Annotated in this window: 48 protein-coding genes and 1 riboswitch (2 of these 49 running past the window's edge); of the genes, 19 read left to right on the forward strand and 29 right to left on the reverse strand. The window is 71.7% G+C overall.

The genetic code is table 11. The annotated features are described in order from the left end of the window. The 6 genes from LQ940_RS12460 to LQ940_RS12485 form a co-directional block, all read right to left on the reverse strand. Positions 1 to 358 carry the 5' portion of an MFS transporter gene (locus tag LQ940_RS12460; protein ID WP_231242608.1) on the reverse strand. It extends 914 nt beyond the left edge of the window, so the window shows 358 of its 1,272 coding nt (coding positions 1-358); its start codon is at positions 356 to 358; the stop codon falls past the left edge of the window. Between the two features lie 4 nt (positions 359 to 362). Then, the gene (locus LQ940_RS12465) at positions 363 to 557 is read right to left on the reverse strand and encodes a DUF3046 domain-containing protein (RefSeq protein ID WP_231242607.1); all 195 of its coding nucleotides are present in this window, start codon (positions 555 to 557) and stop codon (positions 363 to 365) included. Further along, on the reverse strand, positions 554 to 1,090 hold the full coding sequence (locus LQ940_RS12470; protein ID WP_231242606.1) for a DinB family protein: 537 nt from the start codon (positions 1,088 to 1,090) through the stop codon (positions 554 to 556). Before LQ940_RS12470 ends, LQ940_RS12465 begins: the two co-directional genes overlap by 4 nt. Before the next feature lie 82 nt (positions 1,091 to 1,172). Next, positions 1,173 to 1,994, reverse strand: a complete 822-nt coding sequence (locus LQ940_RS12475) for an ABC transporter permease (RefSeq protein WP_231242605.1) — start codon at positions 1,992 to 1,994, stop codon at positions 1,173 to 1,175. Next, positions 1,991 to 2,785, reverse strand: a complete 795-nt coding sequence (locus tag LQ940_RS12480; RefSeq protein WP_231242604.1) for an ABC transporter permease — start codon at positions 2,783 to 2,785, stop codon at positions 1,991 to 1,993. The genes LQ940_RS12475 and LQ940_RS12480 overlap by 4 nt, the downstream gene beginning before the upstream one ends. After that, positions 2,785 to 3,723 (reverse strand): ABC transporter ATP-binding protein, encoded by a 939-nt coding sequence (locus LQ940_RS12485; RefSeq protein WP_231242603.1) that lies wholly within the window; start codon positions 3,721 to 3,723, stop codon positions 2,785 to 2,787. The genes LQ940_RS12480 and LQ940_RS12485 overlap by 1 nt, the downstream gene beginning before the upstream one ends. Positions 3,724 to 3,895: 172 nt before the next feature. Here LQ940_RS12485 and LQ940_RS12490 point away from each other — a divergent pair, with 172 nt between their 5' ends. From LQ940_RS12490 to LQ940_RS12510, 5 genes are all read left to right on the forward strand, one after another. Next, complete coding sequence (locus tag LQ940_RS12490) at positions 3,896 to 5,185, forward strand: nicotinate phosphoribosyltransferase (protein ID WP_269214609.1); 1,290 nt, start codon at positions 3,896 to 3,898, stop codon at positions 5,183 to 5,185. After that, on the forward strand, positions 5,182 to 5,796 hold the full coding sequence (locus LQ940_RS12495) for an isochorismatase family protein (protein ID WP_231242601.1): 615 nt from the start codon (positions 5,182 to 5,184) through the stop codon (positions 5,794 to 5,796). Before LQ940_RS12490 ends, LQ940_RS12495 begins: the two co-directional genes overlap by 4 nt. After that, positions 5,793 to 6,479: an NUDIX hydrolase gene (locus LQ940_RS12500; RefSeq protein ID WP_231242600.1), complete on the forward strand. Its 687-nt coding sequence runs from the start codon at positions 5,793 to 5,795 to the stop codon at positions 6,477 to 6,479. Before LQ940_RS12495 ends, LQ940_RS12500 begins: the two co-directional genes overlap by 4 nt. A 120-nt stretch (positions 6,480 to 6,599) precedes the next feature. Then, positions 6,600 to 11,126, forward strand: coding sequence for an ATP-dependent helicase (locus LQ940_RS12505; RefSeq protein ID WP_231242599.1), 4,527 nt, complete (start codon positions 6,600 to 6,602; stop codon positions 11,124 to 11,126). Further along, positions 11,119 to 11,916 carry a DNA-formamidopyrimidine glycosylase family protein gene (locus LQ940_RS12510; RefSeq protein ID WP_231242598.1) on the forward strand — a complete coding sequence of 266 codons (798 nt, stop codon included), beginning with the start codon at positions 11,119 to 11,121 and terminating at the stop codon, positions 11,914 to 11,916. Before LQ940_RS12505 ends, LQ940_RS12510 begins: the two co-directional genes overlap by 8 nt. A gap of 3 nt (positions 11,917 to 11,919) precedes the next feature. Here the strand turns inward: LQ940_RS12510 and LQ940_RS12515 are convergent, their stop codons facing one another. The 7 genes from LQ940_RS12515 to LQ940_RS12545 form a co-directional block, all read right to left on the reverse strand. Next, positions 11,920 to 12,228, reverse strand: coding sequence for a helix-turn-helix domain-containing protein (locus LQ940_RS12515; protein ID WP_269217209.1), 309 nt, complete (start codon positions 12,226 to 12,228; stop codon positions 11,920 to 11,922). A 44-nt stretch (positions 12,229 to 12,272) separates the two neighbouring features. After that, positions 12,273 to 12,785 carry a CinA family protein gene (locus tag LQ940_RS12520; protein WP_231242597.1) on the reverse strand — a complete coding sequence of 171 codons (513 nt, stop codon included), beginning with the start codon at positions 12,783 to 12,785 and terminating at the stop codon, positions 12,273 to 12,275. Positions 12,786 to 12,868: 83 nt separating this feature from the next. Next, positions 12,869 to 17,602: an ExeM/NucH family extracellular endonuclease gene (locus tag LQ940_RS12525; RefSeq protein ID WP_231365024.1), complete on the reverse strand. Its 4,734-nt coding sequence runs from the start codon at positions 17,600 to 17,602 to the stop codon at positions 12,869 to 12,871. A 184-nt stretch (positions 17,603 to 17,786) separates the two neighbouring features. Further along, complete coding sequence (gene pgsA, locus LQ940_RS12530) at positions 17,787 to 18,410, reverse strand: CDP-diacylglycerol--glycerol-3-phosphate 3-phosphatidyltransferase (RefSeq protein WP_308217426.1); 624 nt, start codon at positions 18,408 to 18,410, stop codon at positions 17,787 to 17,789. Further along, positions 18,407 to 19,882: a 30S ribosomal protein S12 methylthiotransferase RimO gene (rimO, locus tag LQ940_RS12535; protein WP_231242595.1), complete on the reverse strand. Its 1,476-nt coding sequence runs from the start codon at positions 19,880 to 19,882 to the stop codon at positions 18,407 to 18,409. The genes pgsA and rimO overlap by 4 nt, the downstream gene beginning before the upstream one ends. A 67-nt stretch (positions 19,883 to 19,949) precedes the next feature. Continuing rightward, entirely contained in the window at positions 19,950 to 21,587 is a 1,638-nt protein-coding gene (locus LQ940_RS12540) for a helix-turn-helix domain-containing protein (protein WP_231242593.1), read from the reverse strand. After that, complete coding sequence (locus LQ940_RS12545; protein ID WP_231242591.1) at positions 21,584 to 24,205, reverse strand: DNA translocase FtsK; 2,622 nt, start codon at positions 24,203 to 24,205, stop codon at positions 21,584 to 21,586. The genes LQ940_RS12540 and LQ940_RS12545 overlap by 4 nt, the downstream gene beginning before the upstream one ends. 262 nt (positions 24,206 to 24,467) lie before the next feature. Between LQ940_RS12545 and LQ940_RS21750 the strand changes: the two genes are divergently transcribed. Continuing rightward, a complete protein-coding gene (locus tag LQ940_RS21750) occupies positions 24,468 to 27,566 on the forward strand; it encodes a M4 family metallopeptidase (RefSeq protein ID WP_269217210.1) in 3,099 nt (1,032 codons plus the stop codon). 85 nt (positions 27,567 to 27,651) lie between these two features. Here the strand turns inward: LQ940_RS21750 and LQ940_RS12565 are convergent, their stop codons facing one another. From LQ940_RS12565 to gcvT, 9 genes are all read right to left on the reverse strand, one after another. Continuing rightward, positions 27,652 to 29,337, reverse strand: coding sequence for a ribonuclease J (locus LQ940_RS12565; protein WP_231365025.1), 1,686 nt, complete (start codon positions 29,335 to 29,337; stop codon positions 27,652 to 27,654). 12 nt (positions 29,338 to 29,349) lie between these two features. Further along, positions 29,350 to 30,258 (reverse strand): 4-hydroxy-tetrahydrodipicolinate synthase, encoded by a 909-nt coding sequence (gene dapA / locus LQ940_RS12570; protein ID WP_231242589.1) that lies wholly within the window; start codon positions 30,256 to 30,258, stop codon positions 29,350 to 29,352. Between the two features lie 17 nt (positions 30,259 to 30,275). Further along, entirely contained in the window at positions 30,276 to 31,193 is a 918-nt protein-coding gene (locus LQ940_RS12575) for an LLM class F420-dependent oxidoreductase (protein ID WP_231242588.1), read from the reverse strand. Positions 31,194 to 31,231: 38 nt separating this feature from the next. Further along, on the reverse strand, positions 31,232 to 31,714 hold the full coding sequence (locus LQ940_RS12580; RefSeq protein WP_231242586.1) for a dihydrofolate reductase: 483 nt from the start codon (positions 31,712 to 31,714) through the stop codon (positions 31,232 to 31,234). Then, complete coding sequence (locus LQ940_RS12585) at positions 31,711 to 32,517, reverse strand: thymidylate synthase (RefSeq protein ID WP_231242585.1); 807 nt, start codon at positions 32,515 to 32,517, stop codon at positions 31,711 to 31,713. Before LQ940_RS12585 ends, LQ940_RS12580 begins: the two co-directional genes overlap by 4 nt. A gap of 16 nt (positions 32,518 to 32,533) precedes the next feature. Beyond that, on the reverse strand, positions 32,534 to 33,358 hold the full coding sequence (locus tag LQ940_RS12590) for a PhzF family phenazine biosynthesis protein (RefSeq protein WP_231242584.1): 825 nt from the start codon (positions 33,356 to 33,358) through the stop codon (positions 32,534 to 32,536). Positions 33,359 to 33,396: 38 nt separating this feature from the next. Continuing rightward, positions 33,397 to 34,905 carry a hypothetical protein gene (locus tag LQ940_RS12595; protein WP_231242582.1) on the reverse strand — a complete coding sequence of 503 codons (1,509 nt, stop codon included), beginning with the start codon at positions 34,903 to 34,905 and terminating at the stop codon, positions 33,397 to 33,399. Between the two features lie 69 nt (positions 34,906 to 34,974). Further along, positions 34,975 to 35,232: a hypothetical protein gene (locus LQ940_RS12600; protein WP_231242580.1), complete on the reverse strand. Its 258-nt coding sequence runs from the start codon at positions 35,230 to 35,232 to the stop codon at positions 34,975 to 34,977. Beyond that, positions 35,229 to 36,335 carry a glycine cleavage system aminomethyltransferase GcvT gene (gene gcvT / locus LQ940_RS12605; protein ID WP_231242578.1) on the reverse strand — a complete coding sequence of 369 codons (1,107 nt, stop codon included), beginning with the start codon at positions 36,333 to 36,335 and terminating at the stop codon, positions 35,229 to 35,231. Before gcvT ends, LQ940_RS12600 begins: the two co-directional genes overlap by 4 nt. A 43-nt stretch (positions 36,336 to 36,378) precedes the next feature. Between gcvT and LQ940_RS12610 the strand changes: the two genes are divergently transcribed. Then, on the forward strand, positions 36,379 to 37,887 hold the full coding sequence (locus tag LQ940_RS12610) for a leucyl aminopeptidase (RefSeq protein ID WP_231242576.1): 1,509 nt from the start codon (positions 36,379 to 36,381) through the stop codon (positions 37,885 to 37,887). 279 nt (positions 37,888 to 38,166) lie between these two features. Here the strand turns inward: LQ940_RS12610 and LQ940_RS12615 are convergent, their stop codons facing one another. Beyond that, on the reverse strand, positions 38,167 to 38,544 hold the full coding sequence (locus LQ940_RS12615) for a hypothetical protein (RefSeq protein WP_269211664.1): 378 nt from the start codon (positions 38,542 to 38,544) through the stop codon (positions 38,167 to 38,169). 141 nt (positions 38,545 to 38,685) lie between these two features. Here LQ940_RS12615 and lpdA point away from each other — a divergent pair, with 141 nt between their 5' ends. Both lpdA and sucB read left to right on the forward strand, forming a co-directional pair. Then, entirely contained in the window at positions 38,686 to 40,065 is a 1,380-nt protein-coding gene (lpdA, locus tag LQ940_RS12620; RefSeq protein WP_231242575.1) for a dihydrolipoyl dehydrogenase, read from the forward strand. A 30-nt stretch (positions 40,066 to 40,095) separates the two neighbouring features. Next, positions 40,096 to 41,946: a 2-oxoglutarate dehydrogenase, E2 component, dihydrolipoamide succinyltransferase gene (gene sucB / locus LQ940_RS12625; RefSeq protein ID WP_231242574.1), complete on the forward strand. Its 1,851-nt coding sequence runs from the start codon at positions 40,096 to 40,098 to the stop codon at positions 41,944 to 41,946. A 66-nt stretch (positions 41,947 to 42,012) separates the two neighbouring features. Here the strand turns inward: sucB and LQ940_RS12630 are convergent, their stop codons facing one another. Together LQ940_RS12630 and LQ940_RS12635 are read right to left on the reverse strand one after the other, a co-directional pair. After that, a complete protein-coding gene (locus LQ940_RS12630) occupies positions 42,013 to 42,990 on the reverse strand; it encodes a ribonucleotide-diphosphate reductase subunit beta (RefSeq protein WP_231242573.1) in 978 nt (325 codons plus the stop codon). Between the two features lie 23 nt (positions 42,991 to 43,013). Continuing rightward, positions 43,014 to 45,356 carry a ribonucleoside-diphosphate reductase subunit alpha gene (locus LQ940_RS12635; protein ID WP_231242572.1) on the reverse strand — a complete coding sequence of 781 codons (2,343 nt, stop codon included), beginning with the start codon at positions 45,354 to 45,356 and terminating at the stop codon, positions 43,014 to 43,016. 125 nt (positions 45,357 to 45,481) lie between these two features. Next, a riboswitch (cobalamin riboswitch) is annotated at positions 45,482 to 45,686 on the reverse strand. Positions 45,687 to 45,762: 76 nt separating this feature from the next. On the opposite strand from LQ940_RS12635, the gene LQ940_RS12640 reads away from it, so the two are divergent. After that, complete coding sequence (locus tag LQ940_RS12640) at positions 45,763 to 46,671, forward strand: TIGR01777 family oxidoreductase (RefSeq protein WP_231242571.1); 909 nt, start codon at positions 45,763 to 45,765, stop codon at positions 46,669 to 46,671. Here the strand turns inward: LQ940_RS12640 and LQ940_RS12645 are convergent. Further along, positions 46,660 to 47,157: a hypothetical protein gene (locus LQ940_RS12645; protein ID WP_231242570.1), complete on the reverse strand. Its 498-nt coding sequence runs from the start codon at positions 47,155 to 47,157 to the stop codon at positions 46,660 to 46,662. The genes LQ940_RS12640 and LQ940_RS12645 overlap by 12 nt on opposite strands. Before the next feature lie 72 nt (positions 47,158 to 47,229). On the opposite strand from LQ940_RS12645, the gene lipB reads away from it, so the two are divergent. After that, positions 47,230 to 47,955 (forward strand): lipoyl(octanoyl) transferase LipB, encoded by a 726-nt coding sequence (lipB, locus tag LQ940_RS12650; RefSeq protein ID WP_231242569.1) that lies wholly within the window; start codon positions 47,230 to 47,232, stop codon positions 47,953 to 47,955. Between the two features lie 13 nt (positions 47,956 to 47,968). Here the strand turns inward: lipB and LQ940_RS12655 are convergent, their stop codons facing one another. After that, entirely contained in the window at positions 47,969 to 48,403 is a 435-nt protein-coding gene (locus LQ940_RS12655) for a hypothetical protein (RefSeq protein WP_231242568.1), read from the reverse strand. A 330-nt stretch (positions 48,404 to 48,733) separates the two neighbouring features. Between LQ940_RS12655 and LQ940_RS12660 the strand changes: the two genes are divergently transcribed. The 4 genes from LQ940_RS12660 to LQ940_RS12675 are packed head-to-tail and all read left to right on the forward strand — an operon-like array spanning position 48,734 to position 52,435. Then, entirely contained in the window at positions 48,734 to 49,696 is a 963-nt protein-coding gene (locus tag LQ940_RS12660) for an ABC transporter ATP-binding protein (RefSeq protein ID WP_231242567.1), read from the forward strand. Continuing rightward, on the forward strand, positions 49,693 to 50,649 hold the full coding sequence (locus LQ940_RS12665) for a hypothetical protein (protein WP_231242566.1): 957 nt from the start codon (positions 49,693 to 49,695) through the stop codon (positions 50,647 to 50,649). The genes LQ940_RS12660 and LQ940_RS12665 overlap by 4 nt, the downstream gene beginning before the upstream one ends. A 54-nt stretch (positions 50,650 to 50,703) precedes the next feature. After that, the gene (gene lipA / locus LQ940_RS12670; protein WP_231242565.1) at positions 50,704 to 51,672 is read left to right on the forward strand and encodes a lipoyl synthase; all 969 of its coding nucleotides are present in this window, start codon (positions 50,704 to 50,706) and stop codon (positions 51,670 to 51,672) included. A gap of 46 nt (positions 51,673 to 51,718) precedes the next feature. After that, positions 51,719 to 52,435: a DUF4191 domain-containing protein gene (locus LQ940_RS12675; protein ID WP_231242564.1), complete on the forward strand. Its 717-nt coding sequence runs from the start codon at positions 51,719 to 51,721 to the stop codon at positions 52,433 to 52,435. A 16-nt stretch (positions 52,436 to 52,451) separates the two neighbouring features. Here LQ940_RS12675 and LQ940_RS12680 read toward each other — a convergent pair whose 3' ends face one another. Both LQ940_RS12680 and LQ940_RS12685 read right to left on the reverse strand, forming a co-directional pair. Beyond that, positions 52,452 to 53,333 (reverse strand): LolA family protein, encoded by an 882-nt coding sequence (locus LQ940_RS12680; RefSeq protein ID WP_231242563.1) that lies wholly within the window; start codon positions 53,331 to 53,333, stop codon positions 52,452 to 52,454. A gap of 4 nt (positions 53,334 to 53,337) precedes the next feature. Further along, entirely contained in the window at positions 53,338 to 53,763 is a 426-nt protein-coding gene (locus tag LQ940_RS12685; protein ID WP_231242562.1) for an RDD family protein, read from the reverse strand. Positions 53,764 to 53,972: 209 nt separating this feature from the next. Between LQ940_RS12685 and glnA the strand changes: the two genes are divergently transcribed. From glnA to LQ940_RS12705, 4 genes are all read left to right on the forward strand, one after another. After that, entirely contained in the window at positions 53,973 to 55,397 is a 1,425-nt protein-coding gene (glnA, locus tag LQ940_RS12690; RefSeq protein ID WP_231242561.1) for a type I glutamate--ammonia ligase, read from the forward strand. Between the two features lie 501 nt (positions 55,398 to 55,898). Next, positions 55,899 to 56,129 (forward strand): hypothetical protein, encoded by a 231-nt coding sequence (locus LQ940_RS12695; protein WP_139071059.1) that lies wholly within the window; start codon positions 55,899 to 55,901, stop codon positions 56,127 to 56,129. Between the two features lie 2 nt (positions 56,130 to 56,131). Then, positions 56,132 to 57,163 (forward strand): serine hydrolase domain-containing protein, encoded by a 1,032-nt coding sequence (locus LQ940_RS12700; protein WP_231242560.1) that lies wholly within the window; start codon positions 56,132 to 56,134, stop codon positions 57,161 to 57,163. Between the two features lie 459 nt (positions 57,164 to 57,622). Continuing rightward, a protein-coding gene (locus tag LQ940_RS12705) for a transposase (RefSeq protein ID WP_231242559.1) crosses the window boundary here: on the forward strand, positions 57,623 to 57,671 show its beginning. Its footprint extends 239 nt past the window's final position; only the first 49 of its 288 coding nucleotides appear in the window; it begins with the start codon at positions 57,623 to 57,625; its stop codon lies off the right edge, out of view.

Here is a 57,671-nt window from a genome sequence, read left to right on the forward strand (position 1 = left end):
CGCCGATCAGGATCGCGCCGATCAGCAGCAGGAGCATCGACTCGATGACGCCGGCGACCACCGCCAGCAGCGCGCCGAGGGCGCCGAGCAGGAGCCCCGTGGCCAGGCCGACCCGGCGCCCGCGCGCGGACATCACCCGAGCCAGCAGGTACGACGCCCCGGCCGCGCCCAGCACCTGGAAGGTGCCGGCGAGCCCCGCCATGCTCTCCGACCCCGACAGGTCGCGCGCGAGCAGCGAGGCCGTGGCGATCCCGATCGTGATGCCGAGCGCGCCGACCGCCTGCGACAGCACCAGGGACCGGATCGTGGCCGCCTGCACGGCGGCCACGTCGACCGCCGCGCCCCTCAGCGTCGACACGGCCTCAGCGCTCGCGGTCGGGCAGCTCGAGGACGCGCCACACGACCGCCCACACCTGCTTGGGCTCGACGCCGGCGTTCAGCGCCTCGGTGACCGTGCGGCCACCGAGGTCGCTCATGACGAACGTGTCGGCCCAGACCTGGTAGTAGCCCGTCCCGAGAGCGGCCTGGAGCCGGGCCCAGAGCTCGGTGTGCCTCATCGCCTCCTCCGCACGTCCCAGAGGTGGTGGACCGCGTCGTGCAGGTGGTAGCGCGCGATCGTCTCCACGGTGAACTCGCTGCCGTTGCTGCGCACGCCGCGCCTGTCCCAGGCGTCGTCGGGCACGGCGTCGTAGGTGTCGGCGACCCGGGCGGCGGCGGCGAGCAGCTCGGGGCCGACGGCGGCGGGCTCCTGCAGGTCGTAGCGCTCCGCGAGCGCGGTCTGGTCCTGGTCCCAGTTGGGAAAGGTAGGCGCGTCGTCCGTCAGCATCGACCGCACACGGGCGTCGAACACGCGGTGGACGTCACGGACGTGGCAGGCGTACTCGGTCGTCGACCAGACACCGGTCGACCGCCGCCGCGCCGCATCGGGCTCGGCGAGCGCAGCCAGGAAGGCCTCGGCATTGGCGCGCACGGCGGCACCCAGCGCGGCGCGCTCGACGTCGGCGGCCACGAACCCGCACTCGCCGCAGGGCCGCTCGAGCACCCAGGTCCAGTCCTTGGTGTCGGGCTCGACGGCGGAGGGGTTCGACATGACGCCATCCTCTCAACCGGCGCCGACACCGGTCGCCCCGGATCCTGCCAAAGGTGGCGTGGTTTGCGGACAGGTCGGTGGCTCAGGTCAGCAGCAGCCGGTCCAGCCGCCGGCGTACGACGAGCAGGCCGACCAGCCCCATCACGACGAGGTAGACCACCGAGACCGCCGACGCCCACGACAGCGCTCCGGTCGTCAGCTCGCGACACAGCACGACCCCGCGGTAGAGCGGCGTCGCCTCGACCAGCCAGCGCACCCAGCCGTCGAAGGCGGTGACGGGGAAGAAGGTGGCCGAGAAGAGGAAGAGCGGCAGCTGCACGAGGGTGACCTTCTCGAAGTCCTGCCACGAGGTCAGGTACGTCGTGAGGGCCATGCACACCGCGCTGAACGCGAACCCGATCAGCAGCGCCGCCGGCAGCGCCAGCACCGCCCACCACGACCCGACCAGTCCCATCGCCGCCATGACCAGCAGGAACATCGCGGAGTAGCTGCCGCCGCGCAGCTGGCCCCACGCGATCTCGCCGCGCGCGATGTCGCCGGTGGTGAGCGGCGTCGCGAGCATCTGGTCGTAGAGGCGCACGTAGCGCAGCTTGAAGAACACGTTGAAGCTCGAGTCGAGCAGCGCGCCGTTGAACGCCGACGCCGCGAGCATCCCGGGCGCCACGAACTCGGCGTAGGGGATCACCTCGCCGTTGAACTCGAAGGTGTCGATCAGCTGTCCGACGCCGATGCCGATCGAGAGCAGGTAGAAGACCGGCTCGAGGAAGCCGGTGAGGAACAGCTTCCACGCCTGGCGGTAGACGACGTAGTTGCGAAGCACCAGCAGCCGCAGTGCGGCGGCCGATGAGAGCGGGCGGCCAGGATGGGCGTCGGGGTAGGCGTCGCGGTAGGGAGTGGCACTCACGTGATGAGCCTCCGGGTCAGGCCACGCACCGCCCAGGACCAGCCCACGGCGAGCAGGACCAGCAGGACGGCGACGTTGACGGCGGCCGTGGACCAGTCGACCGTGTCCAGGCAGAACATCCGGGAGAGGTTCACGCCCTGCCACAGCGGCGTGATCCTGGCCAGCACGGAGCCCACGTCGCCCAGGTTGGAGACGGGGAAGAACGCGCCGCTGAACAGGAACATCGGGAAGACGCCCAGCCGGAACAGCACCCCGAACCCCTCGTCGGACTCCAGACGCGCACTGAAGCCGAACACCAGGGACGCGAACACCATCCCCACCAGGAGCTGGGAGGCGAACGCCAGGAACGGGCCCCACCACGACTCGAAGACGCCGAACGGCACCAGCACGAGCATGAAGACCCCGCACGAGGTGGCCAGCCGGGCGAGCACGAACATCAGGTGCCCGGCGACCAGGTGGACCGGCGCCAGCGGCGTGGCGATCTGGCCGAAGTACGACTTGTGCCACTTGATCGCCCCCATCACCGGGTACGTCGTCTCGCTGACGGCGGTCTGCATGGCGTGGGCTGCGACCAGCCCCGGCACCAGGAACGCGAGGTAGGACGTCGCGCCCTCGAGCTCGGCCGGGTCGCCGTCGATGAAGCCGCCGAGCAGGACCCCCATCGCCAGCACGTAGAAGAGGGGGGAGACGAACGAGGAGATGATCGAGCCGCGCCAGGTGCGCCGGTAGACCGTCCACCAGTAGTCGACCTGACGGCGCAGGCCCTCGGTCATGGTCAGCTGGCTCGCCATCAGTCGACCAGGGTCCGGCCGGTGAGGCGCAGGAACACGTCCTCCAGCGTCGAGCGTCGCACCAGCACCGCCACCGGGGTCAGGCCGCGCTCGTGGGTCTTGGCGATGACCTCCTCGCCGTCGTCGCTGTAGACCAGCAGCCGGTCGGGCAGCACCTCGATGCGCGAGCCCAGGTCGGCGATCTTGTCGGCGAGGGCCTCGTGCGTCTCCCCCTGCTCGGCCACGCCGAACCGCAGCTCGGCGACCTCGCGCGTGGCGTGCTCGCGGATGAGCGAGAGCGGCGACCCCTCGGCCACGATCACCCCCTTGTCCATGACCACGAGCCGGTCGCAGAGCTGCTCGGCCTCGTCCATGTAGTGCGTCGTGAGCACCAGCGTCACCCCGGACCTCTTGAGCCGGAAGAGCCGGTCCCACAGCACGTGACGGGCCTGCGGGTCCAGGCCGGTGGTGGGCTCGTCCAGCAGCAGCAGCTCGGGCCGGTTGATCAGGCTGCGAGCGATGGTCAGCCGGCGCTTCATGCCGCCGGACAGGTCCTCCACCTTGGCCTTCGCCTTCTCGGTGAGCTGGACGAACTCCAGGAGCTCGTCGGCGCGCGCGCTGACCTCGCCCTTGGGGATCCCGAAGTAGCGCCCGTAGATGTAGAGGTTGTCGCGCACGTTGAGCTCGGTGTCGAGGGTGTCCTCCTGCGGGCAGACCCCCAGGCGTCCACGGATCGCCGGGCCGTCGACGGCCGGGTCCATGCCCAGGATCCGCAGCTCGCCGCCGCTGACCGGCGACACCGCGGCCACCATCCGCATGGTCGAGGACTTGCCGGCGCCGTTGGGCCCCAGGAACCCGAACGCCTCGCCGCGGCGTACGTCGACGTCGATGCCCTTGACGGCCTCGAAGTCGCCGAAGGACTTGCGCAGACCGACTGCCCGGATCATCGACTCGCTCACAGCCGCGACTGTATAAGCCCTCGCCGTCCTCGCCCTCCGCCCACAAGCTGCGCGATGCCGGGCTGCTGGTGTCGGCGCTGGACCTGGATCGGGTACCCCCTCCCCTAGGTGACTTGCTCGCCTCGCTCTGACCGCGTTATAGTCATCTTGACTTCAACTGGACGGATGTCGAATGAACGTCTCAGCCGGACTGCTCACCGACCGCTACGAGCTCACGATGCTCTCGTCGTGGGTCACCGACGGCAGCGTCGGCGACCGCGCGGTGTTCGAGGCCTTCGCCCGGAGCCTGCCCGAGGGCCGCCGCTACGGGATGCTCGCCGGGCTCGGGCGGCTGCTGCCGCTGATCGCCGACTTCACCTTCGACGCCGACGAGGTGGCCTGGCTGCAGGCCGAGGGCGTCGTCAACGAGCCGACCGCCGACTACCTGCGCACCTTCCGCTTCTCCGGCGACATCGACGGCTACCGCGAGGGCGACCTGTACTTCCCCCAGAGCCCGGTCCTCACCGTCACCGGCACGCTGGGCGAGTGCGTGCTCCTGGAGACCCTGGTGCTCAGTGTGCTCAACCACGACACCGCGATCGCCAGCGCCGCGGCCCGCATGGTGACGGCCGCCGAGGGCCGCCCGCTCGTCGAGATGGGCAGTCGCCGCACCCACGAGGAGGCCGCGGTCGCGGCGGCCCGCGCGGCGTACGTCGCCGGGTTCGCCGCCACCAGCAACCTCGCCGCGGGGCGACGCCACGGCGTGCCCACGGTCGGCACGGCCGCGCACGCGTTCACGCTCGCCCACGCGAGCGAGGCCGACGCGTTCCGCAGCCAGGTCGCCACCCAGGGCGCCGGCACGACGCTCCTGGTCGACACCTTCGACATCGAGCAGGGCATCCGCACCGCCGTCGAGGTGGCCGGACCCGGGCTGGGCGCCGTCCGCATCGACTCCGGGGACCTGGCGGTGGAGTCGCGGCGCGCCCGCGCGCTCCTCGACTCGCTGGGCGCGACGTCCACCCGGATCACGGTGACCAGCGACCTCGACGAGTACGTCATCGCCGCCCTGGCCGACGCACCGATCGACGGGTACGGCGTCGGCACCCGCGTCGTCACCGGCTCGGGCCACCCGACCTCGAGCATGGTCTACAAGCTGGTCGCGGTCGCCGACTCACCGGACGGCGAGCTGCGTCCGGTGGCGAAGAAGTCCGCGGCCAAGGCCTCGACCGGCGGCCGCAAGGCGGTCCGGCGTACCTATGACGACGGGGTGCTCGTCGCCGAGACGTTCGCGCTCGGCGAGCCGGGGCCGGGCAGCGTCCAGGTGCCGCTCGTGCGCGACGGGAAGGTCGTGCACGAGCCGACCCTCGACGAGGTCCGCGCCCACGCCGCGTCCGTGCTCGCGTCCCTGCCACGCGACGCCCTCGGCATCAGCCACGGACCGCCGTACCTCACCGCCCACCCCGAGACCGAGGAGCCCGCATGACCACCACCCCGCAGGCCGACCCGCACGCCAGTCGCCGGGCACTGATCGTCGTCGACGTGCAGAACGACTTCGTCGAGGGCGGCTCCCTCGGCGTGACCGGGGGGCGCGAAGTCGCCACGCGCATCAGCGAGCACCTCGCCACCCACGCCGCCGACTACGCCACCGTCGTGGCCTCCCGCGACTGGCACGACCCGCACAGCCACAACGGTGGCCACTTCGCGGCCGAGGGCGAGGAGCCCGACTACGCCACCACCTGGCCGCAGCACTGCGTGAGCGACGGTGCGGGTGCCGACTACGCGCCCGGGCTCGCGCTGGACCTGGTCAGCCACCACGTCCGCAAGGGGCAGGGGGCGCCCGCCTACTCCGCCTTCGAGGGCGTCGACGAGGAGGGCCGCTCGCTCGCCGAGCTGCTGGCGTCCTACGACGTGACGGAGGTGGACGTGGTCGGCATCGCGACCGACTACTGCGTGCTGCAGACCGTGCTGGACGCCCGCGGGCGCGAGCTGCGCGTGCGGCTGCTCGACGGCCTGCACGCCGGGGTCGCACCCGAGACCAGTGCGGCCGCGCTGGCGTCGATGGCCGAGTCCGGGGCCGAGGTGGTGGCGCCGTGAGCGAGTACCCGCCCTTCGCCGTCGCCGTCGACCTCGCGGTCTTCACGATCCGCGACGGCGTCCTGTGCGTGCTGCTGGTCGAGCGCGGCGAGGAGCCGTACGAAGGGGCCTGGGCGCTGCCGGGCGGCTTCGTCCAGCCCGACGAGGACGCCGAGACCGCCGCGTGGCGCGAGCTGCGGGAGGAGACCGCGGTGGACCGGTTCCCCGGCCACCTCGAGCAGCTGCGCACCTACTCCGCGCCCGACCGCGACCCGCGGATGCGCGTGGTCTCGGTGGCGCACGTCGCCTTCGCGCCCGACCTGCCGGAGCCCGCGGCTGGCTCCGACGCCGCGGGCGCCCGCTGGTGGCCGGTCGACGGCCTGCCCGACCTCGCGTTCGACCACGCCACGATCCTCGACGACGCGCTGGAGCGGGTGCGGGCGAAGCTGGAGTACACGACGCTGGCCCTGGAGTTCGTGTCCGAGCCGTTCACGCTCCCGGACCTGCGCGCCGTCTACACCGCCGTGTGGGGCACCCCGCCCGACCTCGGCAACTTCCGCCGCAAGGTCCTCGGCACCGCCGGCTTCGTCGTCCCCACCGGCGAGCTGGGCGAGGCCTCCGGCTCCGGCGGCCGCAAGGCCCTCCTCTACCGCCGTGGCGACGCCACCGCCCTCCAGCCCCCCATGCTCCGCCCGTCGCTGTAGGCCTCCTGGGGATAGTCCCGGACGTTTGTGTCGTCTCGGGGCCGTGTCAGTGACACGAACGTCAGGGACTACCCCGACGGAGCACCCAGCGCTGTGGGTGGCGTAGGCAAGGATGGAGGGGTGTCAGACGCGCTCGCCGGGTTCAGCGAACCGACCCGCACCTGGTTCGGTGCGGCGTTCGCGGAGCCGACCCCGGCGCAGGCCGGCGCGTGGGCGGCGATCGGGGCCGGGCGGCACGCGCTGGTGGTGGCGCCGACCGGGTCGGGCAAGACGCTCAGCGCGTTCCTGTGGTCGATCGACCGGCTGCTGACCGAGCCGCCCCCCACGGACAAGGCGCGCCGCTGCCGGGTCCTCTACGTCTCGCCGCTCAAGGCCCTCGCCGTCGACGTCGAGCGCAACCTCCGCTCGCCGCTGACCGGCATCCGCCACACCGCCGACCGGCTCGGCGTCCCCGCGCCGGAGCTGCGCGTCGGCGTACGCAGCGGCGACACCAGTCCCGCCGAGCGCCGCAAGCTCACCACCTCGCCGCCCGACATCATGATCACGACGCCGGAGTCGCTGTTCCTGATACTCACCAGCCAGGCGCGTGAGTCGCTGCGCGGCGTCGAGACGGTCATCGTCGACGAGGTGCACGCGGTGGCCGGCACCAAGCGCGGCGCGCACCTCGCGCTGTCGCTGGAGCGCCTCGACGAGCTGCTCGACAGGCCGGCCCAGCGCATCGGGCTGTCGGCCACCGTCCGGCCCCTCGAGGAGGTCGCGCGCTTCCTCGGCGGCACCGCCCCGGTCGAGATCGTCGCCCCACCGGCCCACAAGCTGTGGGACCTCAGGGTCGTCGTCCCGGTCGAGGACATGACCGCCCCCGACCAGTTCGATGAGGACTCCGACGAGCCGCGCAACACCAGCATCTGGCCGCACGTCGAGGAGAGCGTGGTCGACCTGATCGAGGCGCACCGCTCCACGATCGTGTTCGCCAACTCCCGTCGTCTCGCCGAGCGGCTGACCGCACGCCTCAACGAGATCGCCACCGCCCGCGCCCACCCCGACGCCGAGGCGGGTGCGCCCGGCCGGCCGCCCGCGGAGATCATGGCCCAGAGCGGGGTCTCGCAGCTCGCCCCCCGGCCACCGGAGGCGGGCGAGACGGTGATCGCCAAGGCCCACCACGGCTCGGTGTCAAAGGAGCAGCGCGCGCTCATCGAGGACGACCTCAAGCGCGGCCGGCTGCCGGCCGTGGTGGCCACCAGCAGCCTCGAGCTCGGCATCGACATGGGCGCGGTCGACCTCGTGATCCAGATCGAGTCGCCGCCGTCGGTCGCCAGCGCCCTCCAGCGCGTCGGCCGGGCCGGGCACCAGGTGGGTGAGACCAGCCGCGGCGTGCTGTTCCCCAAGCACCGCGGCGACCTCGCGCAGACCGCGGTCGCCGTCGAGCGCATGCGCACCGGCGGCATCGAGTCGCTGCGCGTGCCCGCCAACCCGCTCGACGTCCTCGCCCAGCAGGTGGTGGCCGCGACGGCGCTGGACGCCTGGGACGTCGACGAGCTGTTCGCCGTCGTACGCCGGACGGCCTCGTTCAGCAGCCTGCCCCGCTCGGCCTACGAGGCGACCCTCGACCTGCTCAGCGGCCGCTACCCCTCCGACGAGTTCGCCGAGCTGCGCCCGCGCATCGTCTGGGACCGCGTCACCGGCAGCCTCACCGGCCGCCCCGGCGCCCAGCGGCTCGCCGTCACCAGCGGCGGCACGATCCCCGACCGCGGGCTCTTCGGGGTCTTCCTGGTCGGCGGCGAGGGCCCGGGCAGACGGGTCGGCGAACTCGACGAGGAGATGGTCTACGAGTCGCGGGTGGGCGACATCTTCGCGCTCGGCGCCACCAGCTGGCGGATCGAGGACATCACCCACGACCGGGTGCTGGTCACCCCCGCCCCGGGCGTCCCGGGGCGGCTGCCGTTCTGGAAGGGCGACGGGCTCGGCCGCCCCGCCGAGCTGGGCGCCGCCATCGGGGCCTTCACCCGCGAGCTGGGCGCGCTGCCGCGACCCCAGGCCGTGGACCGCGCCCAGGAGGGCGGGCTCGACGCCTGGGCGGCCGGCAACCTGGTCACCTACCTGCACGACCAGCTCGAGGCGACCAACGTCCTGCCCAGCGACACCTCGCTGGTGGTGGAGCGGTTCCGCGACGAGCTGGGCGACTGGCGCCTGGTCGTCCACTCCCCCTACGGCAAGCCGGTCCACGCCCCCTGGGCGCTGGCCATCAACGCCCGGCTGCGCGAGCGCCACGGCGTCGACGGCCAGGCGATGGCCTCCGACGACGGCATCGTCATCCGGATCCCCGACACCGACGCCGAGCCGCCGACCGGCGAGCTCATCGTCTTCGGGCCCGACGAGATCGAGGACCTGGTCACCCAGGAGGTCGGCGGCTCCGCGCTGTTCGCCGCGCGTTTTCGCGAGTGCGCCGCCCGCGCCCTGCTGCTCCCCCGGCGCGACCCCGGCCGCCGCTCGCCGCTGTGGCAGCAGCGCCAGCGCTCGGCCGCCCTGCTCGAGGTGGCCGCCCGCTACCCGTCCTTCCCGATCGTGCTCGAGGCCGTGCGCGAGTGCCTCCAGGACGCCTACGACCTGCCCGCGCTGCTGGCCCTCATGCGCTCGGTGGAGCGGCGCGAGGTGCAGGTGGTCGACGTCGCCACCACCAGCCCCTCGCCCTACGCCGCCACCCTGCTCTTCGGCTACGTCGCGCAGTTCGTCTACGAGGGCGACTCCCCCATCGCCGAGCGCCGGGCCGCCGCACTCTCGCTCGACCAGGGGCTGCTCGCCGAGCTGCTCGGCCGCGTCGAGCTGCGCGAGCTGCTCGACCCCGAGGTGCTCGCGGAGGTGGAGGCCGAGCTGCAGCGCCTGGCCCCGGACCGGCGCGCTCGCGACGCCGAGGGCGTGGTCGACCTGCTGCGGATGCTGGGGCCGCTCACTGCCGAGGAGGTCACGGCCCGCACCGCCGACGACGCCGACGTCGCCGGCTGGCTGGGCGCCCTCACCGACGCCCGGCGGGTCGTCGCGGTCCGCATCGGGGGCGAGGAGCGGTGGACGGTCGTCGAGGACGTCGCCCGCCTGCGCGACGGTCTCGGCACACCGGTCCCTCCCGGCACGCCCGACGCCTTCACCGAGCCGGTCGAGGACCCGCTCGGCGACCTGGTCTCCCGGTTCGCTCGCACCCACGGCCCGTTCACCACCGAGCAGGTCGCAGAGCGCTTCGGCCTGGGCGCCGCGGTCGTCCGCCACACCCTGCAGCGGCTCGCCGCCCACGGCCGGGTGCTCGAGGGCGAGTTCCGCCCGTCCGGCTCGGGCTCGGAGTGGTGCGAGGCCGAGGTGCTCCGCAAGCTGCGCCGCCGCTCGCTGGCCCGGCTGCGCAAGGAGGTCGAGCCGGTCGAGCCCGAGGCCCTGGCGAGGTTCCTCGGCGCGTGGCAGCACGTCGCCGGCACGCCCGGACGTGGTCTGCGCGGCATCGACGGCGTCCTCGCGGCCGTCGACCAGCTCGCCGGCGCCCCGGTGCCGGCCTCGGCCCTCGAGCCCCTCGTGCTCGGTGCCCGGGTGCGCGACTACGCCCCGTCTTACCTCGACGAGCTCACCGCCTCCGGCGAGGTCCTGTGGGCCGGCCACGGCAGCCTGCCCGGCGCCGACGGCTGGGTCTCGCTCCACCTCGCCGACTCCGCCCCGCTCACGCTGCCCGAGCCCGCGCCGCTCGAGTACGCCGCCCTCCACGAGGCCGTGCTGGAGGCGCTGGCGCCCGGAGGGGCGTGGTTCTTCCGCCAGCTCTCCGACGCCGTGAGCTCGGTGTCCGACGCGGCCCTCTCGGCCGCGCTGTGGGAGCTGGTCTGGGCCGGCCGCATCAGCAACGACACCCTGGTGCCGCTGCGGGCCCTCACGCGAGCCGGGACCCCCAGCCACCGCAGCCGGCGCCCCCCGCCGCGGGCGGGGCGGCCCGCCCGCACCGGTCCGCCGGAGACCGCCGGCCGCTGGGCCCTGCTCCCGGCCGTTGACACCGACCCCACCCGCCGCGCGCACGCGACGGCCGAGCGGCTGCTGGACCGCCACGGTGTGGTGATCCGGGGCGCCGTGATGAGCGAGCGGGTGCCGGGCGGGTTCGCCGCGGTCTACAAGGTGCTCTCGGCGTTCGAGGACTCCGGCCGCTGCCGCCGCGGCTACTTCGTGAGCGGTCTCGGCGCGGCGCAGTTCGGCACCACTGGGGCGATCGACCGGCTCCGCACGTTCTCCGAGCTGCCCCCCGACGCCAAGCCGACCGCCGTCGCGCTCGCGGCGACCGACCCGGCCAACCCCTACGGCGCCGCGCTGGGCTGGCCCGAGGGCGAGGGCGGCCACCGTCCCGGCCGCAAGGCCGGGGCCATCGTGGTCCTGGTCGACGGCGCCCTCACCCTGTACGTCGAGCGCGGGGGCAAGACGCTGCTCACCTGGAGCGACGACGTCGACCTGCTCACCCCGGCCGCCGCCGCCCTGGCCGAGGCCGTGGCCCGCGGCTCCCTCGGGCGGCTCACCGTCGAGAAGGCCGACGGCGCGGCGCTGCTGGGCGCGGGCACGACCCCGCTGCGCACGGCGCTGGACGCGGCCGGCTTCGTCGCCACCCCACGAGGCCTGAGGTTGCGCGGTGCCTGAGGGCGACACCGTCTACCGCGTGGCCCGCAGGCTCGACCGCGCGCTCTCCGGCCGGCTCCTGCTGGGCACCGACCTGCGGGTGCCGCAGCACGCCACCGCCGACCTCTCGGGCGGCACGGTCGTCACGACCCTCTCGCGGGGCAAGCACCTGCTCACCCGGATCCAGCGCGACGACGAGCGCTGGACGCTGCACACGCACTTGAAGATGGAGGGAGCCTGGCACCTCCACAAGCCCGGTCAGCGCTGGTCGCGACCGGCCCACCAGGCGCGGGTCGTGCTCGAGACCGCCGAGGCGACCGCCGTCGGGTTCTCCCTGGGCATCGTCGAGCTGCTGCCCACGGCCGAGGAGGACCGCGTCGTCGGCCACCTGGGTCCGGACCTGCTCGGCCCCGACTGGGACGAGGAGGAGGCCCTGCGCCGGCTGCGCGAGGACCCCGACCGCCCCATCGGGGAGGCGCTGCTCGACCAGACCCGGCTGGCGGGCATCGGGAACATGTACCAGGCCGAGCTCTGCTTCGTCAGCGGCCTGCACCCCCGCACCCCGGTCGGGCAGGTGCCGGCCCTGCCCCGCCTGGTCCGCCGGGCGCGGCAGATGCTGGAGCTCAACAAGGAGCGCGCCCGGCAGGCCACCACCGGGGACCTGCGCAACCCACTGTGGGTCTACCGCCGCGACACGGCGGCGTGCCGGCGCTGCGGCAGCCGGATCCACGTCGACCTGGTGGGGCCGCCCGGGCGCGAGCGGGCGTCGTACTGGTGCCCGGGCTGCCAGCCGGAGCCGAGGACCGGCTGAGGATCAGGCGGCGGAGGCGACCACGTCGCCGGCCGGGCGCCGGGCGTTGACCGAGATCGGCGTGGCGGCCAGGGCGGCCTCCTCGAGGGCGACCGCGAGCGAGACCTCGCTGAGGACCTCCGACAGGGGGGCGTCCAGCGCGGCGCACAGCGAGGCCAGCAGCTCCGAGGACGCCTCCTTCTGACCGCGCTCGATCTCGGAGATGTAGCCCAGGCTGACCCGGGCATCGGCGGAGACCTCGCGCAGGGTCATCCCGCGCTCCATCCGACGGGCACGGAGCACGTCACCCAGGAGCCGACGAAACAGCACCACGAGGGTTCCCCTTCCCACTCGATGAGGTGGATATGTGCCCAACGCTACCGGAGAGGCGTTTCTTCCGGACGGAGGAGGCCCAGGAGCGCCGCCAGCGCCTCCTCGCAGGTGCGCTCCTGGATGGCCGCCCGCCCGCCCGTCAGCTCCAGCGACAGCACGGTCGTCCCCGCGGGCCCGGCCACCGCCACGAACACCGTGCCCGGCGGCTGGTCCTCCTGCCGGTCCGGTCCGGCGACGCCCGTGGTGCTCACGGCGTACGTCGCCCCGAGGACCCGGCGGGCGCCCTCGGCCATGGCGCGGGCACAGGCGGCCGAGACCACGCCGTGCTCCTCCACGAGCGCGAGCGGTACCCCCAGCACGTCGGTCTTCACCTCGGTGGCGTAGGAGACGATCCCGCCCCGGAAGGAGCGCGAGGCCCCGGGCACGCTGGTGAGCAGTGCCGCGAGCCGGCCCCCGGTGAGCGACTCGGCCGTACCGAGGGTGGCCGTGGCCGCGACCAGCGCGTCCTGGACGGAGGCGGCGAGGACGGCGCTGTCGGGCCTGGGCGTGCGTGCCATGTCGGCATTGTGCCCGCCCGCAGCGACGACAGCGGGAGCCGGCCCCCAGGGGCCGGCTCCCGCTTGGTGGATCCTGGTTCAGGTCAGCGCCGCACCACCCGGATGACGTGCCGGACGGTGCCGGGCTTCACCCGGCTGTCGCCGGGGTAGACGATGGTCAGCCGCTTGCGGCCCACCGTCCTCCACACCGGCAGCTTGACCTTGGCCACGCCGTCGACCAGCCGGACGGTGATCACGCCCTTGCGGGTGCCCCGGATCTTGACCACCCCGGTCGGCTTCCCGCCCGGCGCGGTGATCGTCACCCGCACCTTCGCCCGGGTCTTGCCGCGCACGACCTTGGCCGGGAAGTGCTTGACCTTGATCTTCGGCGTCACCTTGACCGGGGCCGGCGGGGTGTCGTCGGCCACGACGATCGGCACCTCGACCTCCGTGCCGGTGCTGGCGCCCGTGAGGGTCAGCGACTGCGCGCCGGAGCCCACGCCCGCCGGTAGCCGCACGCTGACCGTGGCCTTGCCGGCCTCGTCGAAGGCCGCGACGGCCGTGTGGTCCAGCGGGTAGGTGCCCAGCTGGGTCTCCCCCCACGTGACGACCACCTCGGTGTCCTTGACGTCGCTGGGTCCGGTGAAGGACCAGGACGACACGTCGAACGCCACCGTGTCGCCGGCGTCGTACTCAGCGGGCGCCCCGGAGGGGAACGAGACCCCCACCGCGTGCTGGCGGTAGTCCACCGGCCGCGGCGCCTCGTCCGCGAACTCCGCCATGTAGTCGACCATCGCCTGTAGGTCGGCCTTGCCGGTGTCGCGCTTGTTGGTGGCGTTGTTGAAGGCGGCGAAGTTGTCGCCGCCGGCGGCGAGGAAGGAGTTGGCGGTGACCGAGTACGTCGCCGTCGGGCTGATCGGCTCGCCGTCGAGCGACATCGAGGTGATCCGCGACCCCTGCGGCTTCGCCGGGTCGTAGGTGTACTCGAAGCCCGAGGACGCCCCCAGCTTCAGGAACGGCCGCGACGAGCCCGCGGGCTGCCACTGCTGCTCCAGGACCGCCTTGAGGTCGGCCCCCGTGAGGTCCATGTTGACCAGGGTGTTCGCGAAAGGCTGGACCACGGCGGCCTGCTTGTAGGTCAGCGTCCGCGGGAAGGGCCCCGTGCCACTGCCGGCCAGGTCGGCCCGGAGGCCGCCGGGGTTCATGAACGCGATCTGCGCCTCACCGGCCTCCGGGGTGCCCGTGGCCCAGCGCTGGACCTCGGCAACCAGGTTGCCCAGCGCCGACTCGCCACCGCGGTTCTCGGTGGTGCCGTCGGCCAGCTTGGCCCGGTCGAAGCGACCGCCGATCTGCCCCAGCGACCGCGCGCCGAGGGTCTCGGCCTGGGTCACCGCCTCGTCGACGATCGCCTTGGTGGCCGGGTCGACGGGGTAGTTGGCGGTGAAGGCCGTGCCGGGGCCGGAGCCGTCGGCGTCGGTGGCCAGCGGCAGGATCGACTGCGCCTTGGCCACGAGCCGGCCGTCCTGGTCGAACTGGAACTTCAGCTGGTTGAGGTTGGTGCCGTACTGGCCGGCCGAGACCACCGGGCGCTCCGTGACCGCGCGACCCTGCGCGGCCCAGGCGGGCACGGGGACCGAGTGGTTGTAGGCGAGGTGGGTGTGGCCCGAGACGATCGCGTCCACGTCGGGGCTGACCCCGTTGACGATCCGGCCGAACGCCGAGTCGTCGGTCGCGTCGGCCAGGGCCGGCGACGTGGCACCCTCGTGGACCAGCAGCACGACCAGGTCGACGGGGTCGGCACCGGAGCGCAGCTGTGCCGCGGCCCGGTTGGTGGCCGCGACCACGTCGGTCACGGTCACGCCGGCCATCGCCGACGGGGTGACCAGCGTGAGCAGGTCCTCGGTGACGGCGCCGACGAAGCCGACCCTGATGTCGCCGAAGTCCTCGACCCAGGTCTCGGCCAGCTCCTCACCGCCGCTGGACGTGTCGACGTTGGCGGCGAGGTACTCCCAGTCCGCGCGATCCTGCACGCGGCCCACCAGGTCGTCGTAGCCCCGGTCGAACTCGTGGTTGCCGACGGCCGAGACATCGAGCCCGGCCTCGTTGAGCGCGTCGATCGTCGGCTCGTCCTCCTGGATGAACGACTCGAACGTCGAGGCGCCGATGAGGTCACCGGCGGCGGCGAACACCGTGTCGGGGTTCTCCTGCTCCAGCTGCTTGACCGCCCCGGCGAGCACCGCGGCACCACCCTCGGCGCCGTTGGCGAGCAGGCGCCCGTGGTAGTCGTTGGTGGCCAGGATCTGCACCTCGGTGCCCGTCGTCGCGACGTCGAGGCCCACGAGCTTCGGGTTGTGGTCCGAGGCCGCGAACGGGTCGTTGCCGTTGAAGAACCGGGTCGGGTTGTAGTTGAACCGGCTGTACTGGAACGCGACCGGCTCGTTGGCGTTGATCTCCCACTGGTCGGCTCCCGTCACCATCGACCGCGCGGCGGTGTTGGCCAGGACGTGGTCGAGCGAGCCCGAGAGGCCGTCGAAGCTGTAGGAGTACTCCCCTGCCGTGGACGACGCGACGATCTCGTAGCCCGCGTTCTTGAGGACCTCCATCGGCTGCTCGAAGCTGTAGGAGTTGAAGTCGCCGGTCAGGAAGATCTCGTCGATCCCCCGCTCCTGGGCGAAGGAGCCCGCGAAGTCGACGAGGGCCTGCGCCTGTCGCACGCGGTCGCCGTTGTAGGCGCCCTGCCCGTCGCCGGTGTCGACGTTGTCGCCGGTGGCGCCCGAGGAGCCCTTGGACTTGAAGTGGTTGACGATGACGCCGAAGGCGTCCGCGTCGGTCGAGCCCACCGGCTTGAACGCCTGGGCGAGCGGCTCGCGAGCGTTCGCGAACGGCGCGGAGCCGACGAGCACCTTGGCGGCACCCACGGGCGCGAGGACGCTCGGGTCGTAGATGAAGGCGTTGCGGATCACGTCCTGCTCCGCGAGGGCCGGGAGCTGGTCGGCCGCCGGTGAGGGCGAGTAGGCCCAGCGGCGAGCTCCCGCGGCGGTGTTGAGCGCCCTGACCAGCTGAGCGACCGCGTCGTCACGGTTGGTCTCGCCGAGCAGCTTGACGGAGTTCTCGATCTCCTCCAGGGAGACCACGTCGGCGTCGAGGGTGTTGATCGCCTTGACGATCTTGCTCTGCTGACGGGTGAGATCACCCGGCTCGGCGGCGCCACGCGGGCCGTTGGGGGTGCAGGAGTTGACGGCGACGGGGTCGTTGTCGCGGTCGCCGTAGTAGGTGCAGGTGCCGCCACGGGCCTCGAAGGCCGCGCCGGTGGTGTTGAAGTAGTTGAGCACGTTGAAGGTGGCCAGCTTGACGTTGCCCCCGACCGCCTGCGGCGCGAGGTTGGCCGAGCGGGTGTCGCTGAACGTCGCCACGTCGCTGCCGTCGCCGACCACGCGCTGCTGCGGCTGGAACTTCCAGGTGCTGTTGCGGTAGTCGAGCACCACGGGGGCGGTGATGGCGGCCTGGGCGCCGACCCGGATCGACTTCGTGGGCGTCAGCCAGGGCAGCGGGATCTGCAGGTTCTCGCGCTCCTCGACGCCGTCGTTGTTGTTGTCGGTGTCGAGGAAGTCGATGGACGCACCGTCGTCGAGCGCCACCGCGCGGCGGGCGTTGTCCGCCTCGACGGCGTCGGCCTCCGGGGTGTTCGGCGCGGCGACGTCGGTGGGCTGGCGCAGCGGCGTGCTGCCCGACGCAAGGCCGATCTCGGCGTACTGGTTGATCGTGTAGGCGTTGGTCACCGTGAAGGGGCCGGTCGGGGCCACGAGCTCGCCCTCGTGGGCCTCGCGCTCCGCCTCGGTCGCCGGCAGCGTGGTGGCCAGCGGCGTGATCTCGGGCAGGTCGGCGATCGGCGTCACCGTGACCGGCACCGTGGCGGAGACCTGGGTCAGCTCGGTGAGGCCCCCGAACTCGACGACCTTGCCGCGCACCTGCACGGAGTCGCCCACGGCGGGCATCGCCTCGCCGAGCGCGGGAGTGAAGACGAAGATGCCGTCGGAGGCACCCGGGGTCGCGTCGGCCGCGCTGCCGGTGCCACCGGTCTGCAGGAAGAAGCCCCCGAGGCCGCCCGTGGGGTAGCGGGCCGTCACCACGCCCGTGGTGGTGGCGTTGTCGCCGGCGTAGGGGCTGGTGGCCCCGGTGCCCTGGATCTCCGCGATGGTGGCGGTGACCTCGTCAGCCGGGTCCGGAGCCTCGCCGGCCGCGTTGACCGGGGTCGGCGCGCCGGAGGTGAAGTCGGCGATGTTGTGGTCGGTGTCGGCACCGGCCGCGTTGCGCGACGACGACGTCGAGTTGCTCATGGCGGGCGCCTTGCCGGTGCCCTCCCAGACGTTGCTGTTGACGCCGACCAGGTCGATGATCGCCGCGTTGGCGGCGAGGCTGTTGACGCCCGGGTCGACCGGCGTCGTGCCGTTGGACAGGATCGCCGTGCCACCGGTGCCGCCCATGGCGATCGTCCCGGTCACGTCGGGGCTCGGTAGCGCGGTGGTCCCGCCGGTGCCGGCGCCCTGCTGGACGAGGTAGTGCTTGCCGGCAGGGACGGAGCCGCTGAGCGGCGTCACGCCGCTGGCGGCACCGGTGTTGCCGGCGCTGCGCCACTGGACCGACCACCCGGAGACGTCGATCGGGGCCGAGGTGGGGTTGTACAGCTCGATGAAGTCGTTCGTGAGCGTGGCACCGCTGTTGCCGCCGCCGCCGTAGACCTCGCTGATGACGAGGTCCTCCGGCGCGGCGTGCGCTGCGGGCAGGGTGAGGACCGAGAGTCCGGTCGCGGCGACGGTGAGCCCGAGTGCCGTGGCCAATCTCTGCCGAGATGAGGACATGTAGCGTTCTCCAGAGGGTGAAAAGGGAGAGTCTCCGAGTGGGACCTGCGTCACCCTAACCCTGGATCGTCCGGGCGAATCCGCCGCTGGATGAACTATTCGGTAACGACCGGGACACGGACGCGAGATTTGTCCGAATCCCAAGCCCGCTACGGGATCAGTCTCAGGTGGAGGGTGAGACCGGGCTCGCCCGGCGTGCCCGGCGCACGTCGCGGAAGAACTCGTAGCCCGACCAGAGCGTCATCGCCACCGCGCCCGCGAGCAGCACCTCGAAGAGGTAGAACAGCACCTCGCCAGGGACCTCCAGTGCGCCGTCGAGCTGACGCAGGGGCAGGGTCAGCCCGCCGAGGGCGAGGGCCTGGAGCACGGTCTTGATCTTCCCGCTCTGCGCGGCGGCGATGACGACGTGCTTGAGCACCGAGAGCCGCAGCAGGGTCACGCTCCACTCGCGCAGGAGCACCACGATGGTGACCCACCACCAGATGTCGCCCACGATCGAGAGCCCGATGAAGGCCATGCCGGTGATCGCCTTGTCGGCGATGGGGTCGGCGATCTTGCCGAAGTCGGTGACCAGGTTGCGGGCCCGGGCGATGTCGCCGTCGATCTTGTCGGTGATCATCGCGGCCAGGAAGATCCCGTAGGCCACGCACCGCCACAGGATCGAGTCGCCGCCGTCGACGAGCAGTGCCCAGCCGAAGAACGGCACCATCAGGATGCGCAGCGTGGTCAGGGCGTTCGGCAGGTTCCAGTTGGAGCCGGTGGACATCTGCGGGTCGACGGCGCTCACGTGGCCGTCGCCTCCGCGACCAGGTCGACACCCTCGGTGGCCACGACGAGCGCCGGCACCAGGTCGCCGACGCGGACGCCAGTCGGCAGACCGGTCACGGTCGTGGTGCCGTCGACCTCGGGTCCCTGGTGCGTGCCTCGCCCCTCGGCGACGTCGCCGTCCAGGGACTCGACCAGCACCAGGACCCGCTCGCCGATGCGCTCCTCGGCACGCTGCGCGTTGAGCTCCTCCACCAGAGCGCTCACGTGCTCGAGCCGGGCGCGGACCTCGTCCTCGTCGAGCTTGCCGTCGTAGGACGCGGCCTCGGTGCCGTCCTCGTCGGAGTAGCCGAACACGCCGGTCACGTCCATGCGGGCGGCGACCAGGAAGTCGCACAGCGTCTCCAGGTCGGCCTCGGTCTCGCCGGGGAACCCGACGATGACGTTGGAGCGCACCCCCGCCTGCGGCGCATGGGCCCGGACCTGGTCGAGCAGGCCCAGGAAGCTGTCGGGATCGCCGAAGCGGCGCATCCGCCGCAGCACCGTGGCGCTGGCGTGCTGGAAGGAGAGGTCGAAGTACGGCGCCACCCCGGGCGTGGTCGCGATCGCCTCGATCAGTCCGGGCCGGGTCTCGGCGGGCTGCAGGTAGGAGACCCGGACCCGGTCGACGCCGTCGATCGCCGCGAGCTCCGGCAGCAGGGTCTCGAGCAGCCGAAGGTCGCCGAGGTCCTTGCCGTAGGACGTGGAGTTCTCACTGACCAGGAACAGCTCGCGCGCGCCCTGCTCGGCCAGCCAGCGCGCCTCCTGCAGGACGTCGCTGGGGCGGCGGCTGACGAAGGAGCCACGGAAGGCCGGGATGGCGCAGAACGAGCAGCGCCGGTCGCAGCCACTGGCCAGCTTGAGCGCGGCCATCGGGCCTGCGTCCAGCCGGCGACGTACGGCACGAGGACCGGTCGCCGGGCCACCGAGACCGACCGTGGTGACGTCGGCGGCGTCGCCGTGCCCCGGGACCGGCACCGTGGAGGCCGCGCGCTCCACGGGCGAGATCGGCAGCAGCAGCCGGCGGTCCTGCGGGGTGTGCGGGTGGTGGGTCTCCCCCGCGACGATCGAGCGCAGCCGCGCTGCGATGTCGGGGTAGTCGTCGAAGCCCAGCACCGCGTCGGCCTCGGGCAGCGACTCGGCGAGGTCCTTGCCGTAGCGCTCGGCGAGGCAGCCGACGGCCACGACGGCCTGCGCGCGACCGCCCTGGTCGGCCGACGCCTTGAGGTCGGCGGCCTGGAGCAGGGTGTCGACCGAGTCCTTCTTGGCGGCCTCCACGAAGCCGCAGGTGTTGACCACGACGGTGTCGGCGGTGGCCGGGTCGTCGACGAGCAGGAACCCGTCGGCCTCGAGCCGCCCGGCGAGCTCCTCGGAGTCGACCTCGTTGCGGGCACACCCGAGGGTCACCATCGCCACCGACAGCAGGGGGCGGGAGTCAGTCGTGTGGATGGCCATGATCACTGTCGAGTATGCCCGTCAGCCCTGCCCGCCGTCGAAACGGCGCAGAGCCCCGCACCGCCGCTCAGCGGACGACGTAGGTGGCGGAGGACTCCTGGCCGGTCTTGCCCATCTCGCCGCGGTCGTCGCCGGCGATGCTCACGGTGACCGAGCCGTCGCTGGACTGCACCCGCACGGGTGGCGCGACCTTGAGCGTGACGCTCTGCATGAAGGCGACGGCGCCGTCGTAGACGATGTTGCCGCCGGCGTCGCGGACGACCACGGTCGCACCGCCACCGCTCGCGGTCAGCACGAAGGGCACCTTGGGTGCGTTGGCGCTGGTGCCGTTGGCGAGGCCGCCGCTGGCGTTGAGGCGCGGGCGCTCGTCGACCTTGGTGCCGCCGCTGGTGACCAGGTGGACGATCGAGCCCACGAGCACGACCGCCATCACCGCGGCCACGAGGACCGACCAGTTGGGCCCGCCGCGGGTGCCGCGGATCGACCCGCCGAACCCGGTCGCGAGCTCGGACTCGAACACCCGGCGTGGGTCGACCGGCGCGTCGGCGTACCGCTCGTCGTAGGAGGCGAGCAGCGGCGCCACGTCGACGCCGAGGACCCGCGAGAGCGTGCGCAGGTGACCGCGGGCGTAGAAGTCGCCGCCACAGGGCGCGAAGTCGTCGACCTCGATCGCCTCGATGACGTGCGGACGGATCCGGGTGCGGTCGGCGAGCTGGTCGACGGTGAGACCCAGGCGGGTCCGGGCGGCGGCCAGCTCGGGTCCGATCACCGGGTCGGCGACCAGCGGCACGTCGGACAGGTCGCCGATGACCACCGTGCCGTCGTGCTCGGGACGCAGGTCCTCGCGCGTCCAGGCCTGGGTGTCCTCGGTCGTGAGCGGCCGGACGTTGTCGACCGGCTCCGGCTCCGGGTCGGGCACGTGGCGTGACTCCGACCGGGCCGCGCGCAGCAGGGCCCGCAGCGGGCCGGGGGTGGGGCTGGCCAGCGCCGCCGACACGGCGGGGGCCGCTGCCGGCCCGGCCTCCTCCGTGCGCTCGTCGACCACCTCGTCCTCGACGGGCTGGTCGACGGGCTCGTCCGCGGACTCGCTCACGGGCTCGTCGACGGGCTCGTCGAGGGGGTGGGCGGCGACCGACTCGTCCGTGAGGGGCTCGCTCTCGGCGTCGTCGAGCTCGTCTGCGGGCACCAGGTCGATCTCGACCACGTCGGCGGTGTAGTCGGAGTGGGCGAGCAGGGTGACGGCGAGATCGTCGCCGGCGCCGGTCACGTGGGAGGCGAGGCCCAGGCGGACTCCCCACTCGGTGCCGTCGGCGCCGAAGACGTCGAGCCGGCCGTCGCGCAACGGACCGCGGGGGGCCAGGTGCTCGACGCGCTCGACCTCCGACCACGGCAGGCCGTGCCAGGACCGGCCGCGGCGCACGCGCAGGCCGTGCTCGTCGGCCACCAGCAGCGGCGCGCGGGCGTCGAGCAGCGCGGCGAGATAGACCCCGCCCAGCAGGGCCATGACGCCGAACAGCGACCAGTCGAGGACCGAGCCGGTGTCGGTGGCGCGCACCAGGTAGGCGATCGCCAGCACGGCGCCGGCGACGCCGATGGCGGCGGCCAGCGGCACCCGGCGGCGCACCTCCGTGGTGGCCGGCACGTCGGTCACGTCGGGCTCGTCGGTCTCGTTCTGGGCCACGGCGGTGTTGCTCACGTCGGTCACAGCTCCCCCTGCAAGGTCATGATCACGGCGTCCAGCTCGTCGGGCTTCACCAGCACGTCGCGGGCCTTGGAGCCCTCGCTCGGCCCGACCACTCCCCTGCTCTCCATGATGTCCATCAGCCGGCCGGCCTTGGCGAAGCCGACGCGCAGCTTGCGCTGCAGCATCGACGTCGACCCGAACTGCGTGGTGACCACCAGCTCGATCGCCTGCACGACGAGGTCCATGTCGTCGCCGATGTCGTCGTCGATCTCGCGCTTGCTCTGCGCGGGCGCGGTGACGTCCTCGCGGTAGGTCGGCTCGAGCTGGCCCTTGCAGTGCGCGACGACCTGCGCGATCTCGGCCTCGGTCACCCACGAGCCCTGCACGCGCACCGCCTTCGAGGCGCCCATCGGCAGGAACAGCCCGTCGCCCTGCCCGACCAGCTTCTCGGCGCCGGGCTGGTCCAGGATCACCCGGCTGTCGGCCAGCGAGCTCGTGGCGAACGCCAGCCGCGACGGCACGTTGGCCTTGATCAGACCGGTGACGACGTCCACCGACGGCCGCTGGGTGGCCAGCACCAGGTGGATGCCGGCCGCACGGGCGAGCTGGGTGATGCGGACGACCGAGTCCTCGACGTCGCGCGGGGAGACCATCATCAGGTCGGCGAGCTCGTCGACGATCACCAGCAGGTAGGGGTACGGCGAGAGCACCCGCTCGCTGCCCGGCGGCACCTCGACCTTGCCGGCGCGGACCGCCTTGTTGAAGTCGTCGATGTGGCGGAACCCGAAGTTGGCCAGGTCGTCGTAGCGCAGGTCCATCTCGCGCACGACCCACTGCAGCGCCTCGGCGGCCTTCTTGGGGTTCGTGATGATCGGGGTGATGAGGTGCGGCACGCCCTCGTAGGCGTTGAGCTCGACCCGCTTGGGGTCGACCATGATCATCCGCACCTCGTCGGGCGTGGAGCGCATCAGGATCGAGGTGATCATCGAGTTGATGAACGATGACTTTCCCGAGCCGGTGGCACCGGCCACCAGCAGGTGCGGCATCTTCGCGAGGTTGGCGACGACGAAGCCGCCCTCCACGTCCTTGCCCAGGCCGGCCACCATCGGGTGGTGGTCGGAGCGCGCCGCGTTGGAGCGCAGCACATCCCCGAGCGAGACGATCTCCTTGTCGAGGTTGGGGATCTCGATCCCGATCGCGGACTTGCCGGGGATCGGGCTCAGGATCCGCACGTCGGCGGAGGCCACGGCGTAGGCGATGTTCTTGGAGAGGGCGGTGACCTTCTCGATCTTGACGGCCGGACCGACCTCGACCTCGTAGCGGGTGACCGTGGGGCCGCGGGTGTAGCCCGTGACCTGGGCGTCGATCCCGAACTCGTCCATCACCTGCGTCAGCCGGCCCACGACGTCGTCGCTCGCCTTGGAGCGGGCCTTGTGGACCGACCCGGGCTTGAGGACCTCGTTGCCGGGCAGCGAGTAGGCGATGTCGCCCGACAGCGACAGCTGCTCGACGCGCTGCGGGATCGGCGTGTGCGGAGGCGGCTCGAGGTCGGCCTTCTCCGCCACCACGTCGGGCACGACCGGTGAGTCGGTGTCCATGATCTCGAGACCGGCATCCTCGGCCAGCGCGACGTCGATCGCGTCGGCCTTGCGGCGGCGCTTGGGCTTCTCCTCGACGACCGGGGTGTCGTAGGGGACGTCGCCGGTGTGCGGGTCGACGTCGAGGCCCTTGCGGCCACCGCGGGTGCGGATCGGCTGGGTGGCGTCCAGGCCGTCGTCGTCCTCGTCGTCCAGGTGGCGGCCGAGCGCGGAGTCGCGCAGCGCCGCGAGACGCTCCGGCACCCGGTAGAGCGGCGTGGCGGTGATGACCAGGGTGCCGAAGAACGCGAGCAGCACGAGCAGCGGTACGACGACGTAGGTCGACTGCAGCAGGTCCAGCAGCAGCGAGGAGACGACGAAGCCGACGGCCCCGCCGGCCTGCTGCAGGTTGCTGGAGTCGCCGACGGCGGGCTGGGGGTTGCCGTTGGCGATGTGGACGAGACCGAGGAGGCCCAGCGTGAACGCCGCCCAGCCGACGAGTTGACGGCCCGCGGGGCCGGTGGCGACCGGGTCGCGCATCAGGCGGAGACCGGCGACCACGACCAGCAGCGGCACGAACCAGCCGACCTTGCCGACCGAGCCGGCCACCGCCGTGCGGACGACCTCCATGACGCCGCCGGGCAGCTGGAACCACACCGCGCCCGCCACGACCACGGCGAGCCCGAACAGGAAGAGCCCGCCGCCGTCGCGCCGCTGCTCGGGCTCGAGGTCACGGGCCGTGTGGCCCACGCCCCGGGCGAGCGCGCCGACGCCGTGAGCGATGGCGAGCCACACCGCGGCGAGGCCACGGAAGACGGCGAGGAAGAGTCGGGCGACCGGCCCGGTCCCGGTGCGTACGGCGCGAGGCGCGGGGCGGCCCTTCGCCGGGGTGCGCTTCGCGGCGGCCGTCGTCCGGCCGCGGCTCTTCGCCTGGGTGGTCCTGCTGGGTGACTTCCGGGCACTCCGCGTTCGGGCGCTCGAGCCTCCTCGTCCGCTGCTCGACCTGGACGAAGGCGTGCTCTTGCTCCGCGAACCCGGCGGGGAAGACGTACGGGTCGCCATACGACCAAACTAGGCCACAGTCCCACCAGTCACACGCACCACACGTGCGTGTCGCCGCCCGAGCCGTCGCGGCCCCTGCCGGCGGTCGCCCCAGAGCGCCTCGCCGGACGCGGCGCCCGGTGCCGCGTCACCGCGCCGACATCAGATTGTTTCGCGACGCGGTCCCGAAGCACTAGACCTTGCTGGGGATGTGTACCTAGTGTGCCAATCCGGTGCCCCGGACGACCGAGCCACCGGATCACCCACTCGGGAGGAACAACCAGTGAAATTTCTCAAGACGGGGCTGAGCCTCGTACTTCTCGGAGGCGGCCTGGCGGCGCTTCCTGCGGCGCAGGCCACGGCCACGCCGTCGGCTCCGGGCGCCCCGGACTCCTTGGTGCAGAAGATGCGCAACGAGGCGTCCGGCACTGTCAAGATCACCCAGGACCGGGCCACCGGCAAGATCGGGTTCGTCCGGGCCACGGGCGGCTCGGCCGACCTGCTGCCCGACGTCGACGGTCGCTCCAGCGGGGCGGCGGCCGCCAAGGCTCGCGCCTACCTCGACGACTACGCGCCGGCCTTCGGCGCCACCGCCGCCCAGCTCACCCAGTCCGGCGTCACCACCGGCGACTACGGCTGGACCGTCGACTTCGACCAGTCCTACCGCGGCGTGCCCGTCTTCGGCGCCAAGGTGCGCGCCCACCTCGACCGCCAGGGTGACCTCACCTCGGTCAACGGCTACGCCGCCCCGGGCCTCAAGCTCGACACCACGCCCACGCTGAGTGCGCAGGAGGCAGCCACCCGGGCCGTCGCCATCGTGCGGGCCAAGTCCTCCACGCCCGATGCCCGGGTGGCGAAGACCGGCCTGAAGGCCAAGAACACCGACCTGATGATCTACCGCATGGGCTCGGCGCGCGGCGTCACCGGCGCGCCCGTCCTCAGCTACGTCGTCGAGGTCACCAACAAGACCACGGTGCGCGACATGGTCTTCCTCGACGCGCGCACCGGCAAGATCGTCAACCGCTACTCGATGATGAACGACGCGCTCGACCGCCGGCTCTACGAGGCCTCGGTCGACGACAACGGGACCCCGGCGGACCCCAGCGACGACGAGACCGTCTACACGCTCAAGTACAAGGAGGGCGACCCGCTCCCGGGCACGCTCGACACCGACCAGCTCAACGAGGTCGAGGGCACCGGCGAGGCGTACTGGTTCTTCCGCAACGCCTTCGGCCGCGACTCCTACGACGGCGCGGGCGCCACGATGATCACGGTCAACAACGAGCCGTCGATCAACTGCCCCAACGCCAACTGGAACGGCTCGACCACCAACTACTGCTCGGGCGTGAGCTCGGACGACACCGTGGCTCACGAGTGGGGCCACGCCTACACCGAGTACACCTCGGGACTGATCTACCAGTGGCAGTCGGGCGCCATGAACGAGGCGTTCTCCGACATCTGGGGCGAGAACGTCGACGCGCTCAACACCCGCTACAACGAGGCGCCCGACACGCGTCGCTCCGACGACCCGAGCGTGTGCTCGAAGTACACGCGCGGCGCCGTGGGCCTGACCATCAACAGCCCGGCGGACATCGCCGGTGCGTGCGACGCGGCCCCCGCCGCCTTCGGCCCGGTCTTCGACAAGACCGGCGTCACCACCGACGTCGTCGTGGGCGCACCGCTGGACGGCTGCGCGCCGTTCACCAACGCGGGCGCCATCGCCGGCAAGTTCGTCTACGTCGACCGCGGCACGTGCACGTTCGGCGCGAAGGCCAACGCCGCCGAGGCTGCCGGCGCCACGGGGATCATCATCGGCAACAACGTCGCCGGCGAGGCCCCCTTCTCCCCCTCCGGGCAGGCCGACATCTACGGCGTCATGATCGGGCAGGCCGACGGCGCGAAGATCAAGGGCGCCACGGGCACCGTCAACGTCACGGTCAAGGACATCGACGAGGCGGCCAAGGACGACTCCTACCGCTGGCTCTCCGGCGAGGCCGACCCGGCCTTCGGCGGCGCGATCCGCGACATGTGGAACCCCACCTGCTACGGCGACCCCGGCAAGGTGTCCGACGCGGAGTACAAGTGCTCCGAGGACGACCACGGCGGGGTCCACAGCAACTCCGGTGTCGTCAACCACTCCTACGCCCTGCTGGTCGACGGCGGCACCTACAACGGGGTGACCGTCCCGGGCATCGGGCGCGACAAGGCCTCCGCCATCTACTGGCGGACGCAGAGCGAGTACCTCTTCCCGGTCGCCGACTTCACGGACCTGGCCGACGGCCTCGCGGCGTCCTGCACCGACCTGGTCGGGCAGGAGATCAAGCAGCTGACCCTCGAGCCCAACGCCACCCCGGCCGCGGCGGCGCCCATCACGGCGGCCGACTGCACGTCGGTGGCCCTGATGACCGACGCCGTGGAGCTGCGGCGCGACCCGACCCAGCAGTGCGAGTTCAAGCCGCTGCTGAAGAAGGGCGCACCGTCGCAGTGCGGCAAGAACTTCGTCAGCCGGGCGTCGTACTCGGAGGACTTCGAGGACGGGCTCGCCGGCTGGACCAAGAGCGAGGAGGTCGTGTTCGAGGGTGCCAGCGGCATCCCGTGGGAGGCCAAGTCGGCCGCCCCCGGCAGCCACCCCTCCAAGGTGGCCTACGCTCCGGACCCGCCCGAGGCCGGTGACTGCCAGGCCGGCGCCGACGACGTGTCCAGCCGCAACTCGATCACCAGCCCGGTGATCAAGGTGCCGTCCGGCTCCTCCCCCACGCTGTCCTTCGAGCACTACGTCGCCACGGAGTACGGCTTCGACGGCGGCAACGTGAAGATCAGCGTCGGCGGCGGCGACTTCAAGGTCATCCCGGCCAGCGCCTACCTCTTCAACGCTCCGGGGGCCACCCTGGAGCCGAAGCCCGACAACACCAGCCCGCTGGCCGGCGAGGTCGGCTTCACCGGCACCGACGGCGGCGAGAACCGCGGCTCGTGGGGCAAGTCGATCGTGGACCTGAAGAAGGCCGGCGCCAAGCGCGACCAGCAGGTCCGGATCCGCTTCGACATGGGCCGGGACGGCTGTGGCGGGCTCGACGGCTGGTACGTCGACAACGTCAAGGTCGTCAGCTGCAAGAACAAGACGGCCCTCAACGCCCAGGCCCGCCCCAACGGCCGGGTCGCGGCCCGGCTCAAGGTGATCGGCTCCTCGGCCAAGCCCACCACGATGGTGCGCCTGGTCAAGAACGGCCGGTTCGTCGGCAAGGGCGTCGTCCGGAAGGGCTTCGGGATCATCTCCGTCCGCGGCCTGAAGCCGGGCCGTCACCGCATCGAGGTCCGCTTCGGCGGCTCGGACGCGCTGGCGGCGTCTCGCGACACCGTGACGATCTGGGTCAAGAAGAGGTGACCTGACCGCACCACCACCGAGGCCCCGCCGGAGCGATCCGGCGGGGCCTCGTGCGTCTGCGGCCGGGGCGGCGGCGTCAGGGGCGTCAGGCCTCGATGACCACCGGGATGATCATCGGCCGTCGGCGGTGGGTGCTGCTGACCCAGCGGCCGACGACGCGGCGCACGGTCTGCTGGAGCTGGTAGGCGTCGGTGGTGCCCTCGCTGATGCTGCGGTGGAGCGCATCGATGATCGGCTGCCTGATCTCGTCGAACGACGAGCCCTCCAGGGCGTTGCCACGGGCGTGGATCTCGGGGCCGCCGGAGACCTTGCCGCTCACCGAGTCGACCACGACGATGACCGAGATGAAGCCCTCCTCGCCGAGGATCCGGCGGTCCTTGAGGTCGGACTCGGTGATGTCGCCGACCGAGCTGCCGTCGACGAAGACGTAGCCGCAGGCGACCTTGCCGGCGATCGACGCGACGCCGTCGACCAGGTCGACCACGACGCCGTCCTCCGCGACGACGACGTTCGGTACGCCGGTCAGGCGGGCCAGGTCGGCGTTGGCCAGCATGTGCCGGATCTCGCCGTGGACGGGCAGGACGTTGCGGGGGCGGACGATGTTGTAGCAGTAGAGCAGCTCGCCGGCGCTGGCGTGACCACTGACGTGCACCAGCGCGTTGCCCTTGTGGATCACCCGGGCGCCCAGGCGGGCCAACCCGTTGATGACGCGGTAGACGGCGTTCTCGTTGCCGGGGATCAGGCTGGACGCGAGCAGGACGGTGTCGCCCTCCTCGATGTGGACGAAGCTGTGGGTGCGCTGCGCGATGCGGCTCAGCGCGCTCATCGGCTCGCCCTGCGAGCCGGTCGAGATCAGCACGACCCGATCGGGCGGCAGGGTGGCCAGCTCCTTGGCGTCGACGAGGACACCGGCCGGCACCGTGAGGTAGCCGAGCTCCTTCGCGATGGCCATGTTGCGCACCATCGAGCGGCCGACGTAGGCGACCTTGCGGTCGTGGGCGACGGCCGCGTCGAGGACCTGCTGGACGCGATGGACGTGAGAAGCGAAGCAGGCGACGACGATCCGCTTCGCCGACTCGCGGAACACCTGGTCGATGACGGGGGTGATCGATTTCTCTGCCGGGGTGAAGCCGGGCGTCTCGGCGTTGGTCGAGTCGGTGAGGAAGAGGTCGACGCCCTCCTCCCCCAGCCGCGCGAACGCGCGCAGGTCGGTGATCCGGCCGTCCAGCGGCAGCTGGTCCATCTTGAAGTCGCCCGTGTGCAGCACCAGGCCGGCACCGGTGCGGATGGCGACGGCCAGCGCGTCGGGGATCGAGTGGTTGACCGCCACGAACTCCAGCTCGAACGGCCCGAGCACGAGCCGGTCGCCCTCGCGCACCCGGTGGTGGACGGTCTCCTTGAGCCGGTGCTCGCGCAGCTTGCCGTCCAGCAGGGCCAGCGTCAGCTCGGAGCCGACGAGCGGGATGTCGGGGCGCTCGCGCAGCAGGTACGGCGTGGCGCCGATGTGGTCCTCGTGGCCGTGGGTGAGGACCAGCGCCTCGATGTCGCCGAGCCGGTCGCGGATCGGCTCGAAGTCCGGGAGGATCAGGTCCACGCCCGGGTGGTGGTCCTCGGGGAACAGCACGCCGCAGTCGACGACCAGCAGGCGACCGGCGTACTCGAAGACGGTCATGTTGCGACCGACCTCGCCGAGCCCACCCAGCGGGATCACCCGCAGCGCGCCCTCCGCCAGCTCAGGAGGCGCGGACAACTCGGGGTGCGGATGGCTCACGGGCATCGGCTCTCAGAGGAGTCCCGACTCGGCGAGCCCCGCCCGCAGCGCGGCCACCTCGTCGTCGCTCAGCGGCACCAGCGGCCCCCGCACGTTGCGGTTGTCGAGCACCCCGAGCAGCTGCAGCGCCGCCTTGGCGGTCGTCGCACCGTAGTTGGGGACGCCCATGACGGCGTCGATCGCCGGCAGCATCCGGGTGTAGCCGGCCAGCGCGGTCGCGTGGTCGCCCGCGGCGTAGGCGTCGACCATCTCGCGGATCTGCGAGCCCGCGACGTGCCCGAGCACCGACACGACGCCGGCACCGCCGTGGGCCAGCCAGCCGAGGGTGGAGATGTCGTCGCCGGAGTAGACGGCGTAGCCCAGCTGCATCAGCCGGACGCCGCGCGCGAAGTCGCCGACCGCGTCCTTGACCGCGACGACGCTGTCCCACTCGATGGCGGCCTCGTAGGTCTCCATCGCGATCGTGGTGCCGGTGCGGCCGGGCACGTCGTAGAGCATGACCGGCACGTCGGCGGCCTCGACGACGCTGCGGAAGTGGTGCAGGACGCCGGCCGGGCTGGGCTTGTTGTAGTACGGCGTGACCAGCAGCAGGCCGTCGGCGCCGATCTTCTCCGCCTGTCGGGCGAGCTCGACGGAGTGCGCCGTCGCGTTGGTGCCGACGCCGGCGACGACGACCGCCCGGTCGCCCACGGCGTCCTTGACCGCGGCCAGGATCTCGCCGTCCTCGGAAACCGACGTGGTCGGCGACTCGCCCGTCGTACCGGAGACCACGACACCGTCGTGCCCGTGGTCGACGAGGTGGGCGGCGATGCGGGCAGTGCCGTCGAGGTCGACGGAGCCGTCGTCGTGGAAGGCCGTCGCCATCGCCGTGAGGACCCGGCCGAAGGGCGCCGGCGAGGTGGGTGCGGGCGTCGTGGTCATGGGTCCCAGGCTATCGCTCACACGTGCGGCATCACGGCAGCCGCCACCAGGCGGAGGTGGTCGAGGTCCGTGAGGTCGAGCACCTGCAGATAGAGCCGCTCGCTGCCCAGCGCCGCATAGCGACCGATCTTGTCGACGACCTCGTCCGGCGTCCCGGCCAGACCGTTCGTGCGCAGCTCGTCCTTGTCCCGGCCGATCGCCTTCGCCCGGCGCTCCACCTCGGCCTCGTCCGCGCCGACGCAGAGCACCAGGGCGTTGGAGTAGACCAGGTCGTCGGAGTCACGGTCGGCGGCCTCGCACGCCGCGCGCACCCGCGCGAGCTGCGCCGTGGTCGTCTCCTCGTCGACGAAGGGCAGGTTGAACTCGTCGGCGTACGCCGCCGCGAGCGCCGGCGTACGCCTCTTGCCCAGGCCGCCGATGAGGACCGGCGGCTTCGCCTGCGCAGGCTTGGGCAGGCCCGGTGAGTCCGTCACCCGGTAGTGCGCACCCTCGTGGGTGAACCCGCCCTCGGTGGCCCAGAGCCCGGTGATGATCGCCAACTGCTCCTCGAGCCGGTCGAAGCGCTCCGCCGTGCTCGGGAACGGGATGCCGTACTTGGTGTGCTCCTCGGCGAACCAGCCGGCGCCGATGCCGAGCTCCACCCGTCCACCGCTCATCTGGTCGACGTTGGCGACGCTGATCGCCAGCGGTCCCGGCAGCCGGAAGGTGGCGCTGGTCATCAGCGTGCCGAGGCGGATGGTGCTGGTGTCGCGCGCCAGCCCGGCCAGCGTGATCCACGCGTCGCTCGGCCCGGGCAGCCCGTCGGTGCCCATGCCGAGGTAGTGGTCGGAGCGGAAGAACGCCCCGAAGCCGAGTCGCTCGGCCTCCAGCGCCACCGCGAGCAGGTCGTCGTACGTGGCCCCCTGCTGGGGCTCGGTGAATACCCGAAGTTCCATGGGTCCACTGTGCCAGGTGGCGGTTTCATCAAGGTCCGTCAGGACCGGGTGAGCCAGACGACGTCGCGGTCGGGGAAGGTGTCGCGGCGCCGCTCGAGCCAGTCGTGACGGTCGAACTCGGGGTAGCAGGTGTCGCCGTCGGGGGTGAGGTGGACCTCGGTGAGGACCTGCTCGTCGGCCAGCGGCATCGCCTCCGCGTAGACCAGCGCGCCGCCGACGATCATGACGTCGCCGCCGAGGCCGTCGGCGAGCTCGAGGGCGGCGGGAAGCGACGGTGCGACGAGGACGCCGTCGGCGGACCAGGAGGGGTCGCGGGTGAGGACGACCGTGGTGCGTCCGGGCAGCGGCCGGCCGATCGAGTCGTACGTCGCGCGCCCCATCACCAGCGTGTGGCCCAGCGTGACGCGCTTGAAGTGGGCGAAGTCCTCGGGGATCCGCCACGGGATGCCGCCGTCGACACCGATCACGCCGTTGTCCGCCACGGCGGCCACCATGACGACGCGCTTGCCCCCGGGCGTCATACGGCGATGGGCGCCTTGATGCCGGGATGCGGGTCGTAGCCCTCGAGCGAGATGTGCTCGAGGTCGAACTCGTCGAGCGCCGTCACGGATGGGTCGAGGCGCAGGGTGGGCAGCGGGCGCGGGTCGCGGGTGAGCTGCAGCCGCGCCTGGTCGAGGTGGTTGGTGTAGAGGTGGGCGTCGCCGAAGGTGTGCACGAAGTCGCCGACCTCGAGCCCGGTCACCTGGGCCACCATGTGCGTGAGCAGCGCGTACGACGCGATGTTGAACGGCACGCCGAGGAACACGTCGGCGGAGCGCTGGTAGAGCTGGCACGACAGGCGGCCGCCGGCCTCGGACGGGGCGACGTAGAACTGGAACATCGTGTGGCACGGCGCCAGCGCCATCTGCGGGATGTCGGCGACGTTCCAGGCGGAGACGAGGTGGCGGCGCGAGTCGGGGTCGCGGCGGATCTGCTCGACGACCTGCGCGATCTGGTCGATGTGGCGACCGTCGGGGGTCGGCCAGGAGCGCCACTGGTAGCCGTAGACCGGCCCCAGGTCCCCGTCCGGGTCGGCCCACTCGTCCCAGATCGTCACGCCGCGGTCCTGCAGCCACTTGACGTTGGTGTCGCCGCGCAGGAACCACAGCAGCTCGGCGAAGATCGAGCGGGTGTGCACCTTCTTGGTGGTCACGAGCGGGAAGCCCTCGCTCAGGTCGAAGCGCATCTGGTGGCCGAACACCGACCGGGCGCCGGTGCCGGTGCGGTCGCCCTTCTCGACCCCGTCGTCGAGGACGCGCTGGAGGAGGTCGAGGTACTGCTGCATGGGCCCAACCTACCGCTCAGAGGGCGACGGTCCCGGCGATGGTCGTGAGGGTGTCGCCGCCCACCCAGACCGCGCCGTCGGCCACCGACACGTGGACCCGGCCACGGCGTCCGATCGCGGTGCCCTGCGAGGCGACGTACGACGTCGGCAGCCTGCTGCCGGCCAGCCACTGGGCCAGCCCGGCGTTGAGGCTGCCGGTGACCGGGTCCTCCGGGACCCCCAGCCCGGGGCAGAACGCGCGCACCTCGACGGCGGCCTCCCCGCCGTCCGGATACCGGCCGACGACGCCGACCTTGAGCCCGTCGAAGGCGCCGAGGTCGGGGCGGCAGGCCAGGACCGCGGCCGCGTCGGCCAGCAGCACGCCGAGCCAGCCGGGGCCGTTGTCCACCCAGGCCGCGTCCACGATCGCCTGCTCGTCGACGCGCAGGGCGCGGGCCACCCGGCCGAGGTCACCGGCGTCCACCGGGCCGGAGCGCACCAGCGGCGGGCCCGCGAAGGCCAGCCGCTCGCCGCGGCGTACCGGGACCAGCCCGGCGCCGCACTCCTGGACGACGACGTCTGCGGACCGGGGCGCGCCACCGGCCTCCAGCCAGGCATGGGCACTGCCGAGCGTGGGATGCCCGGCGAAGGGCAGCTCGCGGCCGGGGGTCCAGATGCGCAGGCGGTAGTCGGCTGCCGGGTCGGTGGGCGTCAGCAGGAACGTCGTCTCCGACAGGTTGGTCCAGCGCGCGAACCGCGCCATCTGCGCGTCGTCCAGGCCGTCGGCGTCGTGCACGACCGCGACCGGGTTGCCGAGCAGCGGCTCGGCGGAGAACACGTCGACCTGTCGGAACCCGCGCATGGCCCCGACGCTACTGGTCCACCCTCAGTGGGCCGGTGTCAGTGGGCCAGCGCCGACGGCAGGATCCGGGGAAAGGAGACCCGCGTCGAGCAGGTGACCTCCGCGACGAGGTCCGACAGCGGGCAGGTGACGACCAGGACGCTGCCGGCGCTGGAGATGCGCAGACCCTCGTCCGGGTCGGCCGAGGGCCGCCCCACGAAGTACGTCGCCACCCCGCGTCGATCGAGGCTGGCGGCGAGCACCTCGGAGCCCGGTGCCAGGCCGGTGTCGACCTCCGCGCCGTCGAGGGTGTCGAAGATCCGGACCGGGCCTTCGGGGCCGCCCTCGCGCGTCAGGAGGTAGTCACCCTCGGGCGACAGCTGCCCACCGAACCCGGGCACGACCGTGCCCGGGACCGCCCCGATGCGGCTGATCTCCACGGCGCCCGGGAGCTGGTAGACGAGGGTCGGACCAGCCGCGTCGAGGAGCCCGGGGCGGCCCATCAGGACCAGGGCCCCAGGATCCTCAGCCTCTGCCTGGAGGGAGGAGAACCCGGCGGCGTCCTCGACGTAGACGACACCGGCGTCCACCGCGATCACGCGCGCCGGCTCGCGCACCGGCGCCGCGGCCACGACCTCGCGCGAGGCGACGTCGAACACCCGCAGCTCGGCTCCGTCGTCGTCACCGCCGCCCGTCTGCACCCACGCCACCAGGCCGTCCACCGCCGAGGCGGCGAAGACGCCGTCTCGGTCCTGGCGGCCCAGCAGCGTGCGGTCGCCCTCGGTGTCGACGAGGACCACTGATCCGTCGGTGGCGGCGTAGACCGCGCCCTGCTCCAGCTGGACGAAGCTCTCGAGGTCGCCGATGCCCAGAGCCACCCGGTCCAGACGCAGGGTGCCGTCGGAGTACCAGCCGACCCCGACGGGGTTCGCGACCCGCTCCGCCTCGACGTCAGGCAGGTCGGCCGGCGGGCCGGGGCGCTCGGCCGACCACGTCCAGGCACCCGCGACGAACGCGAGCACCGCGAGGGCCAGCGCCGAGCGGCGCGCCAGTCGCCGTCGCCGGCTCCGTCGCTCGACCCGCTCACGGGCCGCCACGTCGGCCAGCAGCAGCGGCGGCACGGGGACCGAGTCCGCCGCCCGGCGTACCTCCTCGGCGAGCTCCCCGGCCGGGACAGCGCCGGCGTCGCCCAGCAGCCAGCCGACCTGGTCGTCGTCCAGGCCGGTGGTGACCGGCAGCACCACCGCCGCGCGCTGCGGCTCGCTCAGTCGGTCGAGCCGCGCCCGAAGCTCCGGCCAGCCCGGGTCGAGCGGCTCGAGCTCCCCGTCGACGGCGTGCCCCTGCCATCGGCCGGCAGCGTCATGCAGGGCGTCCAGCAGCAGGCGGAAGGTGTGCTCGTCCAGATCGCCCAGCTCGTCACGGCGCCGCCAGTCGCCGCGCAGCCGGGCCAGCGCGCTCAGCCCGACGTCGCTCGCCTCCGCGGGCGGCGCGCCCAGGAGGACCAGCGAGCGGACCAGCGACGGCCAGCGCGCCAGGGCGTACGCCGAGAAGTCGGCGTCGTTGCGCATCGCTGGCCTCCTGTCGCCTCCCCGTGCGGGTCACGAGGTGTTCGGAGCGGCGGCCTCGCCGGATCGCGCTCAGGCGTGCAGCGACATCGGCCCGTAGACCTGACGGTCGTGCTCGAAGAGCGTGACCGCGTCGACGCCCTCGGCGGCGAGCTCGGCCCAGATCTCCCCGACCCACGACTCGGCGTCCGCCTGGCTGGCGAAGCGCTGGTCGGCGTACTCCGCGGTCACGGAGACGACCTCGCCGGCGGCGTTCTCCAGCCGCCACGTCCAGGGGCGCTCGGTGGGAGTGGGCGGGCGGAAGGTGGGCGGCTGGTCCGGCAGGTTCATGACTCCCTCACCGACGTGTCCACGAACGGCGGCTTGGTCAACTTGAAGATCTCGCGGCGCCCGCGGACGTCGACGCCGACCTCGGCCTCGGGATGGATCTCGGAGGGCAGCAGGGCCAGCCCGATGCCCTTCTTGAGGGTGGGCGAGAAGGTGCCGGAGGTGATCTCGCCGAGCATCACGTCGGGGGTGAGGCTGACCATCATGTGCGGGCGCGGGATGGCTCGGCCCATGGCGACCAGGCCGCGCAGCGTGCGCTTCGGGCCCGCCTCCCGCTCGGCGAGGAGCACCTCGCGCCCCCAGAACGCCTCCTTCTTCCAGCCGACCGCCCAGCCGAGGCGCGCCTCGTTGGGGGTGACGTCGAGGGAGATCTCCTGCCCGTGGAGCGGGTAGCCCATCTCGGTGCGCAGGGTGTCGCGCGCCCCCAGCCCGCAGGCGAGCATGTCGTAGGGCGCACCGGCCGCCAGGAGCGCGTCCCACAGGGCCTCGGCGACGTCGTTGGCGGCGATCAACTCATAGCCGCGCTCGCCGGTGTAGCCCGTGCGGCACACCACGACGCCCACGCCCTCGAACTCCGCTTCGACGAAGCTCATGTAGTCGTGGCCGACCGGCAGGCCCACGGCGGAGAGCACCTCGTCCGACCTCGTGCCCTGCACGGCGAGCACGACGTAGTCGCGGTGGTGGTCGGCCACGGTGACCCCCGTGGGCGCCTGCGCGGCCAGGCGGCGTACGACCTCCGCGGTGTTGGCGGCGTTGGGCACCAGCAGCACGTGCTCGTCGTCGCGGTAGTAGGCGATCAGGTCGTCCACCACGCCGCCGGAGGCGTCGTCGCAGCACAGCGTGTACTGCGCCTGCCCCGGCCCGATCCTGCCCAGGTCGTTGCTCAGCGTGCGGTTGACGTAGTCGGCGGCGCCCGGGCCGCTGACCATCGCCTTGCCCAGGTGGCTCACGTCGAAGATCCCGACCGAGGTCCGCACGGCCGTGTGCTCCTTGACGACACCGGAGGCGTACTCGAGCGGCATCGACCAGCCGCCGAACTCGGCGAACTTCGCCCCCAGGGCGGCGTGGCGGTCGTGGAGCGGGGAGCGCAGCAGTTCCTCGGCCATGGCGCGAACCTACCCCAGCGCCGAGGCGGGTTAGTCTGCCGCGGTGACTTCGTCCTACACCCTGCGCAACGCCAGCCCCGCCAAGTCCCGAGCCGACGTGGTCGTCGTCGGGGTCGTGTCCACGGCCAAGGGGCCGCAGGTCGCGCCGGGGGGTGAGGACGTCGCCAAGGTCTACGGCCGCAAGTTCGCACCGCTGCTGGCCACGCTCGGGGTGAAGGGCAAGGCCGGCGAGCTGGTCAAGCTGCCCACCTCCGGCGCGATCGCCGCACCGGTGCTGCTGCTCGCCGGTCTCGGGGACGACGTCACCCCCGAGGCCGTACGTCGCGCCGCCGGCGGCGCCGCGCGGGCGGCCGGCAACGCCGCCTCGGTGGCGCTGGCGCTGCCCGCCGACTCCCCCGAGCTCGTCCGGGCCGTGGCCGAGGGCCACCAGCTGGGCGCCTACACGTACACGGCGTACAAGAGCCAGACCGAGGACGACTCCCCCGGCACGGTGGTGGTGCTGACCGCGGGCGCCCGGCGCAAGGAGGTCACCACGGCGTTCGAGGAGGCGCAGGTCGTGGTGCGCGCGGTGGTGCAGACGCGCGACTGGATCAACACCCCTCCCGGCGACCTCACGCCGCCCGTGTTCGCCGAGGCGGCCGTCGAGTCGGGCAAGGAGTGGACGAAGGGTCGCGGCGCGCCGAAGGTGAGCGTCAAGGTCCTCGACGAGAAGCGGCTCGCCGAGCTGGGCTGCGGCGGCATCCTCGGGGTGGGCCAGGGCTCCTCCGCCCCGCCGCGCCTGGTCGAGATGACCTACTCCCCCCGCAAGCCCGTCTGCCACCTCGCGCTCGTCGGCAAGGGCATCACCTTTGACTCCGGCGGCCTGACCATCAAGCCCGCGCAGGGCATGCAGGAGATGAAGAGCGACATGTCCGGCGCCGCGGCGGTCATCCAGGCGACGTACGCCATCGCCGCACTCGGACTGCCGATCAAGGTCAGCACCTTCGCGGCCATGGCCGAGAACATGGTCTCCGGCAGCTCGATCCGCCCCGGCGACGTGCTCACCCAGTACGGCGGCAAGACCGTCGAGGTGCTCAACACTGACGCCGAGGGCCGCCTGGTGCTCGCCGACGCGCTGGTGCGGGCCACCGAGGTGAAGCCCGACGTCGTGCTCGACGTGGCCACGCTGACCGGTCACATGGTCCTGGCGCTCGGCGACCGCATGGCCGGGGTCATGGGCAGCGACGACATCGTCCGTGACGTGATCGCCGCCTCGGCGGTGGCCGGCGAGGACCACTGGCCGATGCCGATCCCCGACGGGATGGTCGAGCGGGTCAAGGGCAGCAAGATCGCCGACCTGGCCCAGCACGACTGGGTGCGCTGGGGCGGCGGCCTGTACGCCGGCACCTTCCTGCGCGAGTTCACCGCCGGCCTGCCGTGGGCCCACCTCGACATCGCCGGCACCGCCTTCAACTCCGGCGGCCCCCGCGGCCACCTGACCTCCGGCGGCACCGGCTGGGGCGTCGCCACCCTCGTCGAGTACGCCCGGGCCCTCTCGGAGAAGAAGCCCTGACCCACGCTGGTCGAGCCGCCACGGTGGTTGAGGTGCGAGCGAAGCGAGCCGCCACGGTGGTTGAGGTGCGAGCGAAGCGAGCCGCCACGGTGGTTGAGGTGCGAGCGAAGCGAGCCGCCACGGTGGTTGAGGTGCGAGCGAAGCGAGCCGCCACGGTGGTTGAGGTGCGAGCGAAGCGAGCCTCGAAACCACCCCCGCGTACTCCGAGGCCGCTTCCCAGCTCACCGGGTTTCGAGGCTCGTCGCTGACGCTCCTCGCACCTCAACCACCGGTAGCGACCTACAGCCCCTGCTCCTTGCGCAGCTGCTTCTGCCGGCTGTTGTAGTCGCGCATGCGCTGCGGGATGCCGACCACGGCGGCGTCGTAGGACGGCACCTGGTGCCGGTTGGCGAAGTCGTGCGCCCACTTGACCGACGGCACCCGGCGGCGGGTCCACTCGCCGTCGTGCGCGACGAGCAGCAGGGTCACGTCGCTGACCGCCGTCCGCGGCTCGACGAAGCCCTCGACACCGCGACGGGACACCACGAAGTCATGCAGGTGCGCCTCGTCTACCTTGTCCGCGGCGCGCACCCGGGTCGAGCCGGTGCGCGACGCGTCCTTGGCCGGGCTGCTCATGCGCGTGCGCGCGCCTCGCCGGAAGCGGTCCAGGAAACCCATGGCCTCAGTCTGCCCTCCCGAGGGTGATCGCGTCCGCAGGACGCGTCGCAGGGGCGTCACGTCCGAGGCCACGAGGCCGGTGTTGTGGCGCTCGACAGAAGTGCAAGGATGGGGCGCACATCACTGGCGGAGGGGACTGGCGTGACTGAGGCGGACTTCGACGTGCTCATCCTCGGGGCGGGCTCGGGCGGGTACGCCTGTGCCTTGCGCGCGTCCCAGCTCGGCCTCACCGTCGGCCTGGTGGAGAAGGACCGGCTGGGCGGCACCTGCCTGCACGTCGGGTGCATCCCCACCAAGGCGCTGCTGCACGCCGCCGAGGTCGCCGACTCCGCGCGCGAGTCCGAGCAGTTCGGCGTCCGGGCCACCCTCGAGGGCATCGACATGGCCGGGGTCAACTCCTACAAGGACGGCGTCGTCTCCCGCCTGTTCAAGGGCCTGACCGGGCTGATCTCCTCGCGCGGCATCACCGTCCTCGAGGGCGAGGGTCGCGTCACCGGCGACCGGCAGGTCACCGTCGGCGACCGCGCCTACACCGGCCGGCACCTCGTGCTCGCCTCCGGCTCCTACGCCAAGTCGCTGCCGGGCCTCGACATCGACGGCGAACGGATCCTCACCTCCGAACATGCGCTGCGGCTGGACCGGGTACCCGCCTCCGTGATCGTGCTCGGCGGCGGCGTCATCGGCTGCGAGTTCGCCAGCGTCTGGAAGAGCTTCGGCGCCGACGTCACCATCGTCGAGGCGCTGCCCCGGCTGGTGGCGGCCGAGGACGAGGCGTCCTCGAAGGCGCTCGAGCGCGCCTTCCGCAAGCGCAAGATCGCGTTCCGCACCGGCACGCCGTTCCAGAGCGTCAAGACCACCGACACCGGCGTCGCCGTGACGGTCGAGGGCGGCGACGTGATCGAGGCCGAGCTGCTGCTCGTCGCGGTCGGCCGCGGTCCGAGCACGTCTGGCCTGGGCTACGAGGAGCTCGGCGTCGAGATGGAGCGGGGCTTCGTGCTCGCCGACGAGCGCTGCCGCACCAACGTCGAGGGCGTCTACGCCGTCGGCGACATCGTCCCCGGCCTGCAGCTGGCCCACCGCGGCTTCCAGCAGGGCATCTTCGTCGCCGAGGACATCGCCGGCCTCGACCCGCGCCCGATCGATGAGACCGCCATCCCCCGGGTCACCTACAGCCACCCGGAGATCGCCTCGGTGGGCCTCAACGAGTCCGCGGCTGCCGACCAGTACGGCGCCGACGGCATCGAGACGCTCACCTACGACCTCGGCGGCAACGGCAAGAGCCAGATCCTCAAGACCCAGGGCTTCGTCAAGCTGGTCCGCCAGAAGGACGGTCCCGTCGTGGGCGTCCACCTGGTCGGCGACCGGGTCGGCGAGCTCATCGGCGAGGCCCAGCTCATCTACAGCTGGGAGGCCCACGCGGAGGACGTCGCGCCGCTGGTCCACGCCCACCCCACCCAGAACGAGGCTCTCGGAGAGGCGCATCTCGCACTCGCCGGCAAGCCCCTGCACGCCCACTCCTGATTCCCCACCACGAGCTCACGAAGGAACTCCATGGCCACCGAAGTCAACCTCCCGGCACTCGGCGAGTCCGTCACCGAGGGCACCGTCACCCGCTGGCTCAAGCAGGTCGGCGACTCCGTCGCCGTCGACGAGCCGTTGCTGGAGGTCTCCACCGACAAGGTCGACACCGAGATCCCCTCGCCGGTCGCGGGCACCCTGCTCGAGATCAAGGCGCAGGAGGACGACACCGTCGAGGTCGGCGCGATCCTCGCGGTGATCGGCGACGAGGGTGAGTCCGCCGGCGACGCCGACGAGTCCGCGGAGCCCGAGGCGCAGCCGAAGGACGAGGAGCAGGCCGAGAAGAAGGAGCAGCAGGAGGCCGAGATCGAGGACGAGGAGTCCTCCGACGGCCCCGCGCAGCAGGAGCCCGAGCCCGAGGCGCCCGCCGCCTCGTCCGACGACAGCGGCTCCGGTGGCGGCGGTGGCGGGGGCGGTACGTCGGTCACGCTCCCGGCGCTCGGCGAGTCCGTCACCGAGGGCACCGTCACGCGCTGGCTGAAGTCCGTCGGCGACGACGTCGCCGTCGACGAGCCGCTGCTCGAGGTCTCCACCGACAAGGTCGACACCGAGATCCCCTCCCCCGTCGCCGGCAAGCTCCTCGAGATCAAGGTCGAGGAGGACGAGACGGTCGAGGTAGGCGCCGAGCTGGCCGTGATCGGCTCCGGCGACGACGCTCCCGCCCAGGCCGAGCCCGAGGCCCGGCCCCAGGACGAGGAGCAGGCCGAGAAGAAGGAGCAGCAGGAGGCCGAGCCCGCCGAGGAGAAGGCGGAGCCCGAGCCCGAGGAGAAGGCGGAGCCCGAGCCCGAGAAGGAGCCCGAGCCCGAGCCGGCCGAGGAGACTGAGCCCGCCGCCGAGAAGGCGCCCGAGCCCAGCGCCCAGTCGCCGAGCACCGGCGAGGGTGAGCCCGCGCCCAGCGCCGACAGCGGCGGCTATGTCACCCCGCTCGTACGCAAGCTGGCCGGCCAGCACGGCGTCGACCTGGCGTCGGTGTCCGGCACCGGCGTGGGCGGCCGCATCCGCAAGCAGGACGTCCTGGACGCCGCCAAGGCCAAGGAGGCACCGGCCGCCGCACCCGCGGCCGCCGCACCCGCCGCCTCCGCGCCGTCGGCCCCCAGCGTCACGCCGTCCCCTCTGCGCGGCACGACCGAGAAGATCAGCCGGCTGCGCAAGATCATCGCCGAGCGGATGCTCGACTCGCTTCACTCGGGCGCCCAGCTCACGCAGGTCATCGAGGTCGACGTCACCCGGATCGCCCGCCTGCGCGAGGCGTCCAAGGCCGACTTCCTGGCGCGTGAGGGCGTGAAGCTGTCGTACCTGCCGTTCTTCGCCAAGGCCGCGATCGACGCGCTCAAGCAGCACCCCAAGCTCAACGCGACGATCGACACCGACGCCGGCACGATCACCTACTACGACCGCGAGAACCTCGCGTTCGCCGTCGACACCGAGAAGGGCCTCATCACCCCGGTCGTCAAGGACGCCGGCGACCTCTCGATCGCCGGGCTGGCCAAGAAGATCGCCGACGTCGCCGAGCGCACCCGCACCAACAAGATCGGCCCCGACGAGCTCGGCGGCGGCACGTTCACGATCACCAACCTCGGCAGCGTCGGCGCCCTGTGGGACACGCCGATCATCAACAAGCCGCAGGTCGCCATCCTGGGCCCGGGCGCGGTCGTCAAGCGCCCGGTCGTGATCGACGACCCCGACCTCGGCGAGACCATCGCCGTGCGTCACATGGTCTACCTCGCGCTGACCTACGACCACCGCCTGGTCGACGGCGCCGACGCGGGCCGCTTCCTGCAGGACGTCAAGAAGCGCCTCGAGGCCGGCGTCTTCGAGATCTGAGCCGGACCCGGTCCACCCCACGCTGACCCGTCAGAAACTTTCTGACGGGTCAGCGTGGGCTTGGGGCTAGAAGTCCTCGTCGAAGCCGACCGATCCGGTGACGCCGACCTGGTAGGCCGAGACCTTGCGCTCGAAGAAGTTCGAGAGCTCCTGGACGTCCTGCAGCTCCATGAAGGCGAGCGGGTTCTTCGAGCCGTAGATGACCGGCAGGTCGAGGCGCTCCATCCGGCGGTCTGCCACGTACTCCAGGTAGGTGCGCATGTCGGCCGTCGACAGCCCGGCCACGCCTCCGCCGAGGAGGTCCTCGGCGAAGGTCGCCTCGGCCTCCACCCCGTCGATGAGCATCTGCCGTACGTCGGCGGCCATCTGCTCGTCGAAGAGCCCGGGCTCCTCGGCGCGCACGGTGTCGACCACGTCGAAGGCGAACGCCATGTGCATCGACTCGTCGCGGAACACCCAGTTGGTCCCCGATGCCAGGCCGTTGAGCAGGCCCCGCGAGCGCAGGAAGTAGACGTAGGCGAACGCGCCGTAGAAGAACAGGCCCTCGATGACCGCCGCGAAGCAGATCAGGTTGAGCAGGAACCTGCGGCGGTGCTCGCGGGTCTGCAGCTCGTCGAGGTCGAAGACCGAGTCGATCCACCGGAAGCAGAAGTCCGCCTTGGTCTTGATCGACGCGATGTTGTCGACGGCCGCGAACGCCTCGTGGCGCTCCGCCTCGTCGGGCACGTAGGTGTCGAGCAGGGTCAGGTAGAACTGCACGTGCACGGCCTCCTCGAAGAGCTGCCGCGACAGGTACAGGCGGCCCTCCGGGGAGTTGATGTGCTGGTACAGGTTGAGCACCAGGTTGTTGGCCACGATCGTGTCGCCGGTGGCGAAGAACGCCACCAGCCGTGACACCAGGTGCCGCTCGGCGTCGGTGAGCCGCTGCAGGTCCTTGAGGTCGGAGTGCAGGTCCACCTCCTCGACGGTCCAGGTGTTCTTGATCGCGTCGCGGTAGCGGTCGTAGAAGTGCGGGTAGCGCATGGGACGCAGGGTCAGGCTCATGCCCGGGTCCAACAGGTTCGCGGTCACTGGCAGGCCTCGCAGCTCTCGGGGCTCTCGAGCGAGCAGGCCACGGCGGCCGACTCGCTGACGGACGTGGTCGTCTGGGCGATCCGGGTCGCCGGCCGCGAGCGCAGGTAGTAGGTCGTCTTCAGGCCCGACTTCCAGGCGTGCAGGTACATCGACGACAGCTTCCCGATCGAGGGACCGGCCAGGAACAGGTTCAGCGACTGGCTCTGGTCGATGTACGGCGAGCGGGCGGCCGCCATGTCGATCAACGCCCGCTGGGGCAGCTCCCAGGCCGTGCGGAACAGCAGCCGTACGTCCTGTGGCAGGGCCGCGATGCCCTGGACCGAGCCCTCGGCGCGGCGGATGGCCTCCCGCACGTCGGCGGTCCACAGCCCGAGCGCCTTGAGCTCGCGGGTCAGCGCCGCGTTGACCTGCAGGAACTCCCCCGAGAGCGTCTCGCGCTTGAACAGGTTGGACACCTGCGGCTCGATGCACTCGTAGCAGCCGGCGATGGACGCGATGGTGGCCGTCGGCGCAATCGCGATCAGCAGCGAGTTGCGCAGCCCGTGCGTGGCGAGGTCCGCGCGCAGCGCGGCCCACCGCTCGGTCTGGGTGCCGGTGACGTCCCACAGGTCGGGCTGCAGGACGCCGGCCGCGGCGCGGGTCTCGCCGTACGCCGGGTGGGCGCCGTGCCGGCGGGCCAGGTCGCAGGAGACCTCGAGCGCGGTCAGGTAGATCTCCTCGGAGATCCTGGTCGAGAGTTCGCGCGCCTCGTCGGAGTCGAACGGGAGCCGCAGGGCGAAGAAGACGTCCTGCAGCCCCATGAGCCCGAGCCCCACGGGGCGCCAGCGCGGGTTGGATACCGCCGACTCCTCGCTGGGGTAGTAGTTGACGTCGATCACGCGGTCCAGCAGCGGGACGGCCGTACGCACCGTCGCGCGGAGCTTGTCCCAGTCCATGCCCTCCCCCACCTCCGAGAGGTGCTGGGAGAGGTTGACCGAGCCCAGGTTGCACACAGCGGTCTCGGAGTCGGAGGAGACCTCGACGATCTCCGTGCACAGGTTGGAGAGGTGGACGACCGGACCGCCGGGGGTGTCCCGGGTCTGGTTGCAGGTGCGGTTGGCGGCGTCCTTGAACGTCATCCACCCGTTGCCGGTCTGCGCGAGCGTGCGCATCATTCGCGAGTACAGGTCGCGCGCCCGCACCTGGCGCACGTAGCGGCCCTCGGCCTCCGCGCGCCGGTAGGCCTCGTCGAACGCCGCGCCCCACAGGTCCGGCAGCTCCGGTGCCTGGTCGGGGTCGATCAGCGACCACAGCTCGTCGGCCTCGACTCGGCGCATGAACTCATCGGGCACCCAGTGGGCGAGGTTCAGGTTGTGGGTGCGGCGCGCGTCCTCGCCGGTGTTGTCGCGCAGCTCGAGGAACTCCTCGACGTCCGGGTGCCACGGCTCGAGGTAGACGCAGGCCGCCCCCTTGCGGCGTCCACCCTGGTTGACCGCCGCGACCGAGCTGTCGAGCGTACGCAGGAAGGGCACGATCCCGTTGGACTGCCCGTTGGTGCCGCGGATCAGCGCGCCGCGCGAGCGCACCCGCGAGAACGCGATCCCGATCCCGCCGGCGAACTTCGACAGCTTGGCGACCTGGGCGTAGCGGGCATAGATGGAGTCCAGGTCGTCGCGCGGGCTGTCCACCAGGTAGCACGACGACATCTGGGTGTGGCGGGTGCCAGAGTTGAAGAGCGTCGGCGACGAGGGTAGGTAGGCGAGCGAGGACATCAGACGGTAGAAGTCGATCGCCTCCCCCGGGCCCTGGGCGAGCCCGCAGGCCACCCGCAGCAGGAAGTACTGCGGAGTCTCGATCACCTGCCGCGTCGATGGGTGCCGCAGCAGGTAGCGGTCGTAGACCGTGCGCAGCCCGAAGTACTCGAAGCGGTGGTCTCCCTCCGCGTCCACGGCGAAGTCCAGCTTGCGCGCGTTGTCCTTGACGAACCTCGCCGTCTCGTCGCCGATGAGGCCCTCGGCGTGCCCGAGCGACACCGACTGGCTGAAGGACGCGACCCCCTGGTTGCGCACCTCCTTGTCGACGTACCCGGCGAGCAGCCGGGCGGCGAGCCGGGAGTACTGAGGCTCCTCCCCGATCATCTCGGCGGCCGTCTGGATGGACAGCCGGTCCAGCTCGGCGGTGCTGGCGCCGTCGTACAGCCCGCTTATCGTGCGGGTCGCCACCCGCATCGGGTCGACGTCGACCAGGTCGCGGGCGACCCGGTCGACGGCGCGCACGATCTTGTTGACGTCGACGGGCTCGGTGTCCCCGTTGCGCTTGCGCACGCTCATGGTCGTGCGGCTCTCGATGACGGTCATCGTCTCTCTCCTCGCGAGATCGGTCCTGAGGTCCGGGCTCGCGAGGGGGACGGAGGCACGGTGCGCCGGGGCGCGGCCGTGCGAGCCGTCGGCCGTCCCACGAGGCCTCGGACCACCGCACCCGGTCGGGTGCGGTGCGCTGGCAGGTCTTCGGACTCGTGGGCATGACGCTGACCCCTACTGACCGTCGCTTCCCAGGTCTCTCACCCAGTGCTTCGTGACGGCGTTCGTTCCCACTTACCGCTGCGGGGCAGTCCCGGACTCACACCGGGTTCCCTCTTGCCTCGGCCGCTCTGGCTGAGCGGCCGAACCAGCTACACCGAGCACCATATGTAGCGGCAACCCGGAAGTCCGGGAGCAGATGTGGTGTCGGCGTGTCGGTTGCGGCACCTGGCAGGGTGGGGGCATGTCCCCGCTCTCGGTCCTCCTCGCCGGCGGCTCCGGCTTCCTCGGCACCCACCTGCGCGAGGAGCTGACGCGTCGGGGTCACGCCGTCACCACCCTGGTACGGCGTGAGCCTGCGGGCGGAGCGGAGTCGCTGTGGGACCCCTACGCCGGCGTCCTGGACCGCGACCTGGTCGCGAGCGCGGACGTGGTGGTCAACCTGGCCGGCTCCCCCACCGCCGGCAACCCGCACTCGGCCCGGTGGGCGCGCGAGCTGCGCGCGAGCCGCGTGACGACCACCCGGGTGCTGGCCGAGGCGGTGGCAGCCGCGCCGACGCCGCCGGCGTACCTGGCGGGCAACGGGATCTCCTACTACGGCGACCACGGCGACCAGGTCCTCACCGAGGCCTCCGACAGCCGTGGCCACGCCCTGCTCACCCAGGTGACCCGCGAGTGGCAGGAGGCGGCCGACCCGGCGGTCGCCGCCGGCGCCCGCGTCTGCATCCTGCGCACCGCCCCGGTGATGGACCGGCGCAGCGCCCCGCTCCAGCTGCTGCTCCCCGTGTTCAAGGCCGGGCTCGGCTCCCGCCTCGGCGACGGGCGCCAGCACATGGCGATGGTGTCCCTGCGCGACTGGGTCGGCGGTGTCGCCCACCTCGCCGAGCACCCCACGGCCTCCGGCCCCTTCAACCTCAGCTGCGGCGAGACCCCGACCAACGCGGAGTTCACGCGGGCGCTGGCGCGGGCGGTGCACCGCCCGGCGTTCGCCTTCGCGCCCGCGCCCCTGCTTCGCCTCGCCGGCGGCAAGCTGGCGCCCGAGCTCCTAGGGTCCCTCAACGTGCGCCCGGCCGCGCTCGAGGACTCCGGTTACGAGGTGCGCGACCGCGATGTCGACGCCGTGCTGGCCACCGCCCTCGCCTCAGGGACCTGAGTCCGAGACCCGCCCGACGCGCGCGACCCGCCACTGCCCGCCCACCAGCCACAGCGTCACCCGCCGGGTCGCGACGGCACTGCCGGGCAGCGACCACCGCCGCCCGCCGGCCGCGGCCGAGGCGCGCGCCAGCCGCTCGGTGACCTGCACGGTCAGCCGGCGCGGGGTCTGCGCGAGCACGCTGCCCTCCAGCACCTGCACCTCCAGCGCCGCCACCGTGAGCCCGCGCGCACGCCAGCGGCGCAGCATCGCGACGTCGCGCCGCCCGGCGACCGACCTCTCGACGTACAGGCGACGCAGCGCAGCGACGTCGCCGGCCGCCCAGGCCGCCGCGCGGCGCCGGTCCCAGGACTGGAGCACCGCGACCGGCGACACCACCTCGGCGGCCTCGCCGCGCTCGGGCGGCGCAGGCGGCGGCCGGTCCGGTGACGGGGTACAGCCCAGCAGGAGCAACAGGAGCGCGGCGGTCGCAGCACGTGGGGTCATCCTCTGCTCCTACCCGTTCCCGCGCGTCTCCGGGTGGTTGTCCACAGGGCACGCGCGGGTAGGGTCGCAGGCGTGAGCGAGCTCCGTTTCGAGCAGGTCGGCCTCGGCGCCGACGCGGTCGACTACCTGGCCGCGTGGGAGGTGCAGCGTGAGGTGCACGCCCGGGTGGCCGACGGCGACCAGCCCGCCACCGTGCTGCTGCTGGAGCACCCCCCGGTCTTCACCGCCGGCAAGCGCACCGAGCCGCACGAGCGGCCGGCCGATCCCGGCGGCGCCGACGTCATCGACGTCGACCGCGGCGGCAAGATCACCTTCCACGGCCCCGGCCAGCTGGTCGGCTACCCGATCGTCACCCTGCCCGACCACGTCAAGGTCGTCGACTACGTGCGCCGCGTCGAGGAGGCGCTCATCCAGGTGTGCGCCGACCTCGGCGTCGTCACCGCACGCGTGCCCGGACGCAGCGGCGTGTGGCTGCGCGCCGACGACCGCGGCCCGGAGCGCAAGGTCGCGGCGATCGGCATCCGGGTCAGCCGTGGGGTCACGATGCACGGCTTCAGCCTCAACTGCGACGTCGACCTCGCCTGGTACGAGCGGTTCGTGCCCTGCGGCATCGCCGACGCCGGCGTCACGACGCTCTCGCGCGAGCTGGGTCGGCCCGTCACGGTGACCGACGTACTGCCCGCCGTCGAGCGCCACCTGCGCCACTACCTCGCCTGGGGCGACTACGTCCCCACCCCCGACTACGAGGCCCGCCCCGAGCCCGGCCGCACCCCGCGCATCGAGCTGCTCACGCCCTGAATGGGCCCTCAGCTCACGGCATGTTGCCGATGCTCGCCGGCCGCACGTCGGGGTGGGCATGCCACCACCGGTGGTTGAGCGACGTGCGGGCGGAGTCATAGAGGTAGTCGACGACCCAGCGTCGGGCCTCTGCCCGGGTGACGAAGTGGTGCGCGACGTTTCGCTGGCCCCGCTCCGAGTAGAAGACCACCCAGCCACGGTCCTCCGGAAGGAGGTAGAGGGCTTCGGCCCCGTCGTAGCGGTCGTCCCGGACGGATGTCGAGGCGAAACCATGCTGCTCAACCCACCGGTCGACGTCCTCCTGCGTCACCGAGATCAGGTCTACGAATCTGACATCGTCAATCGAAACGCCGGCCGGCAGCTGGTCGACGGCCCACCTGAACGTGCTCCATCCCAGGATCGCGCGAATCTGATCGTCGGGCGGCCGAGGTGTGAGCTGCGGAGACATGTCTACTTCCACGCTTGAGGGCACAGGTTGTCAACGACCTGATGGTGAACGAGTCTGCTCAGCAACCGCAACCGCAGCCGCACCGCGATTCCGCTCGGTCATGCCGCTGATCGTTCATTCCGAGATCAGGGCGGATCGAATAGCGCGGTGGACTGCAGGTACCAGGCGCGTGCGATCAACCACGTTGTCTCGTGATCCGCCCCGACCTGCCGCATTGCGCGCCATGCTGCCGCAGGCACGGCGAGGGCTCGACGTCCGCCGAACGCGTGTTGCGGCGCCGACGAACCCTCCGGCCTGTTTGGATCGTCCACGAAACGACGAGAGGGCGACATGAGTGACCTGGTGATCGAGACGAAGGGGCTCCGCAAGGAGTTCCGCAGCCGCAGGGGCGGCCTGCGCGTGGCGGTCCACGACCTCGACCTCGCGGTCCCGCGTGGCGGGGTGCACGGCTTCCTGGGACCCAACGGGTCGGGGAAGACCACGACGATCCGGATGCTCCTCGGACTGGCCCGGGCGAGCAAGGGTCGGATGGAGCTCTTCGGCCACCCGGTCCCCGCCCAGCTGCCCGAGGTGATCGACCGGGTCGGCGCCGTGGTGGAGTCGCCCAAGTTCTCCCCCAACTTCACCGGCCGCCAGAACCTGCTGCTGCTGGCCCGCTCCATCGACGTGCCGCGCAGCCGGGTCGACGCCGCGATCGAGACGGTCGGGTTGACCGGACGCGACAAGGACCGCTTCAAGTCCTACTCGCTCGGCATGAAGCAGCGCCTCGCGATCGCCGCGACGCTGCTCAAGGACCCCGACCTGCTGATCCTCGACGAGCCCACCAACGGCCTGGACCCGGCCGGCATCCGCGAGATCCGCGACACCATCCGCGACCTCGGCGAGCGCGGAGTCACCGTGCTGCTGAGCTCGCACATCCTCGCGGAGGTCCAGCAGGTCTGTACGTCGGCCACGATCATCGGCAACGGCCGCCTGCTCGCCTCGGGCACGGTGGACGAGCTGCTCGGCGAGGGCACGGCCTTCCGGGTCACCGCCCCCGACGCGAGCGCGGCCGCCGCCGTGCTCTCCGCCGCCGGGCTGCCGGCCACCGTCGAGGAGACCGGCGTCCGCGTCGAGACCGACGACCCGGCCGCGATCACCCGCGCGCTCGCCGGCGCCGACATCTGGCTCACCGAGCTGATGCCGCTGCGCCAGGACCTGGAGACGTTCTTCCTCCAGCTCACCGCCGCCGACCACCTCGGCGCCACCTCCGATGTCTCGTCCCCAGCCCCGACCGAGGGAGAGTCCCGATGAAGGCGCTGCTGCGCGTCGAGGCCTCGCGACTGCGCTGGCGCCGAGCGGTGCTCCTGCTGCTGCTCGGAGCCTTCCTCGTCCCGGCCGTCATCGCCCTCTCGGTCGTCTACAACACCCGCCCGGTGTCCGAGGCGGAGAAGGAGCAGGCCCGCAGCCAGGGCTCCTTCGAGATCCAGGAGTGCGAGAAGCATCCCCGGAGCTACGGCGTGGGCAGCGCGGAGGCGTGCGAGGAGCAGGTCATCGGCTGGTACACCAGCCGCGAGCCGCTGCGCCTGGGCCAGCAGCAGGGCGAGTCCGGGCTCGCCGTCGCGGCCGTGCTCACGCTCGTGGTCATGCTGGTCGGCACCACCTTCGTCGGCCACGACTGGAACAGCGGCTCGATGAGCAACCAGCTGCTCTTCGAGCCTCGCCGCGGCCGGGTCTGGGCCGCCAAGGGCCTGGTCGTCCTGATCTTCTCGTTCGTCACCAGCGCCGTGGTCTCCGCCGGCTTCTGGCTGGCCCTCTGGGCGACGGCACGTGCGCGGGACGTGCCGCTGCGCGACGGCGTCCTCCTCGACTGCCTCGAGTTCGCGCTGCGGGGCTCGGCGTTCGCCGCCGCGGCGGCCCTCGGTGCGTACGCCGCCACCATGCTGTTCCGCAGCACGGTGGCGACCATCGGGCTGCTGTTCGCGGTCGTGCTCGCCGGCAGCCTGCTCTTCGGGGCGCTCGGCGTGAGCGAGCGCTGGTACCCGCACAAGAACGTCTCGGCCATCGTCAAGAACGGCACCACCTACTACGTCGAGGTGCCCGAGAGGTGCTGGAGCCAGGAGCGCCGGGGGCCGGTCGAGGAGGGCTCCGAGTGCGACGACACGCGCGACCTCACGCTCGCGCAGGGCAGCGGCTACTACGGCGTCCTGCTGCTGGGCGTGGGGGCGCTCTCGGTGCTCTCGTTCCGGCGGCGCGACGTGCCCTGACCAGGGGGCGAGCCGAGTTGGGTGGCCCCCTGGCCCGGCGTACAGTTGCACAGTGTGACCACCGCTCCCGCCCCTGAGGGCCGCAAGCTCCTCCGCCTCGAGGTCCGCAACGCCGAGACCCCCATCGAGCGCAAGCCGGAGTGGATCAAGACCCGGGCGAAGATGGGCCCGGAGTACAAGCACCTACAGAGCCTGGTGAAGTCCGAGGGGCTGCACACGGTCTGCCAGGAGGCGGGGTGCCCCAACATCTTCGAGTGCTGGGAGGACCGCGAGGCGACGTTCCTCATCGGCGGCGACCAGTGCACCCGTCGCTGTGACTTCTGTCAGATCGACACCGGCAAGCCCCAGCCGCTCGACCGCGACGAGCCCCGCCGGGTCGCGGAGTCGGTGCAGAAGATGGAGCTGCGCTACGCCACCATCACCGGCGTCGCCCGCGACGACCTGGAGGACGGCGGCGCCTGGCTGTACGCCGAGACCGTGCGTGCCATCCACGAGCTCAACCCCGGCACCGGCGTGGAGAACCTGATCCCCGACTTCAACGGCAAGCCCGACCTGCTCCGCGAGGTCTTCGAGTCGCGCCCCGAGGTGCTGGCCCACAACGTCGAGACCGTGCCGCGCATCTTCAAGCGGATCCGTCCGGCCTTCCGCTACGAGCGGTCCCTCGACGTCATCACCCAGGCCCGCGACTTCGGCCTGGTCACCAAGTCCAACCTGATCCTCGGCATGGGCGAGACCCGCGACGAGGTCTCCCAGGCGCTGCGCGACCTGCACGCAGCCGGCTGCGAGCTGATCACGATCACCCAGTACCTGCGTCCCTCGCTGCGCCACCACCCCGTCGAGCGTTGGGTCAAGCCCGAGGAGTTCGTCGAGCTGCGAGACGAGGCCGACGAGATCGGCTTCTCCGGCGTGCTGTCCGGTCCCCTGGTCCGTTCGTCCTACCGGGCCGGTCGGCTGTACCGTCAGGCGATGGACGCCCGCGAGGGCCACGTCGGCACCGCCAGCAGCGTCCCCGCCACCGCCTGACACGCATCTCCCGCGTCGGCCCGACCAGTAAGGCAGCTCCGCACCCATGGCCAAGAAGGACACGCCCACCGATCCCGCCGACATGAGTCGTCGGCAGCAGATCGTCGCCACCTACCGGATGACGAAGCAGACCGACAAGCGGATCGGCCTGTGGCTGCTCGGCTCGTTCCTGCTCTTCGGCGCCGTCGGGTTCGGCCTGTTCTGGATCCTGCCCGGCAGCGGCACCATCGGCCTGGTCATGTCGATCGTGGGCGGCCTGCTGTTCGGCTTCCTCGGCATGATGATCGTGTTCTCCCGGCGCGCCCAGCGCACGGCGTACGACCGGATGGCCGGCCAGCCCGGCGCCGCCGCGAGCGCGCTCACGATGCTCAAGCGCGGCTGGAAGTCCGACCCCGTCATCGCGTTCAACAAGCAGCAGGACGTCGTCCACCGCGTCGTGGGCCCTCCGGGAATCGTGCTCGTCGGTGAGGGCAACCCGCACCGCGTGCGTCAGCTCCTCGCCTCCGAGCGGCGCAAGCACGAGCGCGTCGCCTCCGAGACCCCGATCCACGAGGTCGTCGTCGGCGACGGCGAGGGCCAGGTGCCCCTCGCCAAGCTGGTCCGCCACGTCCAGAAGCTTGGCCGTCAGGTCAAGCCGGCCGAGCTGACCGACATCCTCGCCCGGATCAAGGCCCTGGACGCCAACCGCTCGGCGATCCCGATGCCCAAGGGCCCGGTGCCGACCAGCATGAAGGGCATGCGCGGCAACATGCGCGGCCGCTGACCGGCGGCGCCGGCGGCTACTGGACCTGGGAGGCCGGCGGCGCCTCGATGTCGACCGGCTCGCCCCAGTTGTCATAGGTCGCGGTGGTCGTGCCGCCCAGCTTGCCGAGGTCGGTCACCATCTTGCGGAAGTAGCCGTTCTCGTCGAAGTACAGGTCGTAGGTGTACGACGGCTCCAGCATGTTCTCCGGAAGGGTGCTCGTGTCGACGCCCTGCTCGGAGAGCAGCGTGGCGGAGTCCAGCACGAGGCTGTAGTGCTCCATGCCGTCCTCCTCGCCGACGTACGTCGCGCCCGTGATCGCCTTCTCCATGGTGTCGAACTGCGCACGGATGTCGAGCTGCTTGCTCAGGGCCGCGTACGGGCTGCTCGGGTCGTCGAGTGAGGTCGCGGTGTAGGTCTCGGCTCCGGGGTTCTGCTGGTACACCGTGTTGTCCACCAGCACCATCGTGATCGGAGCCGTCTCGCCGACGTTGATCGTCATGGTCATCTCCGGCGGAGTGTTGCTGAAGTCCGCCTGCCCCTCGGCGTCGTAGGCCGCGGCGCCCTCGGTGCTCATGGTGAACGTCGCCGTGCTGGCCTCCTCGAAGGCGCGGGCGAAGATGTCGACCACCTCGGACGGCTCCACCTTCTCCCCCGCGGTCGGCTCGCCGCCCTCCTGCGTCGCCCCGGGCGCGGCCTGCTCGCCGCCCTCCTCCGGGTCGGTGCTCTCGCCCGGGTCGGTGGTGGCGCCCCCGGAGGCCGCGCCGTCGCGCATCTTCGAGAACAGCCCGCCGCCGCCGCTGCCGCCGTCGGAGTCGTCGGCAGAGGAGTCTCCGTCGCCACCGCAGGCGGCGAGTGAGGAGAGGGCCAGAGCGAGGACCGCGGCAGAGGCGGTGCGACGGAGGGGCGAGCGAGACATGGGGCTACCTTTCGGGGCGGCGTGGTCCGGGGCTGAGCTCGTGGAACGTGTCCAACGTAACCGTCACCGTTCCCGCAACCAGGTCGTGCAAACCGCGCCCGTCGGGCCGGTAGATCAGCGGCGGGATCACCAGCGCCACCATCACCTGGCGCAGCAGCGCCTTGAGCGGGTTGAGGGGGCGCAGGCGGCCGTCGGCGGGCACGACCCTCAGCCGGGTGACGAGCTTGCCGAACGAGCCTCCGAGCAGCCAGGTGAAGAGCGCCGACTCCACGACGTACACGACCAGGACGTAGAACTGGGCGTCGCTGCCGGGCTCGCCGTACTCGTCCAACCCGACGATCGCGATCACCGCGAGGGTCGAGACGAACCAGTCGACGAACAGCGCCAGGATCCGGCGCGGCCAGGATGCCGACTCGGGGACCGTCACCACGTCGTCGTCCTCACCCCCGCAGGCTACCGAGGGCACAGGGACGTCACCTCCCCCGGCCACCTGTTACATCCCGGAAACGAAACCGATACGGTCGAGAAATGGCCCGTTCGTAGGTTCGGGTCACCCTCCGGAGCAGCGTGGCTCCGGGGTGTCCACTTCTGCTTGCTTTTGTCGGCTGCCCCGTCACGGGATGCAGCCAAGGAGGACGAATGTTCCAGAACAGCGACGAGCTGCTCGCCTACATCAAGGACGAACGCGTCGAGATGGTCGACGTCCGCTTCTGTGACCTGCCCGGCGTCATGCAGCACTTCACGGTCCCGGTGTCGTCGTTCGACCAGTCCGTCTTCGAGGACGGGCTGAACTTCGACGGCTCCTCGATCCGCGGCTTCCAGGCCATCCACGAGTCCGACATGTCGCTGTTCCCGGACCCGACCACCGCCTACATCGACCCGTTCCGGGTGGCGAAGACGCTGGTGGTCAACTTCTTCATCCACGACCCGCTCACCGGCGAGCCGTACTCGCGCGACCCGCGCAACATCGCCAAGAAGGCCATGGCCTACCTCGGCACCACCGGGATCGGCGACACGGCGTTCTTCGCCCCCGAGGCCGAGTTCTACGTCTTCGACAACGTGCGCTTCGAGACCAAGCAGAACGCCGGCTACTACGAGATCAACTCCTCGGCCGGCGCCTGGAACACCGGCGACGCGTTCGAGAACGACAACCGCGGCTACAAGGTCAAGTACAAGGGCGGCTACTTCCCCGTCGCGCCGACCGATCACTTCGGCGAGCTGCGCGACGAGATGGTCATCGAGCTCGAGCGGGCCGGCCTCCAGGTCGAGCGCGCCCACCACGAGGTCGGCACCGCCGGCCAGGCGGAGATCAACTACCGCTTCGACGAGCTGCTCAAGGCCGCCGACGACGTGATGAAGTTCAAGTACATCATCAAGAACACCGCGTGGCGCAACGGCAAGACGGCGACCTTCATGCCCAAGCCGATCTTCGGCGACAACGGCTCGGGCATGCACGTGCACCAGTCCATCTGGAACAACGGCGAGCCGCTGTTCTACGACGAGACCGGCTACGGCGGCCTGTCCGACATGGCGCGCTACTACATCGGCGGCATCCTCAAGCACGCCCCGTCGCTGCTGGCGTTCACCAACCCCACGGTGAACTCCTACCACCGCCTGGTCCCCGGCTTCGAGGCCCCGATCTCGCTGGTCTACTCCCAGCGCAACCGCTCGGCCTGCGTCCGGATCCCGATCACGGGCTCCAACCCGAAGGCCAAGCGCATCGAGTTCCGCTGCCCCGACCCGTCGGCCAACCCCTACCTCGCCTTCTCGGCGCTGCTGCTGGCCGGCCTCGACGGCATCAAGAACAAGATCGAGCCCGCCGCCCCCATCGACAAGGACATCTACGAGCTCCCGCCCGACGAGATGGCCGACATCGACCAGGTCCCGACCTCGCTCGGCGCCGTCCTCGACTCCCTCGAGGCCGACCACGAGTTCCTGACGGCCGGCAACGTGTTCACGCCCGACCTGATCGAGACCTGGATCGACTACAAGCGCACCCAGGAGATCCTCCCCGTGCAGATGCGCCCGCACCCGCACGAGTTCGAGCTGTACTACGACATCTGATTACGGGTGCCTGGCGGCCCTTCGATGAACCACGATTGACCGAAGAAACCGCCCCTGACCTGCAGAAACGCCGCCGCGCGACCCTTCGGTCGCTCGGCGGCGTTTCGCGTCTCCTGGGGTTCGCTTGTTACATCCTGGGTACATGAAGGTCGGCCGTTTAACGTTCAACCAGTCGTGTTGGCGCCGCCCGCGGACTGCCGCTGACCCGCTCGCGCAGCCCAACCGCAAGCGCACTGTCCGCGGCATGGTCGGGCGGATGCCCGCTGAGCGGAATGGTCGGGCGGATGCCCGCTGGGCGGCATGGTCGGGCAGAGCCCGTATGGCGGCCGTGGAGTGCGTTCAGGAACCATCCGACCAGTTGGGAGCCCAGGCAACGAGTCGGTCAGCGAACCCGTCGGTGTCGTGGGGCGAGCGAATCGGGCGACCGCGGTAGAAGGATGTGCCGCTGCGGGCAGTCAACGTAAGTTGACGACCATAGAGAAGTCAACTAGGGTTGACCGCATGGCCGATGTTGATCTTGCATGGATCACCGAGCACACCGATCCCCTCCAAGCGTTGCGCGAAGCGACCGCGCTGCGCCGCCGACTGGAAGGACACGAAGAGGTCCTGGTCCACCGTGCCCGCGTGTCAGGGACCACGTGGGCGCAGATTGCCGAGGCGCTCGGCGTCTCGAAGCAAGCCGTCCACAAGAAGTACGGGGGCCGGCACCTGTTCGGCCGCACGGAGGCATGACGATGATCAACTCGCTCCTTGACGATCTGTCAGGACGAACAGCGCAACGACTCGGCGCTGGACAGCGTGGTGTCGTGGTGGTGGGTGCGCTGCACGGCAGGCAGTCCGCAGTGCACGGCGCAGATCCCGGCACGCAGTTCGAGATCGGTTCCATCACCAAGACGTTCACCGCGCTCGCCTTGGCCCAGCTCGCCGTGCGCGGCGTCGTGGGGCTGGACCAACCCCTGAGCGACCTCCTACCTCGTGACATCACGGCCCCCCAGCGCGGCGGCGAGGTCATCAGGCTGAGGCACCTGGCCTCCCACACTTCTGGGTTACCAAGGCTTCCCAAGGGGACCCTGCCACGGGGCCTGTTGCGAGCAGACCCCTACGCCGGATGCACCGGCGAGCTCCTGATGGACGGGTTGCGGCGCACCCGTTTGCGATCGGTGCCCGGCACCCGCTTCTGCTACTCCAACCTCGGCGCCGGCTTGCTCGGATTCGTCCTGGCACGCCACACCGAGACCGACTACGACTCGCTCGTCCAGGCCGAGATCTGCCGGCATCTGGGCATGACAGACACCCGCGTGGTCCTCGATCTCGAAGGCGCAGCCCGGTTGGCCCCCGGTCACTCCCGCACGGGACGACCACGCCCACCGTGGCACCTGGCCGCCCTCGCCGGTGCCGGCGGCCTTCACTCGACGGTTCCCGACCTGCTCAGGCTCGCGCGGGCCCACCTCGGCCCCGCCCCCGAAGAACTCGCCGAAGCGATCGCTCTCAACCGCACGACCGCGCACCGCATCAACGCACGAGCTGCGATCCATCCCGGCTGGATCGCAGCCAACATGCCCCGCACCCAGCATCGAGTCATGTTCCACAGTGGCGGCACGGGTGGATATCGCAGCCTGCTGGCTATAGCCCCCGAACACGGCGCCGCAGTCGTGATCCTCAACGCCAACAACCGACCCGTGGATCGTCCCGGCCTCAAGCTGCTCGGGCAGATCATCGACTCCGGACCCGGATTCGGGTCCGATCCCGTCCCGGCCGCCGCCTGACCGACCTGACGTGGGTAGAGAGCTCGGCGAAGTAGCGACCGGTCGCAGTCGGCGGAGTCAGCCAACGGATCCCGCGCATTCACGTGCTCCCGCCCTGCGGCGCACGACTCCGGATGCAACGGATGATGGCCTCAACTAACCGACGCCGATCGTGGGCGGCCGGGGTCAAGCGCAGCCATTTGCACGAGCAAGATCGCCCACAAGTCGACCGGATCTCGGCACGCAAGCGCACCGTCAGCGCATGGTCGAGCGGAGCCCGATGTACGGCACGGTCGGGCGGAACCACTAGGCGGCGGCATACAGGCAACAAAGTCGTACGGCGGTGCATCTCATGAGGATGATGTCGGGTCGGGCAGGAACGTGTGTCCTCGTGCTATTCGTCAGCGGCGTAGGGAGCCTGACCCGGTAGCCCGGACACCTGATCTGTAGCGATGATCGCTGCAGGAAGGAGTCTGAGAGATGCCTGCACCACACCCGCCCGAGTTCCGTCGCCGGGCGATGGACCTGG

The sequence above is a fragment of the Nocardioides sp. cx-173 genome (assembly GCF_021117365.1).
GTDB lineage: Bacteria > Actinomycetota > Actinomycetes > Propionibacteriales > Nocardioidaceae > Nocardioides.

Excerpts from the sequence above, each read along its gene's own strand:
- LQ940_RS12465 (WP_231242607.1), bottom strand. The coding sequence starts at position 557 with ATGAGGCACACCGAGCTCTGGGCCCGGCTCCAGGCCGCTCTCGGGACG.
- LQ940_RS12470 (WP_231242606.1), bottom strand. The coding sequence starts at position 1,090 with ATGTCGAACCCCTCCGCCGTCGAGCCCGACACCAAGGACTGGACCTGG.
- LQ940_RS12480 (WP_231242604.1), bottom strand. The coding sequence starts at position 2,785 with ATGGCGAGCCAGCTGACCATGACCGAGGGCCTGCGCCGTCAGGTCGAC.
- LQ940_RS12490 (WP_269214609.1), top strand. The coding sequence starts at position 3,896 with ATGAACGTCTCAGCCGGACTGCTCACCGACCGCTACGAGCTCACGATG.
- LQ940_RS12495 (WP_231242601.1), top strand. The coding sequence starts at position 5,182 with ATGACCACCACCCCGCAGGCCGACCCGCACGCCAGTCGCCGGGCACTG.
- LQ940_RS12520 (WP_231242597.1), bottom strand. The coding sequence starts at position 12,785 with ATGGCACGCACGCCCAGGCCCGACAGCGCCGTCCTCGCCGCCTCCGTC.
- rimO (WP_231242595.1), bottom strand. The coding sequence starts at position 19,882 with ATGGCCATCCACACGACTGACTCCCGCCCCCTGCTGTCGGTGGCGATG.
- LQ940_RS12545 (WP_231242591.1), bottom strand. The coding sequence starts at position 24,205 with ATGGCGACCCGTACGTCTTCCCCGCCGGGTTCGCGGAGCAAGAGCACG.
- dapA (WP_231242589.1), bottom strand. The coding sequence starts at position 30,258 with ATGACCACGACGCCCGCACCCACCTCGCCGGCGCCCTTCGGCCGGGTC.
- LQ940_RS12575 (WP_231242588.1), bottom strand. The coding sequence starts at position 31,193 with ATGGAACTTCGGGTATTCACCGAGCCCCAGCAGGGGGCCACGTACGAC.
- LQ940_RS12580 (WP_231242586.1), bottom strand. The coding sequence starts at position 31,714 with ATGACGCCCGGGGGCAAGCGCGTCGTCATGGTGGCCGCCGTGGCGGAC.
- LQ940_RS12585 (WP_231242585.1), bottom strand. The coding sequence starts at position 32,517 with ATGCAGCAGTACCTCGACCTCCTCCAGCGCGTCCTCGACGACGGGGTC.
- LQ940_RS12590 (WP_231242584.1), bottom strand. The coding sequence starts at position 33,358 with ATGCGCGGGTTCCGACAGGTCGACGTGTTCTCCGCCGAGCCGCTGCTC.
- LQ940_RS12595 (WP_231242582.1), bottom strand. The coding sequence starts at position 34,905 with ATGCGCAACGACGCCGACTTCTCGGCGTACGCCCTGGCGCGCTGGCCG.
- LQ940_RS12600 (WP_231242580.1), bottom strand. The coding sequence starts at position 35,232 with ATGAACCTGCCGGACCAGCCGCCCACCTTCCGCCCGCCCACTCCCACC.
- gcvT (WP_231242578.1), bottom strand. The coding sequence starts at position 36,335 with ATGGCCGAGGAACTGCTGCGCTCCCCGCTCCACGACCGCCACGCCGCC.
- LQ940_RS12615 (WP_269211664.1), bottom strand. The coding sequence starts at position 38,544 with ATGGGTTTCCTGGACCGCTTCCGGCGAGGCGCGCGCACGCGCATGAGC.
- sucB (WP_231242574.1), top strand. The coding sequence starts at position 40,096 with ATGGCCACCGAAGTCAACCTCCCGGCACTCGGCGAGTCCGTCACCGAG.
- LQ940_RS12630 (WP_231242573.1), bottom strand. The coding sequence starts at position 42,990 with ATGAGCCTGACCCTGCGTCCCATGCGCTACCCGCACTTCTACGACCGC.
- LQ940_RS12635 (WP_231242572.1), bottom strand. The coding sequence starts at position 45,356 with ATGACCGTCATCGAGAGCCGCACGACCATGAGCGTGCGCAAGCGCAAC.
- LQ940_RS12640 (WP_231242571.1), top strand. The coding sequence starts at position 45,763 with ATGTCCCCGCTCTCGGTCCTCCTCGCCGGCGGCTCCGGCTTCCTCGGC.
- LQ940_RS12645 (WP_231242570.1), bottom strand. The coding sequence starts at position 47,157 with ATGACCCCACGTGCTGCGACCGCCGCGCTCCTGTTGCTCCTGCTGGGC.
- LQ940_RS12655 (WP_231242568.1), bottom strand. The coding sequence starts at position 48,403 with ATGTCTCCGCAGCTCACACCTCGGCCGCCCGACGATCAGATTCGCGCG.
- LQ940_RS12660 (WP_231242567.1), top strand. The coding sequence starts at position 48,734 with ATGAGTGACCTGGTGATCGAGACGAAGGGGCTCCGCAAGGAGTTCCGC.
- LQ940_RS12665 (WP_231242566.1), top strand. The coding sequence starts at position 49,693 with ATGAAGGCGCTGCTGCGCGTCGAGGCCTCGCGACTGCGCTGGCGCCGA.
- LQ940_RS12675 (WP_231242564.1), top strand. The coding sequence starts at position 51,719 with ATGGCCAAGAAGGACACGCCCACCGATCCCGCCGACATGAGTCGTCGG.
- LQ940_RS12680 (WP_231242563.1), bottom strand. The coding sequence starts at position 53,333 with ATGTCTCGCTCGCCCCTCCGTCGCACCGCCTCTGCCGCGGTCCTCGCT.
- glnA (WP_231242561.1), top strand. The coding sequence starts at position 53,973 with ATGTTCCAGAACAGCGACGAGCTGCTCGCCTACATCAAGGACGAACGC.
- LQ940_RS12695 (WP_139071059.1), top strand. The coding sequence starts at position 55,899 with ATGGCCGATGTTGATCTTGCATGGATCACCGAGCACACCGATCCCCTC.
- LQ940_RS12700 (WP_231242560.1), top strand. The coding sequence starts at position 56,132 with ATGATCAACTCGCTCCTTGACGATCTGTCAGGACGAACAGCGCAACGA.